Origin of the sequence: Microcoleus sp. D3_18_C2, from assembly GCF_036702395.1 — a bacterium.
In the GTDB taxonomy this organism is placed as follows: Bacteria; Cyanobacteriota; Cyanobacteriia; order Cyanobacteriales; family Microcoleaceae; genus Microcoleus.
Genome location: NZ_JAUBTG010000023.1, coordinates 11,267 through 68,937, shown reverse-complemented (window position 1 = coordinate 68,937; position 57,671 = coordinate 11,267). Strand labels below are relative to the sequence as shown.

Genomic DNA, 57,671 nt, shown 5'->3' with positions numbered 1-57,671 from the left:
ATTCGCAGTTTGTCTTCGAGAGATAAGGAGAGTCCCTCACACTGAGCACCGTCTCGCAGCGTGGTATCGTAGATCCAGAGCCGATTTGTCATGGGAAATTGCGATCGAGAAATTGGTAATATATCACTTACCATATTAGATGAATTTATTTGAATTTAATGCGATAATATATAGGAAAATTAACATAAATCTAACTGGGGTAAATTGCTGTGGTCAAGGTACAAGCGCAAGGAAAAACATTTGAGTGCGATCGCGGAGCCAATCTCCGTGAAGTTTTGCTCAAAAACGGCATCGATCTCTACAACGGCAATGCCAAAGTCATCAACTGCCACGGCCTCGGCACTTGCGGCACCTGCGCCGTCACCGTCGAGGGCGAAGTTTCCGAGCCCCAGTGGCGCGAAAAAGCCCGACTTTCGGTTCCTCCCCATTCTCCCGCCTCCAACCGCCGTTTGTCCTGCCAAACCAAGGTTTTAGGCGATATTAAGGTGACAAAATATGACGGTTTCTGGGGTCAGGGTTCTGAAACTGTCTGGAAACCCCAAGGATAGATTTTTTGTTAAGAAAGGCTGATAGGACGATCGCCTTGCCAGATAATCTGTAAGACTTGCATAATAATTCTAACTGTAAGGTGTGCTTAGCGCACCTTACCCTCCAGAAAGCCGAGAGGTCAATCGATTTTAGATTTTAGATTTTCGATTTTCGATTGAAGCATTGACTTGCGCGAGATAAATACGTTCGGCAAGTTTCTCGGATACACGTTTTTTTTTTATTTCTCCACGGATGAATCCGGGGGCTTGTATCCTAGATGCTTGATTGTCAAAAAGCTCAGACAGTCCATATAAAAGTTAATGAATTCATCTAAAGATATTCTGATTATTGGCGGCGGAATAATTGGCCTTTCGCTAGCAGTAGAACTGAAATTGCGAGGTGCATCTGTCGCGGTTCTCACCGCCGATTATAAACAACCGACTACCCGGGCTGCCGCTGGAATGCTTGCCCCGCAAGCCGAACGAATTCCCCCCAGTCCGATGCTAGATTTGTGCTTGCAAAGCCGCGCACTGTATCCCGCCTGGGTGGAACAGCTAGAAGACATTACCGGATTGAAAACGGGATATTGGCGATCGGGAATTCTCGCACCAGTTTGTCAAAATGAGCCTCAAGAAAAGCCGCTTTTGGCCAACCTTAATTATCAATGGTTGGACAGAGATACTGTTCGCCAGCACCAGTTTGGATTAGGTCAAGAAGTAATTGGCGGTTGGTGGTATCCTGACGACGCTCAAGTAGACAACCGCGCTTTATTTCGGACGCTTCAGGCCGCAACTAAAGAATTGCAGATTGAGATTATTCAAGGCAGTGCAGAGGAAATCATTCGGCAGAAAAACCGAGTTTTTGGAGTGGAAACAACGGCAGGAAAATTACAAGCTGACCGTTATGTTTTGGCTGCGGGCCCTTGGTCTGAGAAATTATTGGATATTCCTGTTTTTCCAAGAAAGGGACAAATGCTGTCAGTATGTGTACCAGAAGATTGTGGAGTTATCCAGCCCCTGCAAACCGTTCTATTCGGGACGGGAATTTATATTGTGCCACGTCAAGATGGCAGAATTATTATTGGCGCAACTAGCGAAAATGTGGATTTCACGCCGGGAAATACGCCTGCGGGAATCCAAAGTTTGCTAGCAGGAGCGATTAAGTTATATCCCGAATTACAAAATTATCCGATTTTGGAGTTTTGGTGGGGATTTCGGCCGACTACGACCGATGAATTGCCGATTTTGGGTGCTAGTGCTTGGGAGAATTTGACATGGGCTACGGGGCATTACCGCAACGGCATTTTATTGGCTCCGGTGACGGCTAAATTGTTGGCTGATTTGATTGGGAATCAGAAATCAGATCCGTTATTGGCTGCTTTTCATTATTCGAGATTTCCTGAATCTTGGAAGGTTTAAAATGGTAAATAGTGAGATTTGTTGCTTTTTTTAAGACGAGGCAGAGCCGCATAACGAGAAACGAAAGTCAACCAAAAGGATATTTTTTGCTATAATCTAATCAGCACAATAGGGTTTTGTAAGTTATGACTTTCAGTGATGTGGTCGAGACGATCAAGAATCTTTCTACTGACGAAAAGCAAGAGCTTCAACTGTTGTTGAAGCAATATCTCCGGGAAGAACGTCGCGAAGAGATATATCAAAACTTTAAGTCAGGGCAGATTGAACAACAAAAAGGTGAACTGAAATTTTTCGCTAACATCAATGAACTCCGAGTGACGAAAGAGTAATTTTCTACTTTACAGAAGACGGAAAAGCCGTGTTTGTAGATTTGGGAAGTCATCATGAAGTATATTAATCGACACAACAGTGGCTAAAGTACCGCTGTAAGTAGCGCGCCTAACCATTTTTTTGTAAGTCCTCAATTAGTTTGCATCCTGTTTTTTGGGTTGGTTTAATTCCCTGCATTTAGCGGCAGCCAAATCGTAAGCATTTTGGTAATCGCTACCGCCTAACATCAAATCGCCGTAATATTCATAAGGTTGATTGCCATAAATCGGCAGCGGGTCGTCTTCAGGATAATCTTCTTTTGATTCTTCTAGGATTGCTTTGAGTTTTTTGACGCTGAAGCGCTGGACTGGGAAGTAATGAATGTCTTGAGCGATGAAACCGAGATGGGGAAATGTTGGGTCAACAATTCGCTCGTCGAGTTCAATCCAGCTATACTCGATGGGTTTATATGGCACTCCCGGCACAGCTAAAAAGCCTTGAACATAAATTGCGCCCTCGGTGGCTAACGCTGCTTTACAGGCGTTGTCAAAGCAGTTTTTACGGTTGCTTTTGATGCGAGTCGCCATTTCAATAGAAAGCGCCTCATCTAATAGTTCGGTCATAATCCCTTCTAATCGCGTGTGCGATTAGATTGTAGCAAATCCGAGCTATCTCCGAGCACAAAAAACGCAGGCAATTGCGATCGTCCTTCAAATTCTCGTCTCAAGGAGTTGATCCAAAATCCTCTGCGCTTCTGGATGTTGTGTCAGCTTTGGTTTCCGGGGCGGGCGGTTTGTCGATCGCCCCTATCGCCCGCCCATAAAAAGTTTTCGCCAGTAGCCCAACTTTTGAGCGTGCGATCGAGTTGGGCTACAACCCGGTACAATAAAGTGTGCCACAGACGATGCAAGCAAAAATAGTGGCATAAATTACTGAATAGCCTGCAACCAACCAATCATATTAATGCCTTCCGGTGCAGCGATTTGTTCGGCTGTTGACAGGCTTCACAGTTTTTTCTGTAAACAAAGCAGAGTTGTGATAACCTCATAAATGTGCAAAAATCGGTTCCAACAAAACTTTGGGAAGAAACGGGGAAAGTCCGGGGTAAATCCGCCGCTGTCCCGCAACTGTGATGCTAAGCGAAGCACTTATCCACACACCATAAACATACTGAATGAAAAGCGCGATCAAAAAGTCGGATTTTGTGCTAGCTCCTTATATGAAGAGCAACAACTTGAAAGCTAGTTGCCAAATACTCAATACAGTGGTTCCTTATATATGCTTATGGTTTTTAGCATTTAAAGCTGCTGCCATTTCTGTATTCCTTCTTCCGCCGATAATGGTGTTGATGACACTTTTTTCAGGACGTTGTTTCTCTTTGATGCACGATTGCGGACACTATTCTCTTTTTAGTTCCAAAAAAGTCAATCGCATTATGGGTTTCCTGCTAGGTATCATCAATGCGATTCCTCAGTACCCCTGGTCGAGGGGGCACGCTTATCACCACAAACATAATGGTAATTGGGATATGTACCGCGGCCCTTCGGCGTTGATATCCACCGAAAAATTTGCGGCGCTAAGTCCATTTAGTAAAAAGATGTATCAGTTACTCCGACACCCATTGATGCTGTTTCCCGGTGGTTTTTTCTATCTAATTATTAAACCAAGACTCGCACTGATATTGGGAACTACGGGTTTTATCCGACATATTTTTGCTTGTCTAAATCAAGATTTTGGCATAGGTTTATCGGGAATCATTGCTTCTTATAAATCCAAACATTGGTATACGACGGCTGAATTTTGGGATTTACTGTTCAACAATATTTGTGTTGTTGGTAGCTGGATTTATCTGAGCAACTTACTGGGGTTTGGCTTTTTCTGGAGTGTTTACTCAATTGTCATGACCTGTTCGGCGGCAATATTTATCTGTATTTTCTTTGTTCAGCATAATTTTGAGGGTTCCTACGCTCATAAAGCCGAAGGTTGGGACTATATTCTTGGCGCAATTGAAGGCAGTAGTTACCTAAAATTACCGACTATTCTCAATTGGTTTTCTGCTGATATTGCTTACCACAATATTCATCATCTCTCTGAGCGAATACCTAACTATAATCTTCGGGCTTGTCACAATGCTAATATTCACCTGCTTGCTAATTCAAAATCACTGACAATCCGCGATATTCCTGACTGCTTCCAATTCATTCTTTGGGATGCTGCTTCAGATAGTCTGCAATCGATTAAATTATTTCAGCAACAAGAAGAAATTCCCTTCAGTAATGTAGCTAATTAAAATCGGGGGGCAATAAATTTGGTGGATTCTTGCTCCCCAAAATCCTATGATTAGGGATGCAGCGAGTGGGAGAAATTTTAACAGTAACTTTCCTATAGCCATCCTCGCAGGAGTCGTAAATTTTTGACCCCACCCCCACCCTCCCCTTACTAAGGGGAGGGAGTAAGAAATTCACAAATGATTTAGGATTGCTATAGTTAAGTAGGTGGTTACAAATAAACATTAGATGGGTCTGGCGGGTTTAGCCGGGAGCTATGCTAGCAGCCAGTTTATTCTGACAAAACCCGCCCTCCTCGTGACCAGTTTATTTGCACCTGCCTATTTATCTAGGGTCTAACTCTAGATCACTCAAAGTATCTGTCACTTGTCAATGCAGCAATTCCTCTAATTTTTGCTGGTTCCACAAATACTGATAAAGCCCTGTTTGCCCTACCAATTCAAGGTGAGTGCCACTCTGAACTATTTCTCCTTGCTCCATCACAAAAATGCGATCGGCACTAGCCGCCGCCGACATTTGATGCGAGATAAAAATTACTGTTTTGCGATCGGTTCCCGTTGCCAAGTTTCGCAAAATGTCGGTAGCAGTTTGATTGTCAACGCTGGAAAGAGCGTCATCCAAAATTAACACCGGGGCGTCAACTAACAAAGCGCGAGCAAGTGCTGTCCGCTGCCGCTGTCCGCCGGATAAAGTAATGCCGCGCTCGCCGACAACTGTTTTGTACTGCTGCGGAAAGTTGAGGATTTCGGCGTGAATTTGTGCTTGTTTTGCCGCCGCTTCAATCTCCGGCTGTTCCGCTAAAGGGTTTCCGTAGCGGATGTTATTCTTGATGGTAGTGCCGAACAGAAAGCTTTCTTGCGGAACGTAGGCGATCGCCCCGCGCAATTCGGTCAATTTTACCTTGGTAATATCCTGTCCGTCTACAAATAACTCGCCCGGATCGATATCTAGCAAGCGTGGCAGCGCATTAGCTAAAGTTGATTTTCCTGAGCCGATCGCCCCAACAATTGCGACAGTTTCTCCCGGTTTTATGGTAAAATCAACATCTTTAAGCGCGGGTGTCTTAGCGCCCGGATAAGTATAATTTAGATGGCGAGCCGCAATTTCGCCTTTGACTGGAGTTGCAAGTTCAACTGCATCGAGAGCATCCTTAATTTGCGGTTCCACCGTCAGAATTGATTCGATGCGATCGACACTCACTTCTCCCCGCTGGTAAGCAGTAATTGTGAAACCCAACAGCGCCGTCGGAAACACCAAACGCTCGACATAAATCAGCAACGCTACAAAATCGCCAATGCTAATTTGACCATTAGCAATTGCCCCGCCACCAGCAGAAAGCAGCACCAACAAACTAATGCTTGCCAAACCGCCCAGCAGCGGAAAAATAAAGTTTCTAGTTTTTGCTAATTCCAAATTTGCTGATAGCAACTTCGCATTGGAATTGCGAAAAGCTCGGCGTTCGTTTTCTTCTTGAGCGTAGATTTTAATTACGGACATCCCGCTCATATCTTCCTGAATTAAATCGCTCATCGCCGACAATTCCTCTTGCACGGCTAACTGTTGGATGCGAAGTTTGTCGCTAAATAACTGTACCAAAACCAGCATTAAAGGATAAACTGCGATCGCAAACAGTGTCAGCCTTACATTAATCCCCAGCATCACCGGCAAAGTCAAAGCATAGGCAAATGCCGTATTCGCCAAACTCAGCACCGCAAACCCCACCAAGCGCCGAATATTGTCTAAATCGGAAGTAGCCCGGTTAATTAAATCCCCTACCGTATTGGCTGCAAAATAAGACGGTTCTAATGTTAATAAATGATTAAATATTTGCTGTTTGAGGTCAAATTCGACTTGACGCCCGACGCCAAACAGCAAAATCCGCGACGCCATCCGAATCACCCACATAATTGAGGCGAGAATCAGAATTAGTGCCACGAAGTTGAAAACTTCGTCAAATTTAGTCGCCACTTGCAGAGTGTCAACTGAATTCCGAATCAGCAGGGGAATGTAAACGCCCACAGCATTGACAACTAATAGTGAAAAAACGCCCCAGAAGGTTGGTTTCCAGTGCGGGCGCATATAAGAGGCGAGTTTTTGCAGTCGAGAATAACGAGCCATAGGAAGAAGGAAGAAGGAAGAAGGTTCGGCAGCGGATTTTGTAACGGATGTAACGGATGGATGCTGAAGGAAGAAGGAGTCTTCCCCAAGGTTTTCAGCAATTAAGAACGTCCTAATAGTCTTGGCGGTTGCTATAGAAGGTAGAAGTTTGAAAAAAGAATAGAAGCTCTATCGAAAGGTAGATGACCGAAAACACAAGTTAAGAAAATTTGAATAAAAATTCTGCTTGGGGATGACGCGCCATAAAAGTTGGGTTTGGGGCCGAGCCAAAACCCGATCGAGATGTAACAAACCATATTATATCTGCGGGACAGGATATCTGTGAGGACACGGCAGTGCCGTGCCCCTACCCGCTGTGGCCACACGGCATTGCCTTGTCCTTAGCCACCCGGAACGATCGCCCCAATCTCCCATCCGCCCCCCCAATCCCCCACACGGTTGAGGCGCGCTACAATCAAAAATCGATCGACTTAGCACTCAGACTCAGAGAGTGCTAAATTTGCTAATGTAAGCGATTGGAGACAAACATGACAAAAATAGTTGCATTTAGCGACAAATCTCGCCGGGCACTAGAACGCGGCGTCAATCAACTCGCCGATGCTGTCCGCATCACCTTGGGCCCGAAAGGCCGGAATGTCCTATTGGAAAAGAAATACGGCAGTCCCCAAATCGTTAACGACGGTATCACCGTTGCTAGGGATATCGAGCTCGAAGACCCCCTGGAAAATGCTGGCGCTCGCTTAATTCAAGAAGTCGCCTCCAAAACTAAAGATATCGCAGGCGACGGCACAACAACCGCAACGGTTATCGCTCAATCCCTCATTCGCGAAGGTTTGAAGAATGTCGCAGCAGGCGCAAACCCAGTCGCGCTGCGCCGGGGTATTGAAAAAACGATCGCCCACTTGGTGCTGGAAATCGAGAAATTGGCCAAACCCGTCGAAGGAAGCGCCATTGCTCAGGTCGCCACTGTCTCCGCCGGTAACGACGAAGAAGTCGGCGCCATGATTGCCCAAGCAATGGAAAAAGTCACGAAAGACGGCGTAATTACTGTTGAAGAGTCGAAATCTCTGACAACGGAATTGGAAGTGGTCGAAGGGATGCAGTACGATCGCGGATATCTTTCTCCGTATTTCGTCACTAACACCGATCGCATGGAAGTTGAGTACGAAAACGCTCGCATCCTGATTACCGACAAAAAAATTAGCTCAATTCAAGAACTAATTCCAGTTCTCGAAAAAATCGCCCGCACAGGTCAACCGCTGCTAATTATCGCCGAAGATATTGAAGGCGAAGCTTTGGCAACTCTGGTAGTCAACAAAGCCCGCGGCGTATTGAACATCGCAGCAACCAAATCTCCTGGTTTTGGCGATCGACGCAAAGCTATGCTTCAAGATATCGCCGTACTCACCGGCGGTCAACTGATTTCTGAAGAAGTCGGACTCAGCATCGATACCGCAACCCTAGAAATGCTCGGTACCGCCCGCAAAATTACGATCGACAAAGAAAACACCATCATTGTTGCTGGCGACGAACACAAAGCTGACGTGCTAAAACGGATCGAGCAAATCCGCAAACAGCTAGAAGCGACGGATTCCGACTACGACAAGGAAAAGCTAACCGAACGCATCGCCAAACTCGCCGGCGGCATCGCTGTAATTAAAGTCGGCGCAGCTACCGAAACCGAGCTCAAAGACCGTAAACTGCGTATTGAAGACGCTCTGAACGCTACTAAAGCTGCTGTGGAAGAAGGTATCGTTGCCGGAGGTGGCACGACCCTAATTCACCTGATTACAAAAATAGATGCGATCAGAAATACTTTAGACACCGAAGAACAAGTAGGCGCTGACTTGGTGAAGAAAGCTTTGGAATCACCTTTGCGTCAAATCGCTGATAATGCCGGCGTTGAAGGTTCGATCGTCATCGAACGAGTGCGGGCGAGCGAGTTCAACGTTGGCTACAACGCTCTCACCGACGTGTACGAAGATATGATTGCCGCCGGGATTATTGACCCGGCTAAGGTAGTGCGATCGGCTTTGCAAAATGCCGGTTCCATTGCTGGCATGGTGTTGACCACTGAAGCTGTGATTGTCGAAAAACCCGAGAAGAAAAAAGCCGGTGGCGACATGGGCGACATGGGCGGCATGGGCGGCATGGGCGGCATGGGCGGCATGGGCGGCATGGGCGGCATGGGCGGCATGGGCGGCATGGGCATGATGTAGTCTTCAGCCATAAGCACCATGCGTGTAAACAAGCGCGTCTTATGTACTACCCGTCTACTGTTTGACGATTAAGGCAGCTTATCCCCCCGGCATCCTGATAGTCCGGGGGGATTTTTCATTCTCTTGTAGGGGCAATCCCCCGTGGTTGCCCCAATATTTGAAACACCGATTCCCTCGTCCGTGGAGGGGGTCGGCACGGGCACTACCCCTACAAAAGCCTGATTTTCATGAGAATGAAACAGCCCTGCTTCTTAAGGGAGATGCAATGGGGCTCGGCATTAAGCTATAAGCGATAGTTCTCAGGGATTTTAAGCTGAAGTTGCCACCTATGCAGTGCGGGCCCTCTCGGTCAAGTTACATCCTTCCCAGAAACCGCGTCTCCCCCTCTCCCCTGATCCTTTAAGAGGACGGAGTTACATTGTTGCTGTGCAAGTCTTGAGGAGATTGAAACAGAGTTTCGAGATAAACTCTCGCAGCTTGGCGATAACTGCGCGAAGCTTCAGGCGTACCGCTATCGGCATTCTGCAACAAAAACAGCGACAGGGCGGCGCAAAATACTCGGTCTAGATCCCATTCAGGATGGGTTTCCAGGTAAGTTTTGAGAGAATCGTGCAGCGTTTCGGGAATTTCAGCAAAAATACTGACTGTTGGGTTGATCATTTTGTTTAGTCTCGCTAATAAATTGAAAACAGAACCCCCCTTCGGCCGGATACAGGTGCAGGCACAGCCGAAATCAGAGCGCTTTTTTTTAGGTCGGTCGCATCATTGTGCGCTATGGGGGGGTGGGTTTGTCAATGTTGCGAAATATTACAAAGTCCTTTAGATAAAAAAAAGGTTTACCAAATAATCAGCTTTTCAGGGATTTTTTTGTTACATATCTTTATGTGTTGGGGGGTTTATGAGGAATTAGCCAGCAAGTTAAGGAAATCCCCAATTCCGCAGCAAGATGCTACCGTGCCGTTAATTTCTGTGGAAAACTTTGTCGGATCTGTGGAAAACCTCAGACTTGCCTGTGGAAACGCTGTGGAATGTTTAGGGAAAAGTCAGGGAAAAAATAAGAATTGCAAAGGGCATGGGGCATGAGGCATGGGGCATGGGGCATGGGGCATTGTTGACTGTTGACTGTTGACTGTTGATTAATGTTATTGGTTATTTGTTATTAGCCATTGCAAAGGATTAACCACTGACAACTGACAACTGACAACTGACAACAGTCAACTGACTAAGTGCCACTCTGCTGCTTTTTGGCGGATGGTTGCCAATTCTGCCGGCGGCATTTTGTCGAGATTGGCTAAGATAAAGCTCATGCGACCGATCGACTGAAGTTTGTCCCGGTGGCGCGCTAGGAAATCCCAGTAGAAGAAGTTGAAGGGACAGGCGTTTTCGCCCGATCGCACAGTGCGATCGAATTTGCACCCCCGACAATAATCGCTCATTTTATTGATGTAATTGGCAGAAGCAGCATAGGGCTTCGAGGCCAACACACCGCCGTCAGCAAACAAACCCATGCCCAGCACATTAGTCTGCATTACCCAGTCGTAGGCATCCACAAACGCACTGTGGAACCATTTTTCTAGCTCCTGGGGCGAGATTCCCGCAATTAGACCAAAATTGCTCAAAATCATCAACCGCTGGATATGGTGCGCGTAACCGCTGCCTTCGACTTGAGTTAAAACTTGGCGCAAACAGTTCATATCTGTTTTACTAGCGTCCCAAAAAAACTCCGGCAGCGGTTGAGTGTGGTTGAACCAATTCTTTTCAAAATAATCAGCATCCACGTAAAAATACACACCGCGAATGTATTCTCGCCAGCCCAGAATTTGGCGGATAAAACCTTCGACGCCGTTTAAATTTAAGTTTTTTTCGAGGTAGGCTGTTTCGGCGGCTTGAATAACTTCTAAAGGATGAAGTAATCCAATATTGAGATACGGAGAAATTAGGGAATGCCACATTGTTTCCTCCCCCGTTACCATCGCGTCTTGATAAGGGCCAAAAGCGGGGAGACACTGTTGGATGAAATTATCTAATACTTGCAGTGCTTGCTCTCGTGTAACCGCCCAGCGAAAAGGTTCAATGTTTCCGTAAGTTGGGAAAGATAGAGATTTAACTTGTGCGATAACTTCTTGAGTTATGGCGTCCGGTTCAAACCAGAGAGGTTTCGGTGTATCCAGTTTTCCTTTGGGTGGCTGACGATTTTCTTTGTCAAAATTCCACTTCCCTCCCACAGGTTTATTGCTGCTATCCATTAAAACTTGAAAACGCTGGCGGCTGGCTCGATAGAAGTCTTCCATTAACAAACGTTTGCGGCTTGAAGCCCAATCTTTGAATTCTGTTTGTGTCCAGAGGAATTGATTGTTGGGAATTATGGTTATTGGACAGGGGAGTTGCAAGTTTTGAACGAGCTGTAAAAAAGGTCGATCGTTCGGAGCCATTACCCGCACTTCGGTGATGTTGTGAGCTTGTATCCAAGCTTTTAGAGGTGCTTCAAAGTCCTCCGATTTTGTGTAAGTAACTTGCCATCCACTGCCGCGCAATTCTTTAGCGAAGTGCCGCATGGCCGACCAAATTAATACTAATTTTTGTTGGTGGTAGCGCCGCTGTTGAACGTGCTGCCAAGATTCAATTAAAATTATCGGTAGGGAGGGTTTATCATCTGTGCGGTTGAGAGCAGCTTGGTTCTCCCACAGTTGATCGCCTAAGATCCAAACGCCAACAGTCATTTTACTTGTTTTTTAGTGAAACTTATTTTTTACTTTTTATGATGCCTGGTGGTCTAGTCAAGAAACTTAATTTATTGACAACTCACAACTCATAAGTTTTCAGGTTATCCTGAAAACTTACTAGAGCATAACATTGATTTCCAAAGATAGGGACACCGACCAGCAAATTTAAATTTTATGTCCGTGTATCCTTCAGATGTTAATAACTTGGTCAGCGTATCTACTGAGAAAAATTTAATGTGGTCGTTATCCCAAAGCACGGTAAAATGTTGATCTAGTTTGCCAGAAACCGCTAAAGCCAGATTTTTTAAATAGCCGTGATAGGGTGTGGAAATAATTAGTCTTCCTCCCGGATTGAGGCATCTTTTTGCAGTTTTTGCTAGTTCTTTAGGATAAAGCAAGTGTTCGATTACTTCAATAGCTAAGACAACATCAAATGAGTTCAAAATATCGGTATCTGGAAGGTCGTAAATATCTGCTTCGATAAACTGACAATCGGGGAAACTTTGACGGGAGATGGCAATTCCGGCCGCTGAAGTGTCAACGCCGACAACTTCGCAGCCGTGCTCTGCGATAACGTGACTGAGGCTGCCATTGCCGCAGCCGAGATCCAAAACTCGGAGTTTTGTCTTGCTGGTATGCTGAAGTGTCGCCAGCATTTCTAAAAGGGGAGATATCAAATATGCGTGATGATATCTCGGACGGTTGTTTGTGTAATAATACGTATAATTGGTAAAGTTTTTTTTCATCGATTAAGCTATGGAGATTATTGCCGAGACCGCGAATTTACCGAGCGTGGGTCCACTGTTTGGGCCAAGGTTCCCCACATTACGGTTGTCAGAGTCGATCGGCAGCTCGATCGTCTCATTCTTTTTGTTTGACAGGTGAATTATTTTCACTGAATCAATCGGATGGCAAAACAAATCTTTGACAGGGTGCCAAATCTCACATCGCCCATCTCTGGCCAACCTCTCGAAGGCATTGGGAAAGAAAAAGTCCGATCGAACAAGAATGATCTCTGTACACTAGCCGGAAACCGAACTTTTTGCCTGTTAATTGGGGGCGAGTGCATCTATGCGATTCTAGCTTCAAGCAACGGCGGTATGTCCACCCGACGCTTTTTGCAGCCTGAAAAAATGGCACCTGGGCGATTGGATGCCAGTCGTTCCGAGAATTGAGAAGGGAAGTGTGACCGAAATCACAGGCATTTGCGAAACAAATTGCTGAGCATCTTTGGCCCCACACACTTAGAATCGAGATTATTACAGTGGCTTCTATAATTGTGTTTAAATGTTGTTCGGAAGCTGTGTTGTCCAGTCAGCAGAGCCCCCTAGACAGATTCATGCTTTCGGTCTGGTTTATTTCACTTTAATGGTCGCTGTTGGGTGTTGCACCTTAATTTAGATATTTCCTATGGTTAAGTTAGGTCAATCCTCCTTTCGCCGTATTTTACTGTCGCGGATTTTGTTGCTCAGCGTACCTGTTCTACTGGTGGGGGAGTATGTTACCTATCGCAAGGCACGCTCGACGCTTCTGGAAACTGCTCGTCAAAACTTGACAGAAAGTGCAGTCAGAAAAGCAGACACTATTGAACAGTGGGCGAAATCGCTGAAGTCGAATCTGATCGGCGCTTCGGAAAGCTCGATGTTGCAGTCGGTAGATCCGAAGGATTATCAAAAGTTTATTGCCCAATTAGGGCAGCGGTTGCCAGCGCAGGTTGATTGCTTGCAATTGACTAATTTAAAGACAAATCAAGTGATAGCAAGCACTTGCGGGCAGCAGCCGATTCAGTCGTTGCCGGCAAAATTTTGGCCGCCCGTACAGCAGCAGCAAACGCTGCTGGACGACAAGAGCGTTTACATCAGTCTGTCCTTACCTCCGCAGCGACAGGGGACAGCAAACGATCAGAATGTGACTTTGGGGGCTGAGGATTTTCCCGATGCGGGTAAAGAAGGCCGCGATAGCCAAGCGAGTTTGGTGTTGAGCGCTCCTGTTTACATTCGTCGGGGCAATACCCTGCAGTTGAGTTATGCTTTGAGTTTGCAGTCGGCCTTGCCTGTCCAAACCAGCGCTCCCAAGGGTTCTTTAGCTGGCTATACGGTGGCGATCGACCAAGATGGGACGATTTTGGCGCACCCGAATATCAATCGCGTGGGCCGCAATATTGACCAAGAGGCAGATGCCGCTCGACTAAAAAGTATTGTCAGAAGGGCGATCGCCGGCGGAACAGCTTTTCTCCACCTATTTTCCTTTGAAAGAAATGGTGTAGAGTTGCTAGCAGGATACGCCGCTATCCCGAGTCCTTCAACTACACAGGAGAACAGCAAGTGGATTATTTTAGCTGTCTCTCGTTTAGATTACGCTCTGTCGGGTTTGGAAGAAATTCAGCAAGTTTTATTTAATTTAATTGTAGGTTTGGTTGCTGCTAGTATCATCGCCACTTTATATCTGTCTCGCGACTTGGCGCGTCCTGTGGAAAAACTGAGAGACTACGCGATGAAAGTAGATACAGAAGCGTCGCAGACAGTGCCCCAAGATTTCCAAATTAGGGAATTCAATCAACTATCAGAAGCACTCAACAGCATGGTGCAGCGCCTTAGATCCTGGGCAAAAGAATTGGAAGTCGCCACCAAAGAAGCGCAAGTTGCCAATCAATTAAAAAATGAATTTTTGGGGAATATTTCTCACGAATTGAGAACGCCGCTCAACGGAATTATTGGTTTTATTCAAATTGTGCGGGACGGCTACTGCGATGACCGAGATGAAGAAATGGAATTTTTACAGCGGGCCCACGACTCGTCAATGCAATTGCTCAATATTATTAATGATATTTTGGACATTGCTAAAATAGAATCCGGCACGTTCTCCATGATGTTAGAAGTAGTTGATATTACTCAGGTACTTGAAGACGCGATTGATTTGCAAGCGAGTCCAATCGAGGAAAAAGGCTTGAAGTTAAGTTTGCCAGCTCCTCACGATCCGATTATTGTTCATGCCGATCCGGAGAAGCTAAAACAGGTGTTTTTAAATGTTTTGAGCAATGCGGTTAAGTTTACAGAGTCGGGCAGCATTAATATATCTGTGCGACTAGAGTCGAGAACTAATTCTGGTAGTTTTAACGGCAGTGCTGAAAGTACGACGGGCCCCAGCGGTCAAAGCGATTGGGTGGTGGTGACAATTAAAGATACGGGAATTGGTATCGATCCCGAGCACCAGCAGAAATTGTTTCAACCTTTTGTGATGGCTGATGGTTCTACAACTCGCAAGTTTGGCGGTAACGGTTTGGGCTTGGCTATCTCGCGAAGGATAATGGAATCTATGAGCGGAAGCATTACCCTGCACAGCGCGGGCGTGAATCAAGGTACTACGGTGATGATTTCTTTGCCTGTCAATCAGCAGTCAAGTTTTTATTTTCACAGCCCCGACTTAGTAACGGAAAAGGGAAGTTTTAAAAATTGAGGAGTGATGTTCCCCATCTAAAATCTCAAATCTAAAATGGTATTAGGGGCTGTCCGCCGAGTTCGAGGGATTTGCTCAAAGTGCTGAGAATGCGGATTAATTCGACGGAGGCGGTGCCCGAAGAGGTAAGACAGGGGGTATTTGTTTGCACGGAATTGAGGAAGCGATCGCACACTCGCCTCAGCGGTTCTACTTGTTCTAAACTCAACACTTCGCGGTGTCTGAGGCTCTTTGGCTGCGGCGCGATCGCACTTTCAAAAGAGTTATTCTCTTCGCCTCCCCAATCTGGATTCCCACGCTGCACAATCAGGGGAGTTTCTGGCGACATTTCGTCAAAAATCAAGGTTCCCAAACTGCCAACAACTGTTAAGCGCCGTTGTTTGTCGGGATTTAGCCAGCACAGGTGAATAAATGCTTGAAATCCGTCGGGATAGGTGAGCGTTACCCAAACTAAATCTGCTAGTTTTTCTGCAGGATTAGTAGTCAGCAGTGAAGGAGAAAATTGATTTTCAATTTCTGCTGCTTCTTGATTTATTCCTTCTTCCCTATTTCTTCTTCCTTCTTCCTTCTTTTTGACATCCATTACATCCGTTACATCCGTTACATCCGTTACAGAATCCGTTGCCGAACTTCCCTCTTCCTTCGGAAAAACAGTGCCGATCGCCCTTACTTCAATTGGCGTTTGTTCCAACCAAGTATTGAAAATAGCGATATCGTGAATAGCCAAGTCCCAAAGGGCATCAACGTCATGGCGCACCGGTTCAAAATGGGTGCGCTGGGCGTAACCGTAGCGCAATTTTCCAAGTTGATGCTGTTGAATAATTCTTTGGCCTCGATCGACTGCTGGATGAAACAGATAAGTGTGGTCAACGAAGAGTTGCCGCTGCTGTTTTTCGGCTAATTGACAGAGTTCTATTGCTTCAGTCAGGTTGAGGGCGAGGGGTTTTTCTGCTAAGACGTGGTAGCCTTGTTTCAGCGCTGCTGCTGCGAGGGTGTAGTGTGTGGAAGCTGGAGTGGCGATCGCCACAGCTTGCAGTCCCGGCAAGGCTTGCACTTGAGACCAATCGGTAGCTAGAATCACCGAGGCATCAAGATTAAACTGTTTTTGAACGGCAGCCAATGAATCTCGATTCGGGTCTACCACCGCTAAAACTTGGCTGTTGGGATGTTCGAGAAAGTTGCGAATTAGGTTAACTCCCCAGCGGCCTGCACCCAATACAGCTATTCCGATTTTCATTAATTATAAGTTCAAAAATCGCACAGCAATTTTAGCATATTTTGTTATTATTATCTATGTTTTAACTCAAAAAAATCACTGTTGACTGTTGACTGTTTGCAGTAGTTATTGGTTATTGGTTATTGGTTATTGGTATCAGCTAAGGAATGAGAATTAAATAACTTCCACTCTTGAAAGTGGGATGGGCGGGACGCCCATCCTTTTTGGACGGGCTATAAGAGCCCATCCCACAATAACAATTAAAATTGTAAGTTATTTAATTCGCGCTCCTAACAAATAACCAATAACTGATAACACCAGTCAACAGTCAACAGTCAACTGACTACTCACTACCAACTAATTTATTGAAAGCTGCCTGAGCCGCTGCTTGTTCGGCCGCTTTGATCGATCGACCTTTTCCCTCTGCTACCAACTTTCCCTGAATGAGAACTTCTGCGGTAAAACGATCCTCTCCGCCCTGCACTGTCCCAGTTTCTTGCACGCTATATTTAGGCAAAGTTTTGTATTTGCCTTGAGTCAACTCTTGGAGAGCAGCTTTGTAGTTTTGGCGAGCCGGATCGCTGCGGATTTCCGCCGCTAAGCGTTGAAAGTGAGAATCTAGCCAAGGGCGAATTAATTCTAAGCTTTGGGTACTCAAATAAAGCGCAGCCAGTACCGCTTCCAAAGCATCGGCCAGCCGGGGCTCAGCGCCTGTTTTGTCTGCAGCGGCGCTGCTGGAAACAATTAAATAGCGATCGAACCCGTAACTTTCAGCGATTTTAGCAAGAATGCGATCGCTCACCAAGATCGATCGAATCGCAGCAAATTCTCCCACTGTACAGTCAGGATAAATCTCAAACAACAATTCCGACGCAGCCAGCCGCACTACTGCATCCCCGACAAACTCTAGTTGCTCGTAATTCGCCTTAGCTGACGCGCTCGCATGAGTCAAAGCTAAATCGACGAGATGCCATTTTATCGAAGCATTCTTCGTCAGTCCCAATTTTTCAATTAATGTTTCAAGTTGCTTTTGGCGACCCGGATAAATCATACCATTTTAGATTTTAGATTTTAGATTTTAGATTTTAGATTTTAGAAGTGGGAATCACGGATGACTATCCGGGTTTGGAGCTTTTCAAAAGTTGCATTATTTTTTTTAACAGGTATCAGATTCATATTAATAAAAAAAATTTAGTTGAAAGACTAAATATTCCTCCGGGTGCTTATGGTGCACCTTACCCAAAATCTTCCTCCGGGTGTGCAGTGCACACCTTTCCCAACATAAAACAGGTCGAAAAGATTTGTTGACCTGATTCCCAAGCGGTAGTTTTAATTAAATGGGGGGAGGAAAAAGTCGGACATAAGCCGGGTTCTGTTCTCTCAACTGCAAGCAGTTTTCGAGGGCAGTTATCTATCTGGGACGCCTGTTACCAGACGCCTCAAGCGGTACCAAAAAACGGAACTGGTAAAAAACCAACCATAGTCCCTCCGACCTTGCTCCCAACTGGGGTTTACCGAGCCAGCACCTCTCGATGCTGCTGGTGCGCTCTTACCGCACCTTTGCACCCTTACCAAATTAGTTGTTGCTTCCCAGTCAAAAATCCTCAGTTACTTACTAATGGCCAATGACTGCTGACTAATGACTAATTGGCGGTATCTTTCTGTGGCACTATCCTCACGATCGCTCGCACTGGGCGTTACCCAGCAAGTTTGGTTTTTCGGGAGCCCGGACTTTCCTCAGACAAGCTTTCGCTAATCCGCAACCGCCTGCGCCTACTTTTTCCCCAGATTTATTGTACGCGATCGTTCGTCAATCTATTTGGGATTTGAGATTGAATATTTTAAATTGTCGCCCACTTAACTTGGACATTTGTGTTTACTCTCACATCTGGCACTATTGTCAATAAGCTTTTTATGAACAGGCTTTCCGGCCTGTTCCACAAGAGATGAATTTTATTGTGGAACAGGCCGGAAAGCCTGTTCTTGACAATGGTGCAACATTTGTGTTTATTCAAACTCTTGTACGGTGGGCCCGAAAGCCCGCCCAACAATTACAGCATATTCCAGGTTTGTGAAGTACACCTCAGAAACCGGGTTTCTTTACAGTTCTAGCCTTTAAACTGATTCTGTTCAAGAAACCCGGTTTCTCTGTACTACACATATATGGAATATGCTGTAAATTTCCCTGCAACTCCCTTAAAATCACTCACGGATGAATCAGGGGGCACAAAAGTTGGCAATTATCATCCAAGGATTTATCGCACGGATTCAACTAGGGGCAGGAAACCTTTTCACCTAACAGGATTTTGAATTCTTCAATCTTTAATACCCAATCTCAAATCTTCAATTCGGTTACTTTAATGAGTCATCTTTGATAGTAGAAAAATTATCAAACCAGCCGCGGCGCCAGAAAAAGTAAACTAAACCAGATGCGATTCCTACCATAACAGCCCAACACAGCGGATAGCCAAAATACCAATTCAGCTCCGGCATATTCAAGGGCGATTTCTCTGTATTGAAATTCATCCCGTATACTCCCGCCACAAAAGTTAGAGGAATAAATATACTCGAAATTACCGTCAGCAATTTCATGATTTCATTCATTTTATTACCAACCGAAGACAAGTAAACATCCATCAAACCAGAAGACAACTCTCGATAGGTTTCCACCATATCCATCACCTGCACCGTGTGATCGTAACAGTCCCGCAGGTAAATTCGCACCTCTGGACTAATCAAATCACTACTATCTCGAATCAAAACATTAATTGCATCCCGCTGCGGCCAAATGGCGCGGCGCAGCGTCAGCAATTCTCGCCGGATTTTATAGATTTTTTCCAGGGTTTTGCGGGTGGGGTTCACCACCACTTCATCCTCTAATTCTTCAATGCGCTCTCCGTAAACTTCTAATACAGGGAAGAATCCATCTATAATCGAATCTAACAGAGTATAAGCCAGATAATCTGCGCCGTGTTTGCGAATCATTCCTTGTCCTTTACGAATGCGATCGCGCACTGGTTCAAAACAATCATAGTCCGGTTCTTCCTGAACAGTTAGCAGGTAATGCTTGCCCAAAATAAAACTTACTTGTTCTTTATGAAAAGTATCTGATTCTGGATGCAGCATCACCATCCAAGCAATGATTAAAAGATGTTCTTCATAGTCTACTACTTTCGGTCGCTGGGGAACATTAACTACATCTTCCTGAGCCATTACGTGCAAATTAAATACTTCGGCCATTTGCCGCCAAGTTTCTTTGTTTCCTAATCCCAACATATCAACCCAAGAAACAGATGCTGTATCTAAATACGCAGCCGCTTTTTGAGGATTTGCCAAGTGGGCGCGAGTAGCTGCTGTGTCGCAATAGTCAATTAATACAATCTCCGGAGGCGGCGCATCGGGTTCTAAGTCGAGAGTTCCCGGCGGAGCCCCCTGATCGTCATAAAAATAGTCAACATAGGAATCATCATCATTATCTTCTTCTTCTTTAATTTGTTTGGCAACGGCACTAGAAGTATGTATGTTTTTGTATACCATGCTAATATTCCTGACTTTTAGAACCTTTAATTAGATTATCATTTTTCTGGTGCAACTACCAATTACCAATGACTAATTACCTCTGCCGAATTGGAATCTCGATCGCAAATTCAGTTCCCTCTCCAGGCGCGGAAATGCAATGCAGCGTCCCTCCGTGTCTTTCCACCACAATCTGATAGGAGATAGACAGTCCCAAACCTGTACCTTTGCCTACTGGTTTAGTAGTAAAAAACGGGTCAAATACCCGACACTTAACAGGCTCTGCCATGCCATACCCGTTATCTGAAATTACGATCGCCACCCGATTGTTCTCCAGCAACTCCGTGCGAATCCGAATCCACGGCAATGCCGCGCAACTTAAAGGTAAACTAGGAAAATCTTGCCGCTCCTCTTCCGAATAACTAGACAATTCCAACTTCCGCTGCCTGACATCTGCTAAAGCATCAACAGCATTATTTAAAATATTCATAAACACTTGATTTAACTGTCCCACGTAGCACTGTATCTGCGGCAGTTTCCCATATTCTTTAACTATTTGAATAGGACGATTTCTGCCATTTTCTTTAATCTTGTGTTGCAAAATCAACAGAGCACTGTCTATTCCTTCGTGAATATTAACACGCTTAAGATCGGATTCTTCCAGGCGGGAAAAGTTACGCAAAGACAGAACTATTTGGCGAATTCTATCTGCTCCGGTTTGAATTGAGCTCAGCAGGTGCGGGAAATCCTCTTTCATGAATTCCAGTTCTATTTCTTCTGCCAATTCTTGGATAACCGCCACAGGTTCCGGGTAGTGTGCTTGGTACAAACTGCACAGTTGCAGCAAGTTTTTGGCATACTCACTAGCGTAAGTGATATTACCGTAAATAAAACTAACAGGATTATTGATTTCGTGAGCAATTCCCGCCACTAGCTGTCCCAAACCAGACATTTTTTCCGCTTGAATTAGTTGAGCTTGAGTCCGGCCTAATTGTTTCAATGTTTGCTCTAGCTGGCGATTTTTATGTTTTAATTGAGCTTCGGCTTGTTTGCGCTTGGTAATATTGCGAGCTAGAATAATAATCTGATCTGAATTAAACGGCAACAGTCGGGCTTCATAAGTTGTTTCTCCTTCCGACATGGAAAGCGAATATTCTATATCGATGGAATTTCTTGTTTCGGAAACTTCAAAGATTGCTTGGGTAAATTGGCAGGCGACATTGTGTGGCAATATGTCTGTCATTCGTTGACCAATAAAATGTTCGGGAGGCACGTATAAAACCGAGGAAGTTCCTGACAAATAATCCACGATTTTACCGTCAGCATCTAGTCGAAAATACAAATCAGGTAAAGCGCGAAAAACAGCTTCTAACTCTAAAGTTTTTTGGCGCAATGCTTCCTCTGCGTAGTACCGATCGCTAATATCAAAAATCACCCCGTCCAAATAGCAAACGTTTCCCTCTGCGTCGAACACAGGAGAACCCTTATCCCAAACCCATTTAACCGTGCCGTCTGCTGCGAGCAAGCGGTATTCCAAGTTATAAGACTCTTTGTTTTCTATGCCTTGCCGAATAGTTTCTTCTACTTTTGCCAAATCTTCCGGGTAAATAATACTAGCAAAAGTCCGGCTTCTCCTGTCCAAAACCCAAATAAAATCTGCCGCATGGTAGCCAGTTAATAAGTAAACGGCATCGCTAATAAAATTAGTCGAAAAATCGCACTTCCAGCGATAAACCACTCCGGGAATATTAGCTACCAAAGACCTAAATCTTGATTCACTTCTACGCAAAGCTGCTTCCGATTCATGTCTTTCTGTAATATCGTGAGCGAAAGCTAGCACTGCAAATACATTGCCTTCAGCGTCGCGCAGGGGAAGTTTTTGGGTGTCCAAAATATGTACTGAACCGTCTGCAACAGTAGCCATATCGCAGGGATTGTGGATAATTTCGCCTGCCAGTACAGCAGAGTCGTCTGTGCGGAAGCCTCGGATATTTTTGGCAGAATTTCCAAACACTAGCTCTACTGAAAACCCTAAGTCTAAATCAGATTTGCTAAGGATTTCTTCGACTGTTTTACCAATCGATCGAGCGAAACTATTGTTGACCAAAATATAGCAAAAATTTTTGTCTTTGGCAAAAATCCAGTCGCTGGTTTTGTCTATAACTGTACGCAGGAATTGTTCGGAACGTTCGGTTTTTTCCAAAGCTACCTGCAGTTCTAGTTCTAGGCGCTTGCGAGCAGTAATGTTTTCAAAAGCAACACCGACGCAGTTGTTGGGTAATGGAAAAGCTTTAATAGAAAAAGCGCGAGTTATTCGACCCCCTTCATCGCAGTCAATATCTTCAAGTTCTACGGCTTTCTGGGTGCGAATTACCGAAGCAAATGCTTGGGGAATGTTTTTCGATCGCAGGTGGGGAAAAATCTCGTCGATTGTCATTCCCAAAACATCAGCCATTTCTAATCCGGTAAATAGGGTAGCTGCAGGATTGGAGGCGATCGCCCTGAGAGTGCTATCATCGTCTATATTTTCTAAATGGTAGACGTACAAACCAATTTGCATATTCTCCACAATTTGGTCGTAGAGGCGCACGCTTTCGTCTACCTGCCTGCGTTCGGTAATATCTTCAGTAATCCCCAAAACGTACTGAGGACGGCCTGCGGCGTCGAGAATTGGCACTTTGCGGGTGTGCAGTATTCTCATACCTTTGTGGCGAGTTTGGATCGGCTCTTCGGCTATGTCTTTAACATTAGATTGGTTGCGATCGCCTGTCAATATTTCCCTGTCTTGAGCAGTAAAAACATCAGCTTGTTCTTTGGGGTAAATATCGTAGTCATTTTTGCCGATCGCCTCATCAGAGGTAACACCTGCGATCGTTTCTCCCGCTTTATTCCACAGCACAAATTTCAGCGAAGAAGCATCTTTAGCAAAAACTCCCACCGGCAGATTTTCTACTACGGAATTGAGGAACCCTCTCGCTGATTGTAATTCAGCTTCGGCACGCTTGCGTTCGATGCCTAAAGCGATGACATCAGCAACCGATGCTAAAGTTTCCTGAAAAGGTGCACTCAGCGGCTGGCGGCTGATAATTACCATGACTCCCACCAACCGTTCTTCGACTATCAAAGGGTAGCCGGCGAAGGTTATAATTTGGTTGGGAATTTGGCAATTTGTCGGCTTTTGACTGGTGTTGATAATGGCTACTTCGGACTTTTGCGCCTCTGTTGCTTTCGGGGATTCTTCCTCTGGGAGTCCAAAATTGTTCAGTTCAAATCCGCAGTCAAACTCTGGTTTTTGCTGTTTGGCGATCGAGTTAACCTTACTTTCAATAAAGCTAGCGCGATCGTCTGTGCGGCTGTATATTCCCGATACTGCTTGCAATTGGCAAACATTATGTTGAGTGTTGAAAGTCCAAATTTCCGCCGAAGTGACATCGAGATTTCGCACCAGTGCCTCGCAGCAGGGAAGCAGGATATCTTGAGGGTGTCTGGTGAGGGCAATACCCACATCGGCTACCATTGCTGTGAGGCGAGAAGCTTGGGCTTTTTCTGCTTCCAACCGTTTGCGATCGGTGATATCTTCCACCAAAGAAAGCACAGTAAAAGTGTCGCCGCTGCGAATAATCGAGTTGAACCAGCGACACCAAATTACCTGTCCGCTTTTAGTATAGTTGCGGTTAATTGAAGTATTGCCGTTGCCAGTGGCTAGTTCAAGCTCGATCGCGCTTACAGCCTCTCTATCTTCCTCGCAAACCAAAGCCAAATCGCCGAACTGCTTGCCCATCATATCATCGGATGTCCAGCCAAAGATTTCTTCGGCGCGTTTCGACCATTGAACTATCCGAAAATCTTCATCCCAGCCTACCATTGCCAGCGGACTGTTAGCTGCATTCAACCACAGTAAATGGTTCGATCGGCGCAACTGTTGAGTTTTCTGCTGCTGCCAGCGGTAATGCCTGGTGATATCTCTACCGACGCCCAAAACCCGCATCTGCTTGCTAGAGGCATCCACCGCTGGCGTGTAAGCAGTTTCGTAAATTTTAATCCCGCCGTCTGCCGTCGTCACCTCATGAATTGCCAGCCGTTTTTCCCCGGTAATAAATACTTGTTGCAGGCAAGAATCAATCTGCGAGATTATATTTTTGACAGCAGCATTATTGGGATATAATTTTAATAATTCCTGATTAGTTTTGTTGACTATTTCAGCCGGATCCAATCCCATCCAAGCAGCAGCGACTGGATTTATCGATAGGTACTTTTGCTGTCGATCGCACTCTAGGAAAGCATCAACAGAGTTAGAGAAAAAAGACTGAAACGAGTTGATAACTTCCTGCATGGGTATTTTTTCATGAGAAAAGCTTAGTATTATGGAAACCTCGTGTCTTTAGGCTCATATGTTGCACCATTTTCAATAAGCTTTTATGAGCGGGCAGGATGCCAAACCCACAAGAAATTAAATCTTTGTGGAACAAGCCGGAAAGCCTGTTAAGCGAGAATGGTGCAAGATGTGAGTAGACCGATCGAGGTAGCACTCATCAGGCAGTTTTAACCGCCTTGAATATTGATTATTACTACACAGGGCTACTTGGTCACTTGGTACTTTTGCGATCTACTTTCCACGGAACAATTACCGTTTCAAATATTTCACCCGCTATCTCATAGCAGCTTGAGCTACACCCATATTTTTGATAACCTAATCAGTTAAGACGATAGCTGGTCAACTATGTCTTTTGATTAGGGCATAAAGCCCCATCTCTTCCGAGCGGGGTGCTGACTTGCTTAAGCTCTCCAATTTTCCTAAAGTTAGTTTAACCCAGTCAAATCTTTTTGGACACTGTACTGCTGCGTTTCCCGGTGCAATTTTCGGCGCTGTTCCCTATAATACAAAAATTTTAAACAAATAGTATTTTTGGGAATATAGCTTAATTAAAGCAGATGCTCTTTTTTTAAAGCAGACCCAGCGGATACAAAAGCGAGATCGAGAGACGGGGAGACGGGGAGGTGGGCAGAGGCTAATCCACAACCTGCGAGAAAAATGCTTCAGAAATGCCCGACAGCTTACCGATTCCCAATTCCCAATTCCCGATTCCCAATTCCCGATTCCCAATTCCCAATTCGGTAATCTGAAAGCGGTTTGGCAGTACGCCCAGCAAAGAACGCAAGCCGTGCAAAGCCATGTAACATAAAGATTGCGATATTTTTCTATGTAATATGGAACTATTAGATACCTTGATTGTGGGTGCGGGTATTAGCGGTTTGAGTTTGGCGCACGCACTTCACAAGGAAGCAACGAGTCCATCCTCGCTGAAGATTTTAGTCGCTGAGAGTCAGGGACGTGTGGGCGGGAACATCACCACTGTGACAGCGGGGGGGTTTCTCTGGGAGGAGGGCCCGAACAGTTTTTCGCCGACGCCAGAATTGATGAAGTTGGCTGTGGATGTGGGATTGAAGCAGGAGTTGATTTTTGCCGATCGCAAATTGCCTCGTTTTGTGTATTGGCAAAAAAAGCTGCAACCGGTGCCGATGACTCCACCGGCGATGATTCAGTCTCAGTTACTGAGTTTTCCGGGAAAACTGCGGGCGTTGTTCGGGGCTTTGGGGTTTGTCGCGCCGGCAATGGGCGCTGGACTTTCGCAGCAGGGTAACGAGGAAACTGTTTCTCAATTTTTCCGCCGTCATCTGGGGACGGAAGTGATGCAGCGGTTGGTGGAACCTTTTGTTTCTGGGGTTTATGCGGGCGATCCGCAACAACTTAGCGCAGCGGCGGCTTTTGGCCGGGTAGCAAAGATGGCCGATCTGGGTGGCGGGCTGGTGGCGGGGGCGCTGCTTTCTGCTAGGAAAAGACCCCCCCAACCCCCCCTTACCAAGGGGGGGCTAAAGACTGTTGCAGACCCGAATGTTCCTAAAACTAGGCCGGGGGAGTTGGGTTCGTTTAAACAGGGGTTGAAAGCTTTGCCAGAGGCGATCGCTGCTGAATTGGGCGATCGACTGAAACTCAACTGGCATCTGACTCGCCTCGATCGTACAGAACGCGAAACTTACATTGCTGTATTCTCGACGCCCGACGGACAGCAGGAAGTTGAGGCGCGTACCGTGGTTTTGACCACGCCGGCTTATGTTACAGCCGATTTGTTGCAGCCTCTGCAACCAGAAGTTAGCACTGCTTTACAAGCTTTTACTTATCCTACGGTTGCCTGCGTTGTCTTAGCATATCCGCACTCAGATGTCAAGAGTAAATTAGTAGGTTTTGGAAATTTAATTCCGAGGGGGCAGGGAATTCGCACTCTGGGGACGATTTGGACATCAAGTTTATTTGCCGATCGCACGCCTGCAGGCTGGCACACTCTCACCAGTTTCATCGGCGGGGCAACAGACTCGGAAATTGGCAATCTCGACTCAGAAGAAATCGTTCGGGAGGTGCACCGAGATTTGTCTCGGATTTTGCTGAAACCAGATGTGCCACAGCCAAAAGTTTTAGCGGTGAATGTGTGGAAGCGGGCGATTCCTCAGTACAATTTGGGGCATTTCGATCGCCTGCAACAAATCGATGAGGGCTTAAAATCTTTGCCGGGGGTGTATTTGTGCAGTAACTACGTTGGCGGCGTGGCTTTGGGAGATTGCGTGCGAAGGGGTTTTGAGCGTGCACGAGAAGTGGGCGAGTATTTGCAGAAAAAACAATCAGATACTCGATCGATCTGAATTCTTGTGTGGGGAGGGCGGGTTTACAAATATCGAGGATGTGAATCAGAGATATTGGTGAACCCGCCCCTATACTGCCTTCTGCCTGGTGTGCCGACGGACGTGCCGGCGAATGCTACTAGGTTGTTGGCTCAAACTTGTAACCCACCCCCCTGACGGTTTGAATCATCGGCATTTGATTGGGATCTAGTTCAATTTTGCGGCGAATTTGACCGATATGAACATCCACCACGCGATCGGCTCCTACATACTCGTAGTCCCACACTTCATGCAGCAATTCCGATCGCCTCCACACGCGACCGGGTTTGCTAGCCAAACAGTACAGCAGGTCGAATTCTAAAGCAGTCAAAGCAACTATCTGGCTGCCGAGAATTACCTCGCGGCGAACCGGATCTATTAGTAGCTCTCCAAAAGTAAGACTTTGTTGTTCCGCGGGAGTAACAATGCGTTTACGCTTCAAAATTGCTGCAACGCGAGCTCCAATCTCTACAAGACTAAAAGGTTTAGTAATGTAGTCGTCAGCACCTTCGGCAAACCCTTTCATTTTGTCAGCTTCATCGGTTCGGGCAGTCAGCATCAACACAAACACGCCCGTGCGTCTTTGCATTTCTTGACACAGTTTATAGCCAGTTGTATCAGGTAAATTTACATCTAGAACTACTAAGTCAGGATTGAGTTGCTCAAATAATTCCAGACCAGTCTGACCGTCCTCGCCAGACTCAACTTGATAACCTTGCTGGCTCAAAAAACGGTGAATTAAATTTCGGATTGCCGGGTCGTCATCAACCACAAGAATTTTTACAGGGGCCATGACCACAAGTTTGCTTGAAGAATTAGGCAAGAATATTCAGCCATAATAATAGAAAACTGGATACAAATCTCGAAAAAATTGAGCTTTTAATAGTTATAGCCATATTTATAACCTACGCAAGATTTCGGGCAATAAATCTCCGGGAACTTTGGATAAGGCTAAATTTTGGCCTGGCAGCCCACATTCACTATAGAAAGCTCTAATCGTTTTGACAATATAGCTCAATGCTGTTTGCCGGGAATCAGCAGCTTGGGAGTTTGCCGTGGCTTGCAGGTTGAGTTTATCCCCATATATTAACCCTTTGTCATTGAGATATTGTCCCCATTCGGCGCACACTTGCAACTGGTGGTGCAGTGCTGCTTCTAGATGGCTTGTCTGTGCGACTTTGTTAGTGGCGAAATCTGGGTCGGTGGCTAGTTGATAGTGGGCTAGTCCGAGATTGTTGCGGGCGGCCAAGGCGTCAAAGGTGAGTTGGGTTCGATCGAGCTTTCCGGCGATATCCAAGGCGGCTTCGTAGGCGGTAATCGCCTGCTGCAATGATTCCGTCCGCGCCTGTTTCTGCTGAAACTGGTTCGCCAAATGCCAATAAGCGGTACCGAGATTGTTGTAGGTGGCTGCTGCTGCTGCGGGTACTAATTCGCGGGTGCGGTATTTCAATGCTTCGCGGTAGGCGGAAATCGCCCTGACTAGCAGGGGTTCTGAGGGTTGGTGCTGGGCGAGGTTCCAGCAGGCGGTACCGAGGTTGTTTTGCACTCCGGCATAGTTGAGGGGTTCTCGTTCGGGACTGTAACAGGAGAGGGCTTGGGTGTAAGCTGCGATCGCGCTTTTGAGATATACGATCGGCTCACCATCTTGAGCTAAATTCCAGTATGCTGTCGCCAAATTATTCTGAGCTGCAGCGTACTGCTGGGGCTCCACGGCGGGATCGAGATCCAGCAGCGCTTGTTGGTAAGCTGCAACTGCGTGCTGCAAGTTCTCTGTCTTGTCTCGATAGCGAGCTAAATCTGCCGAGGCGATTCCCAAATTTTTGTTTAATCTAACGCGGGTTTGGGGTACGGTTTCGGCATCTGTTCGGTTCAAACCTTCAAGGTAGAGGGCGATGCTGCGTTCAAGGCTGGATACTGGATCTGAGGCGTTATGCTGCGTGCGATCGCGCGATAGCATCCAGTAGAGAGTGCCGAGATCGTTGAGCAGATCGGAAATTGGCGGTAGGCTGTGGGACTCCTGGGCGTACTGAGTTAAATTTTGTGTCAATTGGGCAATCAGCCGCGCGCATTCCTCAGTTAGTGGTTGATTTTGCTGCGACTTGCTGTCAACTTCGAGATACGCAATCACTTGTTCGATCGCACCAATGGCGATGGTCAGGTTTTGCTCTGAAATGTCTCCGCCCAGAATGCGATCGCGGTAGTAATTTCCCAAACCGTGATAAGCCAAAGCTAATGCTTCACAACAACACTGATGTTCTTGCAGCAGTTCGATGTATTGCAGGGTTTGCAGCGGCAGAAAATTCTCCTCTGATGCGGGATTATTTTCGGCTGCCAAATCCTCAGAAGCTGCTGCTAAAACCAAATCTGCCAGTTGGACGGATTTAGAATCAGGCGCTGGAGACGGGGGATAGGAAATTGGGGATTGTTCCTCATCTGCCAGTTGGACGGATTTAGAATCAGGGGCTGGAGACGGGGGATAGGAAATTGGGAATTGTTCGTCGGGAATTGGGGATTGTCCAGACAAAGAAGATATTAAAAGTTTGTTGCCAAAGTCTCCGCTGTCGCGCAGGTTTCGCAAGTCTCCTGAGTTTCCGAAGTCCTCAAAGTGCCCGAAGTCTTCCTTAGCTGGAGTTGGTTCGCCTTCAAACTCAAATACTCCGGTTCGCCAGTGCCAAAATTCTGGGGCCGATTGCTCGATCGAACTCAGCCAGGGGCGCGACACCCACAGCAACAGAGTAGACTCGCACATTTGCAGGTTTGCTTCGATGTCTCTCAAATAGCTCAGGAACGACCACTGCACGGCTGCTGACTGCCTTGTCAGGTGTTCTGCCCCGATAATTTGAAATCCCGGCAAAGGGCTGTAGCTGCCCCTGTTTTGGGGCGGTGGGTGTTGAGTCAGCCACGCGGCGATCGAACCCCAAGGATTTGGATCGCTCAAGTCGAGTTCCAAGCTGACAAATCGGGGGTAGTCGATCGGGGAGCGAGGATCGGAGCCTGCGCTCTCTGCGGCTAATTCTGTCTGCAAGCGGGCTGCCAGACAGTCTCGCAAGCACAAGTCGTCGCAGGCGGCAATAAAAATTTGACGGCGTAAATTGAGGTCGATCGCCTGTTTCAAGCGTTGGTAGATCAGCTTGTTCGAGCTAGAAACTTTTTGGGAAGGAATAGACATCAGGATCAGCCGATTTTAGATTTTAGATTTTAGATTTTGGATTGTAGATTTTAGATTGTAGAGTTGAAAGTTGAAATCTCGATCGCTCATAACTCACAACTTGCGCCCCAAAGGCAGTCAATCGATTTTAGATTTTAGATTTTAGATTTTAGATTGAAGCCTTGACTTGCGCGAGATAAATACGTTCGGCAAGTTTCTCGGATACAGGTTTTTTATTTCTGGACGGATGAATCACGTGGCGGGTATCCTGGATGCGGGAATTGTCAATCGCACCGGTGATGACTAAAGGATTGTAGATTTTCAATTGGCAATTTTATGTGAGTGACGAACCCGTGTTAGTATTTGCAACCCAAGTCCCTGAACCCAACAGCAGAGAGGAAAACACCAAATTTATGCTGGTCTTATTTAGCTTTCGGGCTCGCTCGGCACGCTTCAGGATTGTCGCAACTACCTGCTTTGTATTGAAACACAAAAACCATGTTTCCTTGGGAAAGGAAAACATGGTTTCTCGAAGGATTATTTAAAATTGCGATTTGAAGCAGCTTTGAGTCTCAGGCCAGTTTTCAGACGGAGGCAGCCACGTACACCAAACCGGCGACTAACATGGCTGCTGCAATACCCATGATGATGTAGTTGCGTTGCTGATTTTTGTTGGGAGGTACGGCTTCATACACCTTCGGCTCTTTAGCAAAGTTGTTCAGGCGTCCATCGTCATCTTTGATGTAAGGCATCAGTCACAATCCTTAATATTTTTGATGCTTACAACTCTACCAAAAAAGCGCCCAGGAAAATTCAGGAATTTATTTGGATGTGACGGTGCCTGTTTGGGGGGAAGAGGCGATCGCGTAATCTTTGATCGGCATTCTGCCTGCTAAGTACGCCATCCGCCCCGCTTCTGCTGCCATGGACATTGCTTTTGCCATTGCCGGGGAATTTTGGGCATTGGCGATCGCCGAATTAATCAACAGTGCATCTGCTCCCATTTCCATTGCTCGCGCCGCTTCGCTGGGGGTTCCGATACCCGCATCGACTACCACAGGAACCTTCACCGTGTCAATAATTATTTGAATGTTGGCCGCATTGTTGATCCCTTGCCCGGAACCGATGGGCGAACCTAAAGGCATGACTGTCGCACAACCGACTTCTTCTAGGCGTTTTGCCAGCAGGGGATCGGCATTGATGTAGGGCAAAACGGCAAAACCTTCTTTGACTAATTGTTCTGCAGCTTCCAAAGTGCCGATCGGATCGGGCAGCAAATATTTAGCATCGGGAATCACTTCTAATTTGACAAAATTATTGTCTTCTTGCCCTAAAAGTTTCGCCATTTCCCGCCCTAAACGAGCTACTCTAATCGCCTCATCCGCAGTTTGACAACCGGCAGTATTTGGCAGCATCCAGATTTTAGTCCAATCGAGAGCCTCTGCCAATCCTTCATGCCCCGGAGCATTTGTTTGCACTCGCCGCACAGCTACAGTCACAATTTCGCACCTGCTAGCGTTGACACTTTGCTGCATTTCTGCGATGCTGCGATATTTTCCCGTCCCCGTCATCAAACGAGAATGAAAAGTTTTGCCGGCAATAATTAGAGGTTTGTCTAAAGATGGCATTTCTGTATCTACTGGATAGCCAAAAATGCTGTACTCAAGTGCCTCTTCCCAGTTTTTTCTGCCTCCCAGCATTGCTTCAAGCTGCCAACCTTCTTTATTTGTCAGCTCATCGCGGGTAACTGCATAAAGAATTTGCCCAACAGTTATCAATTTGGCATCTCGCGGCATATTATTTTTTAATCCTCTTTGTATAATTTCTTCAAACTCATTAAAAACGTCTTCCATTTTCCCATTCCTCCCTAGTAATTTCTTGAGATTCTTCGCTATTGAATACTAATATAATGCTCTGAATCCGTTGTGTGTCGTCCCAATAAAAAGCTTTTCTGATGCCGTCGTTTACCTTCCAAAACTCGTAACTCTTTCGGTTTACGTGAAAAATAACCGTTACTGCACCTTGTTTTTTTGCTCTACTGATGCCTTCTTGCACTCGGTCTCTGATGTTTTGAGTCTGTTCTGTCAACTCCTTAAATTCGCAAATCTCACCGTCTATCTCAGCATCTGGCGTTCTGACACCCTCTGCTGCTTGCTCGCTCAACATTCTAACTCTCTTCCCTATTTTAGCCAAAACTTCAGCAATAAAGATTTCCGAATTATTAAGATTATGTTGTTGGTGAATTAGCACAAATCCGCCAGCTATCTCATCAAAATAATATCGCCGATATTCTGGTTCTGCATTTTCGTAGATGGCTCTGCTTGTTTCGATATATTCTGAATTCACCGTTATTATACTGTAAATAGACTCCGAGCGGGTAGAGTTAAAAGTATGAAATCAACTGTTGAGCAACTGGCTAAAATTGGAATATTTACCAGCTTAAACCAAACTGAATTAGAGCGATTGCAAGAACATACAGCAATTCGCACTTACCGACAGGGAGAAGTTGTGATGTATGAGGGCGATCGCATCCCCGAAAAATTATACACTCTTTTGAGCGGTTCTCTACGGGTTGCAAAAACAGCGACGGCGGGCAAAGAAACAATTCTCCGCACTTTGTTTCAGGGAGATATTTTTGCTGCACCTGCTTTGCTAGGCAACGGCATTGCCCCCGCAACGGTGACTGCAGAAACTGATGTGCAAGTTCTTACCACAGAACGGGAATTTTTGCTAGCAGCTATTCGGGAAAATCCTGAGATTGCTTTGCGAATATTGGCGGTTTTTAATCAGCGGTTGCAGCAACTGCACGAGACTGTGCACGGGTTGGTGTCGGAAAGGGCGATCGTGCGACTAGCCCGATTTATTCATTACTTTGGCGTCGAGCAAGGTACGAAGCTTGCTGATAATAGTGTATGTTTAGAAAAACGTTTTCCCTACTATCAAATCGCTCGCAGCATTGGAATTACCTACGAAGAATGCGTGCGGTTATTTAAGAAACTCAAGCCGTTTGTCTCCTACAGTCGAGGCGGTAAAATTATTGTATTGGATTGGGAAAAATTGGAGGATACCGCCTCTGGAGAAGAAATAGACTAAATGTTAAAATCCCAATTCTTGTAGTGCGGGTTTCACAAACAATATTTGACTGCAACTCACTATCTACATAAACCCGCCCCCGACAATCTGTGAATCGGGCGGGTTTATGAGATTATTGATTTTAGGCAATTATGGTTGGTAAAACCCGCCCCTACTGTGAATCGGGGCGGGTTGATGAGATTATTGATTTTAGGCAAGTATAAAACCCGCCCCCCAAGCAATATTGCAGAAATTAATGAGCCTCGGAAAGTGTCAAAATAAACGCCAAATTTTCTTCGGCTTTCAAAGCGTGAAGAGCTTTACCGGGCATGAAGACAAATACCCCCGGTTCCAAAACAATATCCTTGCCTTCAAGAGTCAAAATACCCTTTCCTTCGATGACATTAACTGTGGCATTCCTTGCCGAAGAGTGTTCCGAAATTTCCGTTCCTGCAGCCAGACAAAATAAACTGTACTGACAATTTTTGTCTTTGACTAAAATTTTGTTAAGCACTCCGGCGGCGGGATATTCAATTGCGTCTCGGAGTTGGATTGCTGAAGATTGTAGCGGTAAAAGAGTAGTAGTCATAGTTTTTGACAATTAATTAATTTGGTCACAAGTCTCGAATTTATCAGTGGCTTCACTTTCTTCCATCGAAAATCGAAAATCGATTGAGTCGGTTAAGATTGTTTTTTGGCAGAGATAACGATGTAGCCTAGATCCTGTTGGTAATGCTGGAAAACTCGACGCATTGCTAAGATACGATCGCGAATTTGCGATCGACTTAAAATATTCCACACAATCCGCACAGTACCCACAAACCCTTCATCTTGCAGCATTCGCGACAAATTTAGGAGTCCCATCGCCCCGGTTTGACACTTTTCTACTTGCAAACCCGCCTTTTGGTAAGCAGCAATCCAGCCCGACTCAGACAAAGGCGTTGAATTAGCCCGAGTCACTTCTGATAAAGCTTTTTGAATTTCTGATTCTCGGTTTCTAGCTAAAAGTTCGTGAGAGAGAAACTTGCCGCCTGGTTTTAAACGATCGCAAATTCCCGATACAATTTTAGCTTTCCCCGACGGTGACTGCATTGTCAGAATAGCTTCAGCCAATACCCAATCAAACTGTTGGGAAATCCGATCCAAGTGAAAAATATCTCCTTCCACAATTTCCACTCGATCGCTCAAACCGGCTGCTGCAACATTAGCACGAGCGCGGGCCACACTGTCGGGATTTTTCTCAACTCCCACTACTTTTACGCCAAAACGTTCAACAAGGGCGATCGAACTATATCCAAAACTAGCAGCCAACTCCAAAACAGTCTCCCCAGGCTGAAAATCCGCCCATTCAAATAACTGTTCCGTAGCAAGTTTCCCCCCCGGCCTCAACATTTTCTTACCCGCCGCGGCCAGAACTTCATGTCCGGGTGCAGTCTTAAAATTGAGAGCAGTATTGGTCATTAAATTGACCTCCTATGTAACCTTAATCTCAGTTTACCCAATTCTGCCTAATCTTTCTATGATCTAGCTCATATTCAAATTCTCGTAGGGTGCGTCAGCTCGATCAATTTTTGACATAACTGTAAAAATTTATGAGGCTGACGCACCCTACAATATCAGGAATTATACCATGTCCGCCCCTCAACAATTCGGACTGTTTTTGATTGCCAACAATACTTTCTGTCGAAAGCCCAAAACCCGTCCTCGTTATAGTAAGGCTCGCGAATTAAATAACTTACAATTTTAATTGTTATTGTGGGATGGGCTCTTATAGCCCGTCCACTCATGACGGGCTATAAGAGCCCATCCCACACACAAACTTGTGGAAGTTATTTAATTCTCATTCCTAAGCTGTTGGGCATCTAAATTGTATTTTTGGGCAGGCTTTATGGCCCACCCACAAGACTTTTCTTAAATTTGACTATACAACAATTTAAATGCACTTCAGCTTACAACTTATTTCTGTTTATCCTGCAACCGAATTCGCTTTAAGAAACAATTGTCTCATTCCGCTCTTTAAAACATTGCTGCAACACAGAAACAGGCAGCTCCTTCAATTGACCCGATCGCACAAATTCAGCATAAGTATCAGCCTCTATTGCCTCCAAATCCCCTTCGAGTTTGTCGATAGTCATCTGCCGCAGTTCAGGAGATCGATCGTACATTTGATTGATTCCTGCTTGCAGCAAGTTTAATTTTTCTTGAAGCTGACTCACGAGATGATTGGAAAACTCAGGCTCGATTTTACGATCGCCCGATACTTCAGATAGATGCTTGAGAACCCGATTGAGAGCAACACGTTGGGCGATCGCCTCCAGATACTCCTGGCGCAACTCCTGGTTGTTCAACAAGCCCAGTTTTTCCAGCAGCGCCTTGGTGGTTAAACCTTGTACTAGCAGCGTAAATAAAACTACACCAAACACGATCGCAATAATTTTTGGTCGATCGGGCAGAACATGGGGTACGCTCAAAGCTAAAGCAATCGAGACAGAACCCCGCAATCCTCCCCACCAAATTACAGTTTGATCGGGCAATGAAATTTCAGAGTGTCCTAACCAATTGCTCAACCATCCTAAACCAAAAATAGCGATCGCTCGCGTCACAAACATCGCCACTACAGTTATGCCAATCACTCCTAAATTCGTTCCCAAATCAGCAAACCTCATCTGATCGCCAATCAGCAGGAACATGATCGAATTTACAAAAAACGCCAAAAAATTCCAAAATTGTGTCACCGCAAGTCTGGTACTGGGCTGCATACCGATACGAGAGCCGAAGTTTCCAAATATCAAGCCCATCACCACCACACCAATCACCCCAGAACCACCCAATTCCTCCACAATTATATAAGTGCCGTAGGCTGAAACTAAGGTTAACGATTGCTCCACCAAAGGTAAATCAAATGGTTGAGTCAGATAAGAAACTCCAAAACCGATTAAACTGCCGACAACCACCCCAATTCCCACAAAAGCTAAGAAACGCGCAATCAGAATTGGGATGCCAACTTCATCAGTCCCTAGAGAGAATCCCACCAAAAAACTAAAGGCAACAATAGCAATGCCATCATTAAATAAACTCTCTCCCTCCACCAGCAAAGCTAGGCGTTTTTCAACTCCCAGTTCCCGGAACAAGGCAATAACTGAAACAGGATCTGTAGCAGATATACTAGCTCCTACCAACAGGGCGATCGCTAAAGAAACTCCCGCTATTTGGTTGAGAGCAAAAGCCACGCCAGCAACGGAAATAACAACACCCACAACCGCATAAAGAGCGATCGGCACTAAATCCCGCTTGAGTTTAGGCCATTCCAGGTTCCAAGCAGCTTCAAACAACAGAGGCGGCAAAAAAATCAACAGAATCAGTTTTGGCGATAGCGACACCAATCGCACATCTATAAAAGCCAAACCCAACCCAACAATTACTAAAAGCAGCGTGTAGGGAATTTGGCGCAACCAGCCCCATATTTGCGGCAGCACCGCCACACTTAAGGAAACTAATAGCACTAAGAGAAATTGCTTCAGATTGCCCTCTATAGTCACTTGGTTAATTACAGCTTCTGGGGTCATATAATTAGGAATAAAATAGTTAAGGATTCGGTTTTTAGCGGGACTTATTCAGCGTCGATCGCCGCACTTCTTCAACTTGACTCACTTGAAAAATTAAGGTAAATGGTTGACCCATTTCTTTTTCGACAAATGCTTCTAAAAGCTGGACTTGTTTGGGTGTCAAAGCTTCGCTGCTGCGAACAATCAGACGCACTTCCGGCGGTTTCGTCAACCAGTTAGTATCAGTTGCAATCAGTTCCACCCGTTGAAAAGTAATAGTTCGGTTAAGCAACGCCCGCTTCAGACTAGCTTCAAGTTGCGCTTGCTCGATCAATTCCGCAAAACTCACGCCCAGAGGAATTACAAGTATAGCCGTCAATGCTAGCGCCCAAAAGATGGCTTTACGGGCCCGATGCAGGGGGGTGTAGCCGGCCATCAAAAAGGTTAGCATACAGGAGAGAGTAATTCCCAGCAAATTAGTAAGATACAGGAGGCTTGCTCCCAGGCTGAGCGACCAATTAGCTTGAGATAAGCCTAAACCTATAACACAAATTGGTGGCATCAGAGCCACGGCGATCGCCGTTCCCGCCAGAGTAGCAGAAACTTTGGGCTGAACTTTTGCATAGCCACTGATTCCCCCAGCGGCGATCGCAATTCCCAAGTCTAGTAATGTAGGTTTAGAACGAGCTAAAACTTCGCTTCCAAAGTCGGGAATTTGTACCAAAGCGCCCAGAAAACAAGCTAAAAAAATTGCTAGCACCGTCCCGACTGCTAATGCAACTAAACCTTTGCGGAAGATGATAACGTTACCTTCTACCGCTCCAAATGCTAACCCTCGGATTGGCAACATCAGAGGCGCAACGATCATAGCACCGATAATGACGGCTGCACTGTTGGAAAGCAGTCCAAAGGTGGCAATTATACAGGAACCGAGAATTAAGACAAGATAGTTAATATTTAGGGTTGATTCTTCCAACAAGTCAACTCGTATTTGCTTTAGATGCTCTCGAGGAATCCTGCTCCTAGTGAAATATTTAAGACTGTCTCGAATATTGTTGAGCAAAATAATCTCCTTAAGTCGGGGCTTGTATCCGTCACACGATTTTAGATTTTAGATTTTAGATTTTAAATTTACTCCACAGATTTTAGATTTTAGATTGACTACACTGAGGAATCTGGGAGGTTGAACAAAAGTCTAAAATTTGGGCTACTCACGACAAGAGTCGGGGGCTGGTATCCCTATGCAGGTGCGAGCAAAAGAATCAAAATCCCAGCCAGCAAGTTTTCGAGGATGTCCCAGAATCCGAAAGCAATTGTCGCGCCACTAATACCCAGCAGTTGCATCAAATCCCCTGCCTTGAATGACGGGATGGCGATGAATAACGCGATCGGCAATAATTGATTTATAATCAAGATATACCAATCCTTGCAGGAGTCGTAAAAAGATGTAGGGGTAATGCCTTTCTTTGCTTACCTCGGCCTCATGGGGCAACCACGGGGGGTTTGCCCCCTACAATAATTACACAAACGATGCGAGGATTGCTATATATAGTCCACCCCAATAATACCGAATCATGCTCGCAGAAGCAAACGCCACACTTTGGCCTAGTCTAATTACTGTTTCAGCATTAATTCTCTACTTCGTTGTTACCATCAACGTCGGCAGAGCTAGATTCAAATATAAAGTTTCTCCCCCGCAGATGACAGGAAACCCAGACTTTGAGCGAGTGGTGCGAGTTCAGCAAAATACCTTAGAGCAAATGATTCTATTTTTGCCCTCGCTGTGGCTGTTCTCGCAATTTATCAGCCCAATTTGGGCCGCCGGTATCGGCGCAGTTTGGATAATTGGACGTATTTTGTTTGCTTGGGGTTACTATCAAGCTGCCGAAAAAAGAGCGGCAGGATTTGGCATTAGTACCTTAGCTACTTTAGCTTTGCTTGGTGGTTCATTAACAGGCATAATTATGTCGCTGCTGAAGGTGGGAGCGTAACTTCCGATCGACATACTTGTTTTTCTACTCGTTGCCAAGCTCTGCCTGGTTACGCATATCCGGAGGATATGCCTCCACTTTTCCTGTTGAAAAAACGAGGCATATTCTCTGGACAGCGGTTCGCAGGCAGAGTTCGGAAACCAGTTAAATGTAATAAATGTTAGGAGTAAATATGTCAGAAACCAACAAACCCGTATTTGAAATTAACCCGAAACTTTTTCAGCAGCTTGTCGAGTGGCAAGAAAAACTTGAACGAGAAGATGAATTAGCAAGCGAGTCAGAAAACGAGAAACCAACTGAGGTGATAACTCCTCCAGACAGTGATGAACAGCATTCTCAAACAGATAATTTATAGCTGGTGGCTAGCAGCATCTTTGGCATTTCCGGCTGCTGTCTCGGCTCAATCGCTGACACCGAGCCAAATTCAGCAAGTCAATAGCGGTTTGTTTCGTTCTAACTCTCAAGACTTCTTTCAGCAAGGAAATCGCCAACTGGAAAGGGAAATCGCAATTTTGTTGCAAAAAAACGTCGCTTCCCAAGGCAATATTCTGGAGATTGATGAAAAATTGCGCTCTCAGCTTTGTAGCCAATTTAAAATATCGTCGTCGCATTCTGATACAATAAGTGCTGCTCAGATTGCTGATTTTCAGAGCCAATTAAAAGACATTTGCAGACACAATTAAAATGAAAGTGAGGTCAATATTCAAAGTTTAGTGCTAATGGATAAAGAGGCAATGGCAAAGTTAAAAACAGCCATGCTGGAAGCGGAAACCGCTGCTCATTTGGCGGCAATCATTATTGATTATACTCATGAGGAGATAATGATAGCTTTTCAGGAGCTAGAATGGGAAGAGCAGGCTAGAATTAAGGATATTTGGAAGACAGTATGGACGGGGGGTTTATGAAGATTATGGTTAGCCAATTAAAGATGTTGGTGAACCCGCCTCTTGTATCTTGAAAGCGGTAGATTGTGATTGACAGTTGAGTGGGGGCGGGTTTACGAGATTATTGGTTTTAGTCTGTTGGGTGGGGGCGGGTTTACGAGATTATTGGTTTTAGCCATAAATTGTTGGTGAACCCGCCCCTACAGGATTGATGTTCGTTAAATCAGGGATTCGAGGCATAATTGGCGGAAATGATCGCCCCGTTGCTCGAAGTTTTGGTATTGATCGAAGCTAGCACAGGCTGGGGAAAGCAGCACTACTTTAGCGTTGTTTTGTCTGCCTAATTCTGCTGCTCGCGGGATTGCTCGTTCCATTGTTTCGACTATTTCCCAAGCGTTGTAATTTGCTTGTTCGAGCCGATCGGCAAAAATACCTGCCGCATCCCCAATTAGCAACACCCCAGCAGCTTTCGCCTTGATTGTATCAATCCACGCGCGATCGTCCCCTTCTTTGGCGTCGCCGCCCGCAATTAAAATCGCCGGTGCGCTAACAGAAGCCAACCCGACTTGGGCGGCGTCATAATTAGTAGCTTTGCTGTCGTTGATGAAATCTATGCCTTCCCAAGTGCAGATGTGTTCCAGGCGGTGCGAAACTCCGGGGAATTTGGCAATGGCTTGGGCGATCGCACTTTTATCTATCCCCGCCAAATTAGCCGCCGCCACCGCCATTAACAAATTCTGCAAATTGTGTTCTCCCACCATCCGCAAAGAATCAGCAGGCAGAATTTTCTCGCCTTGAGCTATTACCCAACCATCTTGAATATAGGCTCCAAAATCTGTATTTCCCAACAAATCTTTTTCACCTTTGACACTCGTCCAACACGCATCGGGCCAAATGTCAACTCCTTGTTGCCGCAAACAAGGATCGTCGCCGTTGATTACTTGCAATTCCGACTTTTTCAGCAAATGCGCTTTAATGTTGTAGTAATTTTCTAAAGTTTTGTGGCGGCTGAGGTGATCCGGCGTCAAAGTCGTCAAAACTCCGATGCGCGGCGCTACAAACGGCGAGGATTCTATCTGATAGCTGCTGATTTCTGCGATTACCCAATCCGGCTGTTTTTCGCCTAAAGCTAATTCGCACGCAGCATAGCCAATATTGCCGCAAGCGGGAGCGTAAAGCCCGGCCTCTGCAAAAATAGCCGCAATTAAAGCAGTAGTAGTAGTTTTGCCGTTAGTGCCGGTAATTCCCACCCAAGGAGATTTGAGGTAACGCCACGCGAGAGCCATTTCTCCGATTGTTTCAATCCCTAACTCTCTGGCGCGCACTAATGCTGGACTGTCCCAGGGAACGCCCGGACTTACTACTATTAATTCTATAGATTCGACTGGTTCAAAGGATTTACCTAACTCAACATTAATTCCTTCGTTAGCGAATTCCTGTTGCTGTTCGAGCAAGTTTGGGGAAGATGAGCGATCGCTCAGCGTTACTTCCCATCCTTCGCGTTTTAGCAGTCTGGCGGCGGCAATTCCTGATTTTCCTAGTCCAATGATATGAGCGATCGGCATAAGTTGTGTGTGATGGAGCGAATTTTCTTGGTTTTTTCCTCTTATATGTTACGGTTTTTTGGGGATGGTTTAACCGCAGAGGGCGCAGAGGACACAGAGGAGGAGAAGAGAGAAGATAGAAATGAATAATTCTGATACCAATGGATTTGATATTACATCAAAACCTTTGGCGGCAATCTAAAATCCACAATCTAAAATCTAAAATCGATTTCGGTTACGGTTTTTTTTGGATGATTTAACCGCAGAGGGCGCAGAGGGCACAGAGGAGGAGAAGAGAGAAGATAGAAATGAATAATTCCGATACCAATGGATTTGATATTACATCAAAACCTTTGACGGCAATCTAAAATCTAAAATCTCAAATCTAAAATCGATTGACGATCGCCCCAAAGTCAGCCAACACCCGCGCGTGATTCCGCAGCAAACCCAGTAAATTCAACCGATTGCGCTTAATTTCGGGGTCAGAATCCATCACCAAAACGCTTTCTGGCCCGTCGAAAAAGTTGCTGACAGTTGGAGCAATCTCAGTCAAACTATCTACTAATTGCTGGTAATTCCGAGTTTGTTTGGATAGCTGCGTTTGCGGCACTAACTGCACTACGGCATCGTAGAAAGCTTGTTCAGACGACTTTTGAAATAACTCCGGTTTCACCGCCGCTTTCGGTTCCAATTGTATTTTATCCAAATCACCTTGAGCCGCCAAACGAGTTGAACGGTTGACGGTTTCGTAAATCCGATCCAAAGTCTGGTTATTGCGGATTTGTTGTAGGAAAAGTGCTCTTTCCAGTGCGTCCAACAAATCTCTCAATGCTCGTTCAGTATATTCTGGGTCGTTTTCTCCCAAAACTGCATTTACCAAATCGTAATCTACATTCTTTTCTTCTTGCAACAAAGTCCGAATTCTTTGCAAGAAAAAATCGTATAACTGATCTAGCAACTCGGCTGGTGTTTCGGGGCGCGCTGCGGTAAATTCTGCGACAACTTCTGCGAGCAAGTTGTGCAAGTTGAGTGGCAACTGAGCCGCCAAAATAATGTTAGTTATTGCATTGGCTGCGCGACGCAAAGCGAAGGGATCGGATGAACCAGTCGGCAACATTCCCAAGCCGAAGATGCTGACTAATGTATCTAATTTGTCTGCTATGGCGACAATTTGACCTGTCAGAGTTTGGGGCAAATTGTCGCCCGCACCTTTGGGCAAATAATGTTCAAAAATCGCTGTGGCTACTGTTTCCGATTCGCCACTTGCTAAGGCGTATTTCTGCCCCATGATTCCTTGCATTTCGGGAAGTTCGTAAACCATTTGGGTTACGAGGTCGGCTTTGCAAAGTAAGGCGGCTCTTGCTACATCAGCTTGCTCTTCCTCTGTGATTTGCAGTTGATTGGTGATGAGACTGGCAATCTTGCACAGGCGATCGACCTTGGCGCGCACAGTCCCTAAATCTTCCTGGAAAGTTACTGTTTCCAACTTGGGCAAATAATCCTCTAGAGGCTTTGCCAAGTCTGCTTTGTAGAAAAACTGACCGTCTGCCAATCTCGCCCGCACTACTCGCTCGTTACCGGCGGCAATAATCGCGGCTTTAGCGGGATCTCCGTTAGAAATTGTAATGAAATAGGGCAGAAGTTCTGGATAATCGGGGCTTTTGAGGATGGGAAAATACCGCTGGTTTGTAACAATAATTGTGGTGATTACTTCCGGCGGCAATATCAAAAATTCCTCGTCAAATTTGCCGACAACTGCGTTCGGCCATTCTACTAAGTCGGTGACTTCTTCTAACAAATCTTCGGTAATGTCGGCGTAACCGCCTTGTTTTGTCGCTGCGGCTTCTACTTGTGCTTTAATTTGATTTTTGCGCTGGGTTCGATCGACCTCAACGCAAGCAGCCCGCAGACACTCGACATAATCCTCGGCTTGGGGAATGGAGACCCCTCCCAGGGGTGTAGGGGGGGTGTATAACACCCGGTGTCCTTGGGAAATTCGATCGCTCTTGACCGTATCCGAACCGCTCACCAATGTAATTGGCAGTACAGTATCATCTAACAGCGCCACGATCGATCGAATCGGGCGCGGAAATTTCAAATCTCCGTCGGCCCACCGCATAAATCTTTTGCCTTCTAACTTATTAATCCACTGCGGCACAAGTTCTGTCAAAATATCCGCACTCATCCGCCCCGGAATCTTTTTGAGCACAAACACAAAATCGCCTTTATCGGTAGCGCGAACTTCCAACGCATCAATTTCTACGCCCTGCTTTTTCGCAAAACCTTCGGCTGCTTTCGTCGGTTTGCCATCTTTAAAAGCCGAACTCGCGGGTGGCCCTTTTACCTCTTCTTCTCTGTCTAATTGCTGAACTGGCAGTCCTTTCACGAGAACGGCCAAACGCCTCGGAGTAGCGTATACATTAATTGAGTCATTTGTCAAGGATGCTTCTGCCAGAGTTGCAGGTACCAGTCGCTGCCACTGCTCGACGCTGCCTTTGACAAAAGATGCGGGCAATTCTTCTGTACCGAGTTCTAATAAAAAGTTAGGCATATCGCACCGTAATGGAATTTTGTTTAGGGTAATTTAAGGTAATTTATCCGATCGCGCGATCGTATATCTGAAATATCTGAAAAATACTCAAAAATCCAGGATACCACGTAAAATCGGGGGTGAAAGACAAATAGCTCAACAGCTCATGACCTTGGCGGAAAGACTGGCACAAGATTGGAAGTCACGACTTGAACAAGATTGCCCGGACGAAAATTCTAGCACCCGCGAGAGTGTTGTCCGCTGGCTGTTGGGAGACAAGCCCGAAAGATTTGACACTCTTAGCCCAACTCAATTGTCTGTCGCCTCTGGGGCGATCGACTTTTTATATCGAATTTTGATTTCTCGGTATCTGGGAGTACCGCCAGAAAAAGCTTACCGCAACTTGATCGGGCGGCTGGGCGGTTTGGTTGTGCTCCGGCAAAAAATCCAAGCGTGGGTTTCCCTGAGTCGCGACAGACAGCGGAGTGCGGTGGAGGTACTGCAAGAAGTGATTCAGGAAATGCTCAATTCCGATCGCTACCTGCAGCAGCAAGTCGCCTGGATTGCCGAATGCACCTCAGACAGACGCCTCCGAAATGCTTTGCTGCTAGCGAGCACAGAAGAATACTGCTTGCGGCCGATCCGCAACCAGCCGCTGCTGGTGTACCGTTTTGTCAACTACCTGCGGCGTGCCCAGCGGGGCGGGTTGACCCAAGTGCCTGCGGGAGACTGGGTGCGGCTGGTGTCGGAACAGGTTCTACCCGACGATACAGACGAACCGCTTAGTCTGCTAGACGAACAGGCGATGTCCGAGTATCGAGAAAATCAAGCTTGGGAAGAGCAGCAAACTCAGCGGCAGATTGTCCAACAAGAATTTGAGAATTACTTGGCTGCTGAAGTCGATCCGCTGGCTTCTCGGTGGCTGCAGCTTTACCTGCAAGGTCGTTCCCAAGAGGCAATTGCCGAGGAGTTGAAGGTTCCGATCAAGCAAATTTACCGCTTGCGAGAAAAAGTCAGTTACCACGCGATTCGGGTTTTTGCGGTCAAACAAGCACCGGAATTAGTCGCCAACTGGCTGGAAACTTCGCTCCAAGAACACAGTTTGGGCTTGACTCCCGCCCAGTGGCAGCAATATTTACAAGACCTCACGCCGGTGCAGCGGCAGTTGGTAGAATCGCTGAAAGCTGGGAAAAGTGTAGAGACGATCGCATCTGAATTAAAGCTGAAAACCAATCAAGTCATCGGCGAGTGGAGCAAACTCTATTTAGCAGCTCAATCGCTCCGCAACGAGTAGATTGGTAATGGGTGGCGGGCAATTGCTAATTGTTAATTGGCGGTAGCATTTTTCAGAATCCGCGCTACAAATCAATTCCCGCACAGCCACAGATTACTGCGAGTTTCCCCGTGGAAAACCGCGCGATGCCCCTTGTGTCCAATCAGGTTAGCTCGATCGGGATGTTGTAGCGCTGCCGTGACAAGCGAGTTTCTCGATCGTAGCCGCTACGTGATTTATCTCGCGCAAATCAATCCAAAATCGAAAATCTCAACTCCTCAAGCCCCCGAATTTATCTCGCGCAAGTCAATCCAAAATCTAAAATCTAAAATCTAAAATCGAATGACGATCGCGCTCCGAGACGATCGCAGCCCACTCTCTGAGGTAAGATACTAGCAGCACGATCGACTTTTGAGGATTTTTTAACCAATCCTAAATTCAGCGGTTGCCCGTAAATCATCGGTTGTGGTGCATCTCTAATACTTGTGCATTAAAGACATAATTCTATTGTTGCCAGCCACGGGCATCAATCTCGGGCGATCGATGATAGTGGGTCTAGACTGCGCTAGTCATCATCTAGCTCTCAATCTTTTGGTAGAATTTGAGGCTGCAATACAGCAGGGAGAAAATTCTGGGACTAAGGATTTTTATTTAATAAAAGCTTCCGGTTGTTAGGCCAATTCCTCCGTCAGGGAAGTTGCAGCGTTTAATTTTATCGCATCAGGTTGGTGCGTCGCGCTCGATCGCGCTTCCAACTACAAAGCAGCTAATGGTATATACATCTTCAACACACTCGGCAGCTACAATGGACTCCGATCGAATATTTCACCTAATCGACACAGTTGTCCCCTTTGAAGCTTGCCTTTATTATCAAGTTTTGCCTTTATCTCTAGAAGGTAATCTATTTAAATTGGGCGTAGTCGATGCCCAAGATGACTCCGCCTTGGACTACGTGCAGCGGATTTTAGCTTACATGAATTGCTCAGTCACAACAGAGCCAATTGCCTCGGAAACTCAGCGCTCGATGCTCTCAGCTTACTTGCTGCACGGCAACCAGCTCCGAGAACCCAGCCAGACAGAAACCGCCGCAGCCCCAAAACCCAAAAATCCCCCATCAGCAACTTCAGGCCCCAATGCAGCAACGCTGCTGTCTGTGCCAGAACCCTCAAGGCCCGCTCCTGAGCGGTTTAAACCTGCTAGCGCTGAGGTGCCCCCGACACCGACACAGGTATCGGTTTTGAATGTCGAGGCCTTGCACTTGTCAAGCCCAGTCGAAGTTTTGGCAACTTTGCCCGCGCCCCAACTGCTGGAAGAATTGCTCGGTAGAGTGCTGCGAGAGGGTATCGGCCGCCTGTTTTTTGAGCGGCACCAGTCCCAAGGCCGGATTCTTTGGAGTCAAGACGGCGTTTTGAAATCGATGCTCGAAGGTATCGATATCGTGCTTTTCCAAGAGGTCATCGATGAGTTGAAACGGCTGACGGATATGCCTGTTGGCCCGGTGGAACAAGCCAAACAAGTCGAAGTTGAGCGCATATACCAAAACACTCATTTGCTGTTGCGCTTGCGGGTAATGACGGTGGGTGGCAAGGAAGAAGCCACTCTGCAAGTTTTGCGGGGGGCAGCTTTGAGGTTTTACCAGCAGCAGCAGTTGTCTACTTTGAGTCGGGACGCGCTGCGGCTGGCCGAAGAATTGCAGCGGAAAGTGAATCAAATTCGCGATCGAACTCGGCTTTCTCCTGTGCCTTTAGAGGGGTTGCCCGCTTTGGAACAGGTGATTAGAAATGTTGACGACCAAATTGAAGCTTTGCTGCACGAACATAATCCCGATTAGCCATAATCAGCAATAGATCACTGTTTTGATTTTTTTTTTAACTCATATCGTTTCCGGTTTTATCGGAATGATTTAACCGCAGAGGGCGCTCCAGAACGCAGAGGGAGAGAATACAGAGAGGAATAATTCTGATGCTACCGGATTTGATATCACATCAAGTCTGGTCAAATAATAATAATTACGTTTGTAGTGAGGACTCAAGTCCAAGCGAGTTTTATGATAACTCAAGTCTTCACTACAAAACAATTTGATGGCAGTTGTGCGAGGTGATACCTAGTCCGGTCGATTCCCTCCGCTTCGCTTCGCCCGAAATCAGGTAGGGGCGGGTTCACCAATAATATCTGCCAATAATTGACAATCTCAAAAACCCGCCCGGCCGGGATATTATGGTCAATCGATCGGACATAATATGACACAATATTATACAATTTCAAAAAAATAATGCAACTGTATGCCCGCGATCTAAACCCTGGTAGTCATCATTCATTCCCAATCTAAAATATAAAATCTAAAATCTAAAATGGTATTAGCCGTGCTCGAAAACATTGTTGTACTGCAATAAATCCAAACTCACAAAAACTGGCAAACACTGAAAACATTGCTGTGCAATTTCCCAGCGTTCTTCTCGCTGCAACATAGCAGTCAACTTTTGTTTAGCGCTCAGCAAATAGCGAACATCATTAGCAGCATAATTTAGTTGGTCGTCAGAAAGATTCGTCGCATTTCCCCAGTCGGAACTTTGAGATGTTTTATTTAGTTCTACCTTTTCGAGTTCGAGAATTAATTCTTTCAATCCGTGTCTGTTGGTATAAGTTCTAGCAAGTTTACTAGCTAGCTTGGTGCAGAAAACTGGTGCAATGTCAATACTTAAATTGTAACGCATTGTTGCCATATCAAAGCGCGCAAAATGAAATACTTTCTCAATATTTTCGGCTTCCATTAACTTCTTTAAATTCGGGGCTGCTGTCTGGCCTTTGGCAATCCGCACCACTGCAACTTTACCTTCGGGATTGCACAACTGCACCAAACACAAGCGATCGCGCCACGGCAGCAAACCCATTGTTTCCGTATCAACGGCGATCGCCTCTGCTGTCAAATAATAAGATAAGAGAGAATCGGGGATATCACGATCGCACACTTGAAAATCTGCAAATTCCATTATTAGTAATTTTTGACTGTTGACTGTTGACTGTTGACTGTTGACTGTTGACTGTTAACTGTTGACTGTTGACTGTTGACTGTTGACTGCCCTCTTCTCTCTTCCCTCTTCCTTCTTCCTTCTTCCTTCTTCCTTCAAATTACCGACTGCGGACAAAAAGCTGAGTAAAATAATACTCGCCTTTGGCATTTTTCGCAACCCCAATACCGGTCACATTAAACTGACCTTCCATATTCTTACGGTGGCCATCACTTTTAATCCAACCCTCCACAGCATTGCGTACCGGGTCGCTGTAGCCGAAATTGTAAGCAAGATTTTCAGCTACACTTCTATAAGGAATAGTAACTGCTTTTGCCCGCCCTTCAAATCCATCGTGGCTGAAACTTACTTTACCGTTAGCCATATTTTCGCTGTGAATTCTTGCTACCTGACTAATTTGCGGATCGATACTCAGCGGTGGCAACTTTTTAGATGCTCGGTATTGATTGATCTGTTGGTTAACCGCTTTTTCTAAGTCAGTAATAGCACTCGAAGCAACATTAGTATTCATGGGAGTTTGTGGCAGCGATCGCGTAGGAATGGAAGTGTCACACTTAGGCAGGATTGTCAACAATCCCAAGCAAATCGAAATCAAACCTTTGGACATGAAATCAAACGAGAAATAAAGTTAATTGTTACCGATTCCTACAGAGCGATCGCCCCACATTCCGCTAACCTAGATATTCAGAACCTTCGCTACAGTGTTCACGTCTTTATCGCCGCGTCCGGAACAATTAAGCACAATGCGCGGATTGCCTGTTAGCTGCGGGCACAGAGTCTCCAAATAGGCGATCGCGTGAGAAGTTTCCAAAGCCGGAATAATCCCCTCCAACTGCGAAAGCCGCTGAAAAGCTTCCAGCGCTTCTGCATCAGTAACACTGTAATATTCAGCCCTACCAGCATCCTTCAAATAACTGTGTTCCGGCCCCACACCAGGATAATCCAAACCCGCACTAATCGAATGCGGCTCAATCACTTGACCCTCATTATCTTGCAGCAAATAACTCATCGCCCCGTGCAGAACTCCCACACTTCCCTTAGTCAAAGTAGCAGCGTGTTTATCAGTTTCCACACCTTCGCCTGCGGCTTCAATACCAATCAATCTGACAGTTTCTTCCCCGACAAACTCGTGAAAAAGACCCATTGCATTAGAACCGCCGCCGACGCAAGCTAATAAAATATCCGGCAAACCACCCCACTTTTCCTGACACTGAGCGCGCGTTTCTTCACCGATTATCGCATGGAAATCGCGCACCATCATCGGGTAAGGATGGGGGCCCGCCACGGAACCGAGAATGTAATGAGTTGTTTCGACATTTGTCACCCAGTCGCGAATCGCTTCCGAAGTCGCATCTTTCAGCGTTCCCGTACCCGCAGCCACGGGCCGTACTTCGGCTCCCATCAAGCGCATTCTAAACACATTTAAAGCCTGTCTTTCCATGTCGTGAACGCCCATGTAGACAACGCATTCTATACCGAAACGAGCGCAAACTGTGGCAGTAGCAACGCCGTGTTGACCGGCACCAGTTTCAGCAATTACCCGCTTTTTTCCCATGCGTTTTGCCAGCAATGCTTGAGCTAAAGCGTTGTTAATTTTGTGAGCTCCCGTGTGGTTTAAATCTTCGCGTTTGAGGTAAATTTGCGGGCCAGTTCCGTCTGCTTTAGCGTAGTGTTCGGTGAGGCGTTCGGCGAAATACAAAGGGCTGGGGCGGCCGACATAATCTTTGAGCAGTTGTTGGAGTTGCTCTTGAAATTCCGGTTCGCTGCGGTATTTGTGGAAAGCCGCTTCTAGTTCAAATAAAGCCGGCATCAGGGTTTCGGGGACGTATTTGCCGCCGAATTTGCCGAATCTGCCGAGGGAGTCTGGGCGTTGGGCGCTGGTTTCGGTGGTGAGAGGTAGGGGGGTGACAGTCATTTGATTTTAGATTTTAGATTGTAGATTTTTTAGATTGGCGGGTAAGCTAGAGGCTTGATGTCGATCGTACCAAAGTCGATCGTACCAAATCGGTTGTGGACTTGAGGCGATCGAACAAATTTCATTATAATTCCTTCAACGCTTGACCGAAAGCATCCAGGATACCCGCCACGTGATTCATCCGTCCAGAAATAAAAAACCTGTATCCGAGAAACTTGCCGAACGTATTTATCTCGCGCAAGTCAATCCTTCAATTCTTTAATCTAAAATCTAAAATCGATTGACGGGCTAATACAATAAGTAGAAGATGGGATCGCATTCCGAGCGATCGCAACCATACCCCAATCCGCTAAAACTAGAAATACCACTAAAAAAAGTTCAAGCATCTTAACCTATGGCAGCATCCAAACGCAAAGATTCTGACAGCAAAACAACCGAGGGCAAACGAATTGTTTACTCCGAATTTGGGAATGTTGACAACTCCGCCGCCCTCCAACGGGGAGTTGCCGAAGTTCCCCCCAATCAACAAAACCTCAAAATCGAAGCATCCCGAAAAGGACGCGGCGGCAAAACAGTTACAATCATCAGCGGCTTTCAGGAAAAACCCGAAACATTAGCAACTTTAGCCAAGCAGCTAAAAGCCCAATGCGGTACTGGCGGCACAGTCAAAGATAATGAAATCGAAATTCAAGGCGAACACAAGCAAAAGCTGCTAGAAATTATCACAAAGTTAGGCTACAAAGCTAAAATTAGTGGAGGGTAAATTAGTCAATATTCCTCAGTGTATGGGCGGGGCGGGTTTATGATATACTTAGTTTTAAACATAGATGTTTGGTAAAACCCGCCCCTACATCGCGCAAATTACAGCGGATTCCAGGTTTATAAAGTACACCCCAGAAACCGGGTTTCTTCTGGATTTCTCGCCAGAAACCGGTTTTATTCAAGAAACCCGGTTTCTCTGTACTTCACTTACCTGGAAAGTGCTGTATACGATCGCGAATCAACTAGAAATGATATTACCAATTACCGCCAATTTTTAATGTACACTCGACCTTTAGCTCGTTTAATCGAACAATTGCAGCGCTTGCCAGGAGTCGGCCCAAAAACAGCCCAGCGGCTCGCTTTACATATTTTGAAGAGGCCGGAAGAAGAAGTGCAAGCCCTAGCTAAATCTTTGATTGATGCCAAACAGCAAGTAGGTTTCTGTCAAGTATGCTTTCACTTATCTGCTGACCCTGTTTGCGAAATTTGCCGCAATCCCAACCGCGACACTCATACCATTTGTGTAGTGTCAGAATCCCGCGACGTAATCGCTTTAGAAAAAACGCGGGAATACATGGGTAAATATCACGTTGTTGGCGGCGTTATCTCGCCGATGGATGGAATTGGCCCGGAACAATTGAACATTCAACCGTTAGTGCGGCGCGTCAGCCAGCAAAAGGTTAAGGAAGTAATTATTGCTATTAGTCCCAGCGTGGAAGGCGAAACTACTACTCTTTATATCGGTCACTTATTAAAACCTTTTACCCTAGTGACGCGCATAGCTTTTGGTTTGCCGATGGGGGGAGATTTGGAATATGCCGATGAAGTTACATTGGCTCGTGCTTTGGAAGGAAGGAGGGAGTTGGATTAGGATCGCGAATTAAATAACTTACAATTTTAATTGTTATTGTGGGATGGGCGTCCCGCCCGTCTTTTTTGGACGGGCGGGACGCCCATCCCACTTTCAAGAGTGGAAGTTATTTAATTCTCATTCCTTATTAGAGATGCGATAACAATTATTTTAGGTATTTCTTAGCAAATAGGTCGGGAGGAATGTAGTCATTATTTAAAATCGCTATTTTGCTCTTAAAACAAGATTAATATATCTCATTAGTTGACGATATTGGTTTTTCAATAATCCTTTATTATAACGCCGACAAGTTCTGCGAAGTCGGGGTTTTGGTCTTCTGTTTTTTGAGCCGTTGTTGACTTATTTAACCCAGATTTAGGATAAAATTTCAAATCCCAAATTGAGCTACTCTCCCCTGTCACTGCCGCGAAAGGGTAAACTGGACAAAGTTACCGATAGTAGTAAAAAATCATGACCAAATTCGATCGACCTTTAAGCTACCCCACAACCCGCAAAATCGACCAAACAGACGACTACCACGGCGTCAAAGTATCCGACCCCTACAGATGGCTGGAAAATCCCGACTCTGAGGAAACCCAAGCTTGGGTGGAAGCCCAAAACGCAGTCACTTTTGCCTACCTCAACGAAATTCCGGCGCGGGAAAAAATCAAACAGCGCCTAACTCAACTTTGGGATTACGAGAAATACGGCATACCTTTCAAAGAAGGCGAGCGCTATTTCTACTACAAGAATGACGGCCTGCAAAATCAATCTGTACTCTATACTTTAACATCCCTCGACAGCGAACCCAAAGTATTAATTGATCCCAACACTCTCTCCGAAGATGGAACCGTTGCTCTGGGTGGAATAGCTATCAGCGAAGACGGCAAATACATGGCCTACGGCTTGTCAAATTCCGGTTCCGACTGGCAGGAATGGAAAGTCCGTGATGTGGCAACCGGCGAAGATTTATCAGACCATTTAAAGTGGATTAAATTCTCAGGAGCATCCTGGACTCACGACGGCAAAGGCTTTTTTTATAGTCGCTACGACGAACCCAACGAAAAAAGCAAGCACGAAGAAGTTAACTATTACCAAAAACTGTTTTACCACCAAATCGGCACGCCCCAATCTGAAGACGTATTAATCTACGAGCGACCCGACCAAAAAGAGTGGGGATTTAGCGGCGGCGTCACCGAAGATGGCAAATACTTGATTATCTCTGTTTGGCAGGGAACTGAAACCAAAAACTTGATTTTCTACAAGGATTTAACTGCACCGGAATCAACCGTTGTAGAACTGATTAGCGAATTCGAGGCTGAGTACAGTTTCATCGACAATGAGGGCTCTATTTTCTGGTTTCAAACAAACTTAAATGCACCGTTGGGCCGCGTAATTGCGATCGACACCAACAACCCACCTCCCTCATCCCTCGCTGGTGATGAAACTCCCCCGTCGCCCAGAGAGGGGGGGTTCACAGAAATTATCCCCGAAGCAGCAGAAACCCTCGAAGGCATAGGCCTCCTGAACAATCAATTTGTCGCTTCCTACTTGAAAGACGCCTACACCCAGATTAAAATTTTCAACTTAGATGGCTCTTTCGTGCGAGAAGTTGCCTTGCCCGGAATCGGTTCGGCGGGAGGATTCAGCGGCAAGCGGCACGACACCGAAACTTTTTATGCTTACACCAGTTTCACCGCACCTAACATCATCTATCACTACAATATGGTGACGGATGAAAGTACGATTTATCGCCAACCAAAGGTCGATTTTAATCCAGACGATTACGAAACAAAACAAGTATTTTACCCAAGCAAAGACGGTACGCAAGTACCCATGTTTATCACCCACAAGAAAGGCTTGCAGTTGGATGGCAATAATCCCACCTACCTTTACGGATACGGTGGTTTTGGTATCTCGCTAACTCCGAGTTTTTCTGTTAGCAGGATAGTGTGGTTAGAGATGGGTGGAGTTTATGCGATCGCCTGTTTGCGGGGAGGCGGGGAGTACGGCGAATCATGGCACGAAGCAGGCAAAAAGTTGAACAAGCAAAACGTGTTTGATGACTTTATAGCTGGCGCTGAATGGTTGATCGAAAACAAGTATACCAAACCTGCAAAATTGGCGATCGCAGGCGGTAGTAATGGCGGTTTATTAGTAGGGGCTTGCATGACTCAGCGGCCGGAATTGTTCGGTGCAGCGCTGCCCGCAGTCGGCGTTATGGATATGTTGCGCTTCCACAAGTTTACCATTGGTTGGGCTTGGACTTCTGAATACGGTTCGCCGGAAAATCCCGAAGAATTTTCCACAATTCACGGCTATTCTCCGTTGCACAATCTCAAACCGGGAACCGCTTATCCAGCGACAATGATTACAACTGCCGATCACGACGATCGAGTAGTTCCGGCCCACAGTTTCAAATTTGCTTCTGCCTTGCAAGAAACCCACGCGGGAGAAAAACCCGTGTTAATTCGCATTGAAACTAAAGCGGGACACGGTGCCGGCAAACCCACTGCGAAAGTCATTGAAGAATTGGCTGATGAATGGGCTTTTTTAGTGCGGGAACTCGATATTGACGCTTAGCAAGTGGCGTTAGAGGGTGCGATCGACGCAGTTTGATGATTTAGATATAAAGAGGGTGTAAAGGGCGATCGTACTTTTTGAATTCAAGGGCGATCGTTCTTTTTTGTCACCGCAATCCTGGTATTAACATATTTGACACTCCCCGGCCTTAAGGCACGGGGATTCTTAAGACTTTCGGGCCTTAATATCCCTATTGCGAGGGTTTCCGGGCGCAATCTTTTTGCCAAAAATGGCGGTCTGCTATCCTAGTCTTGCAACTAGCTCCTCGGTCGTGACTTTCCTCCAGTCCGGGGGTAGGTTTTAACGTCTTTTACTGACGATTTAATCGGTTCAGAACCTTAGTATTGGTTGTGATTAATTATTTTGAGCATCCGTACTGCTGTTAAGCTAGATACTTGATTTCTCAAAATTCGCAACTTTCGACTCTTTTGACGATAGCACACTTGCCAGACATTTGTGCAATTGGTGTATCTGATAGGCAGGAGAAATCCTGCCATGCCCTTTCATCCCTGGACTAAAGTCATAGGGTTTTCCGGGTACTCTTTATAAGTATAAATCTCTAGAAATGCGGTACTCTCAACTTTTAAGAGCGATCGCACCTCAAAGTCAAAATCTGGCAATTTTTAGGAACTTTATATTTTCAGTATATTTACGGTTCAAGCTGTCTGATCCAGCCTCGATATCACCAGACTCAGAACAGCGGTATGAGGGGTCAGACCCCTTATGCTAATGAATCCGTAAGTAATTTACCATGTAACTAACGTTAGACCTGATATCATTTTTCCCAAAAATAGAGGGTTTTGGCTAACATAAAGGCTGTGACCCCTTATTCATGTTATGATTGGCAGCGATCTGTCGCATCAGGACATCCAAGGGCGATCGCTGTAAATCCTGTCTAATGATTGACTAACATCACAAATAACAAATAGAGGCAACTATTATTTATCCGAGTAAAATAATGTATAAACTTTATAGTTGAAAGTTTATCGTCATCTATGAAAAGGGGGTAGCTTAGATTTAGCAACAAAATTAACCCCAAAGGAAAACCATCCCAAATCAGTGAAATTGGTCATCTACCCAAACACGGAAATCTACCAATATGGAAACTAAAATCTTGAGAAAAGCTAGCCATAAAGCAGAGACGGCTAGCCGAAAAAATCTAGCGATTGTGGATTCAAAAGTAGAAAACTACCAAGAGTTTCTCAGGGGAGTGAAAAGCGGTACAGAAGTAATCCTCCTCGATAGAACCCGGGATGGAATCGAACAAATTGCCCAAATTGCCGCCTCGCGGCACAGCCTCAATAGCATTCAAATAGTTGCTCACGGCGCATCAGCATCAGTAGAAATCGGCCGGGCAGAGCTCAATATTCACAATATAGAAACCTATTCCAGCCAATTGCAGCAGTGGGGTAAAGCTCTCAACGAAACAGGTAGTATTCTGCTGTTAAGTTGCAACACAGGCGCCGGGGAATCAGGTCTAAATTTTATACAAAAACTCAGTGAAATAACAGGAGCAAATGTTGCAGCTTCCAATAATTTAACTGGTAGTGCAGCACTAGGCGGCGACTGGGAATTAGAAATTACTACAGGACAAATAAATACCGAAATAGCCTTTGAAAAAGAAGTCCTAGAAGGCTACACATCAGTCCTGGCTACCTTAGCCGCTGAAGAATTTAAAAATACAACAGTAATCGGGCCTTGGATATATGGAGTTGGCAACCCCACTACAGCTAACCCAGGCTTAACCGCAGGTAGTACACAAAACCTCAGCGGCGTTATTCCGGCTTTAGGGACTGGCGATACACCCGGAAGCGGTACTTTGAGATTAACCTCAAACGCCTTTGGACAATCAGCTTTTGTAATCTACAACAACCCCATATTGGCCACTGAGGGTCTGAGAGTTACCTTTGATTTCTTTGCCTATAACAGAGGTACTGTCCGCGATCGGCAGAATAATCGCCTTGGTGCCGATGGCATTAGTTTTTTCCTCATTGACGGAACAGCTACGCCAACACAAGCGGGAGGCTTTGGCGGCTCTCTCGGCTATGCTCAAAATACTAATTCAAATTCACCGGGTATTGTAGGAGGTTATTTAGGTGTCGGATTAGACGAGTTTGGCAATTATTCTAGCGTTATTGCTGGAAAACAGGGTGGCATCTCGAACGATCCACTTATTAGGCTAGCTGATGCAGTAGGACTTAGAGGCAGCCAAAGCACATCTTATAATTTTTTAACTAGCACAGTCGTTCCCGGTGGCATAGATAATATAGATGCAACCAGTCGAACGGATGCTAATACTAAAAGAACCGTTCAAGTTACATTATTCCCGACTACCTCAGTAACACCTAACCGTCTTACAGTTGCCTTAGACTTGGACGGTAGTGACACATTTGATGCGGGCGAAACACTGCTCGACATACCAAATTTGGTAACTATAAACGGAGCAGTGCCACGTACTTTTAAATTTGGCTTTGCTGCTTCGACAGGGGGCAATACAAACATTCACGAAGTTAACAATGTCGTCGTCCAAAGTATAGATCCGCCTGCACTCCAAGCCGACGTTTCTATTGTTAAAAAAGGCCCAATCTATGCCATACCCAATAGCACGATTACCTATACGATTACCTCCACAAATAACGGGCCAAACAGCGCCGAAAGCGTCCTGATTCAAGATCCCCTGCCCGCGGGCTTAAGTTTCGTCAGCGCCTCCGACCTCGCCACATACAACACCGTAACGCGGACGGTCATCTGGCCGGCGATTCCGACTCTGGCTAACGGTGCTAGCCAAACCCGCACCATCACCGCAAGAGTTCCGGCAACAGGCGGCGCTGCCTTAACTAACACTGCCTATAGCACATCTAGCACTTTCGACCCCAATCTAGCTAACAACAATAGTTCCCAACCCATCTCTCAAGTCTCAACTACAATTGTTGATGCTCTTGCCGATGTTGTTACCACCAAAATCGGAACTACCGCAGCAGCACCAGGTGAAACAGTTACTTACACAATTTCCACAGTCAACAACGGCCCAAGCACAGCCGCAAACGTCACCGTTACCGACAGCATCGTTCCGGGTTTAAAAATAGTTAGTCTACCCAACGATGCTGTTTACAATCCAGATACTGGGATTGTCACCTTCCCACCGATTCCCAGCTTGCCTTCCGGTGATCCTCCTGCCATTAACACAGTCAGGTTCATCGCACCTGCATCTGCATCCGGCACCGTCAAGAACACCGCCAGAAATACCTCAGCTACCCCAGATCCTTTTCCTGAAAACAACAACGGCACTGATCCGCTGGCTACAGTCACCACAACTCTGACACCTAGTGCCGATGTTGTTACCACCAAAACAGGGCCTACGGCAGCAGCACCAGGTGAAAGAGTTACTTACATAATTTCCACAGTCAACAACGGCCCAAGCACAGCCGAAAACCTCACAATTACTGACAGCATCGTTGGCGCCGTAACAGAAGTCAACGGCGGTGTCTACGATCCCAATACAGGTATTGTCCGCTTCCCGCCAGTCACCAGCTTAGCCAGCGGTGTCACCGTCAACAACACAGTCAGCTTCATCGTACCTGCATCCGGCAGCGTCAGCAACACCGCCAGAAGTACCTCAACTACCGCTGACCCGACTCTGGACAACAACGCATTTACAGTCACCACAACTCTGACACCACCTCCAACTCCCAACCAACCGCCAGAGGCCAAGAATGCGACCTCCAGCCTAGGGCCCAACAGCAGCCAGTTAGTCACAGGATTGGGAGGAACGGACGACGGCTTGATCGTCTCTTACACGATCAACACCCTACCCTCACCAGACCAAGCAGTCCTGTTTTTAGGAGATCCAGCCAACGGTGGCGTACCAGTGACACCAGGCCAAGTCCTGACTCCAGAACAGTTGCAGCAACTATTTTTCCAAACGACGGGCAACTTTACAGGAGCAAATTTCACCTACACCGCGAAAGACAACAGCGATGCTATCAGTCTCCCTGCTACCGCTACTGTGGATGGACTGATAGTATCAACACCGACTCCCA

General features: G+C 46.0%; 48 protein-coding genes and 1 other RNA gene (1 of these 49 cut by a window edge). 21 read left to right on the top strand and 28 right to left on the bottom strand.

Going from position 1 to position 57,671, the window contains the following annotated elements; translation table 11 throughout:
- Positions 1-134 carry the start of a citramalate synthase gene (gene cimA, locus QUA88_RS15810; RefSeq protein WP_445243117.1) on the bottom strand. The gene continues 1,651 nt to the left of window position 1, outside the view, so the window shows 134 of its 1,785 coding nt (coding positions 1-134); it begins with the start codon at positions 132-134; its stop codon lies beyond the left edge, outside the window.
- Between the two features lie 75 nt (positions 135-209).
- On the opposite strand from cimA, the gene QUA88_RS15805 reads away from it, so the two are divergent.
- From QUA88_RS15805 to QUA88_RS15795, 3 genes are all read left to right on the top strand, one after another.
- Positions 210-548: a 2Fe-2S iron-sulfur cluster-binding protein gene (locus tag QUA88_RS15805; RefSeq protein WP_333051432.1), complete on the top strand. Its 339-nt coding sequence runs from the start codon at positions 210-212 to the stop codon at positions 546-548.
- A 300-nt stretch (positions 549-848) separates the two neighbouring features.
- Positions 849-1,946, top strand: coding sequence for a glycine oxidase ThiO (gene thiO / locus QUA88_RS15800; protein WP_333210964.1), 1,098 nt, complete (start codon positions 849-851; stop codon positions 1,944-1,946).
- A gap of 125 nt (positions 1,947-2,071) precedes the next feature.
- Positions 2,072-2,275, top strand: a complete 204-nt coding sequence (locus QUA88_RS15795; protein WP_333232785.1) for a hypothetical protein — start codon at positions 2,072-2,074, stop codon at positions 2,273-2,275.
- A gap of 135 nt (positions 2,276-2,410) precedes the next feature.
- On the opposite strand, the gene QUA88_RS15790 is transcribed toward QUA88_RS15795, so the two are convergent.
- The gene (locus tag QUA88_RS15790; RefSeq protein WP_333051426.1) at positions 2,411-2,878 is read right to left on the bottom strand and encodes a hypothetical protein; all 468 of its coding nucleotides are present in this window, start codon (positions 2,876-2,878) and stop codon (positions 2,411-2,413) included.
- Positions 2,879-3,519: 641 nt separating this feature from the next.
- Here QUA88_RS15790 and QUA88_RS15785 point away from each other — a divergent pair.
- Positions 3,520-4,545, top strand: a complete 1,026-nt coding sequence (locus tag QUA88_RS15785) for a fatty acid desaturase (protein WP_333272543.1) — start codon at positions 3,520-3,522, stop codon at positions 4,543-4,545.
- Positions 4,546-4,912: 367 nt separating this feature from the next.
- Here the strand turns inward: QUA88_RS15785 and QUA88_RS15780 are convergent, their stop codons facing one another.
- On the bottom strand, positions 4,913-6,661 hold the full coding sequence (locus QUA88_RS15780; RefSeq protein ID WP_333210960.1) for an ABC transporter ATP-binding protein: 1,749 nt from the start codon (positions 6,659-6,661) through the stop codon (positions 4,913-4,915).
- A gap of 335 nt (positions 6,662-6,996) precedes the next feature.
- Here QUA88_RS15780 and QUA88_RS15775 point away from each other — a divergent pair, with 335 nt between their 5' ends.
- Both QUA88_RS15775 and groL read left to right on the top strand, forming a co-directional pair.
- Positions 6,997-7,158, top strand: a complete 162-nt coding sequence (locus tag QUA88_RS15775; RefSeq protein WP_333272540.1) for a hypothetical protein — start codon at positions 6,997-6,999, stop codon at positions 7,156-7,158.
- Positions 7,159-7,188: 30 nt separating this feature from the next.
- Complete coding sequence (gene groL / locus QUA88_RS15770; protein WP_333051419.1) at positions 7,189-8,880, top strand: chaperonin GroEL; 1,692 nt, start codon at positions 7,189-7,191, stop codon at positions 8,878-8,880.
- A gap of 399 nt (positions 8,881-9,279) precedes the next feature.
- Here the strand turns inward: groL and QUA88_RS15765 are convergent, their stop codons facing one another.
- Positions 9,280-9,537 (bottom strand): DUF2811 domain-containing protein, encoded by a 258-nt coding sequence (locus tag QUA88_RS15765; RefSeq protein WP_050813024.1) that lies wholly within the window; start codon positions 9,535-9,537, stop codon positions 9,280-9,282.
- A 225-nt stretch (positions 9,538-9,762) separates the two neighbouring features.
- Here QUA88_RS15765 and QUA88_RS15760 point away from each other — a divergent pair, with 225 nt between their 5' ends.
- The gene (locus QUA88_RS15760) at positions 9,763-9,963 is read left to right on the top strand and encodes a hypothetical protein (RefSeq protein WP_333272537.1); all 201 of its coding nucleotides are present in this window, start codon (positions 9,763-9,765) and stop codon (positions 9,961-9,963) included.
- Between the two features lie 131 nt (positions 9,964-10,094).
- On the opposite strand, the gene QUA88_RS15755 is transcribed toward QUA88_RS15760, so the two are convergent.
- Both QUA88_RS15755 and QUA88_RS15750 read right to left on the bottom strand, forming a co-directional pair.
- Positions 10,095-11,600, bottom strand: a complete 1,506-nt coding sequence (locus tag QUA88_RS15755) for a cryptochrome/photolyase family protein (RefSeq protein WP_333051415.1) — start codon at positions 11,598-11,600, stop codon at positions 10,095-10,097.
- A gap of 104 nt (positions 11,601-11,704) precedes the next feature.
- Positions 11,705-12,280 carry a class I SAM-dependent methyltransferase gene (locus tag QUA88_RS15750; RefSeq protein ID WP_333272534.1) on the bottom strand — a complete coding sequence of 192 codons (576 nt, stop codon included), beginning with the start codon at positions 12,278-12,280 and terminating at the stop codon, positions 11,705-11,707.
- 231 nt (positions 12,281-12,511) lie between these two features.
- Here QUA88_RS15750 and QUA88_RS15745 point away from each other — a divergent pair, with 231 nt between their 5' ends.
- Positions 12,512-12,778, top strand: a complete 267-nt coding sequence (locus QUA88_RS15745) for a hypothetical protein (protein WP_333233718.1) — start codon at positions 12,512-12,514, stop codon at positions 12,776-12,778.
- A gap of 235 nt (positions 12,779-13,013) precedes the next feature.
- A complete protein-coding gene (locus tag QUA88_RS15740; protein WP_333210956.1) occupies positions 13,014-15,059 on the top strand; it encodes an ATP-binding protein in 2,046 nt (681 codons plus the stop codon).
- 31 nt (positions 15,060-15,090) lie between these two features.
- On the opposite strand, the gene QUA88_RS15735 is transcribed toward QUA88_RS15740, so the two are convergent.
- From QUA88_RS15735 to QUA88_RS15710, 6 genes are all read right to left on the bottom strand, one after another.
- On the bottom strand, positions 15,091-16,296 hold the full coding sequence (locus tag QUA88_RS15735) for a Gfo/Idh/MocA family oxidoreductase (RefSeq protein WP_333051409.1): 1,206 nt from the start codon (positions 16,294-16,296) through the stop codon (positions 15,091-15,093).
- A 322-nt stretch (positions 16,297-16,618) separates the two neighbouring features.
- A complete protein-coding gene (rnc, locus tag QUA88_RS15730; RefSeq protein WP_333051407.1) occupies positions 16,619-17,326 on the bottom strand; it encodes a ribonuclease III in 708 nt (235 codons plus the stop codon).
- Positions 17,327-17,621: 295 nt separating this feature from the next.
- Positions 17,622-18,055: RNase P RNA component class A (gene rnpB, locus QUA88_RS15725), an RNA gene on the bottom strand.
- Between the two features lie 572 nt (positions 18,056-18,627).
- A complete protein-coding gene (gene corA / locus QUA88_RS15720; protein WP_333051405.1) occupies positions 18,628-19,812 on the bottom strand; it encodes a magnesium/cobalt transporter CorA in 1,185 nt (394 codons plus the stop codon).
- 76 nt (positions 19,813-19,888) lie between these two features.
- On the bottom strand, positions 19,889-24,124 hold the full coding sequence (locus tag QUA88_RS15715) for a PAS domain S-box protein (RefSeq protein WP_333210954.1): 4,236 nt from the start codon (positions 24,122-24,124) through the stop codon (positions 19,889-19,891).
- A 676-nt stretch (positions 24,125-24,800) separates the two neighbouring features.
- Positions 24,801-24,965, bottom strand: a complete 165-nt coding sequence (locus QUA88_RS15710) for a hypothetical protein (RefSeq protein ID WP_333210952.1) — start codon at positions 24,963-24,965, stop codon at positions 24,801-24,803.
- A gap of 34 nt (positions 24,966-24,999) precedes the next feature.
- Between QUA88_RS15710 and hemG the strand changes: the two genes are divergently transcribed.
- Complete coding sequence (gene hemG / locus QUA88_RS15705; protein ID WP_333233721.1) at positions 25,000-26,487, top strand: protoporphyrinogen oxidase; 1,488 nt, start codon at positions 25,000-25,002, stop codon at positions 26,485-26,487.
- Positions 26,488-26,605: 118 nt separating this feature from the next.
- Here the strand turns inward: hemG and QUA88_RS15700 are convergent, their stop codons facing one another.
- The 5 genes from QUA88_RS15700 to QUA88_RS15680 form a co-directional block, all read right to left on the bottom strand.
- Entirely contained in the window at positions 26,606-27,298 is a 693-nt protein-coding gene (locus QUA88_RS15700; protein ID WP_333051401.1) for a response regulator transcription factor, read from the bottom strand.
- A 105-nt stretch (positions 27,299-27,403) separates the two neighbouring features.
- Positions 27,404-29,674: a hypothetical protein gene (locus tag QUA88_RS15695; RefSeq protein WP_333051400.1), complete on the bottom strand. Its 2,271-nt coding sequence runs from the start codon at positions 29,672-29,674 to the stop codon at positions 27,404-27,406.
- A 563-nt stretch (positions 29,675-30,237) separates the two neighbouring features.
- Entirely contained in the window at positions 30,238-30,405 is a 168-nt protein-coding gene (gene psb34, locus QUA88_RS15690) for a photosystem II assembly protein Psb34 (protein WP_106333461.1), read from the bottom strand.
- 69 nt (positions 30,406-30,474) lie between these two features.
- Positions 30,475-31,281: a thiazole synthase gene (locus tag QUA88_RS15685; protein WP_333051818.1), complete on the bottom strand. Its 807-nt coding sequence runs from the start codon at positions 31,279-31,281 to the stop codon at positions 30,475-30,477.
- A gap of 208 nt (positions 31,282-31,489) precedes the next feature.
- Positions 31,490-31,999, bottom strand: a complete 510-nt coding sequence (locus tag QUA88_RS15680) for a CdiA C-terminal domain-containing protein (RefSeq protein ID WP_333051398.1) — start codon at positions 31,997-31,999, stop codon at positions 31,490-31,492.
- Positions 32,000-32,044: 45 nt separating this feature from the next.
- Between QUA88_RS15680 and QUA88_RS15675 the strand changes: the two genes are divergently transcribed.
- On the top strand, positions 32,045-32,746 hold the full coding sequence (locus tag QUA88_RS15675; protein WP_333051397.1) for a Crp/Fnr family transcriptional regulator: 702 nt from the start codon (positions 32,045-32,047) through the stop codon (positions 32,744-32,746).
- A 232-nt stretch (positions 32,747-32,978) separates the two neighbouring features.
- Here the strand turns inward: QUA88_RS15675 and QUA88_RS15670 are convergent, their stop codons facing one another.
- The 5 genes from QUA88_RS15670 to QUA88_RS15650 all read right to left on the bottom strand — a co-directional run bounded on the left by QUA88_RS15670 (position 32,979) and on the right by QUA88_RS15650 (position 37,683).
- On the bottom strand, positions 32,979-33,314 hold the full coding sequence (locus tag QUA88_RS15670; RefSeq protein WP_333051396.1) for a cupin domain-containing protein: 336 nt from the start codon (positions 33,312-33,314) through the stop codon (positions 32,979-32,981).
- A gap of 92 nt (positions 33,315-33,406) precedes the next feature.
- Entirely contained in the window at positions 33,407-34,186 is a 780-nt protein-coding gene (locus QUA88_RS15665) for a class I SAM-dependent methyltransferase (protein ID WP_333051394.1), read from the bottom strand.
- A gap of 527 nt (positions 34,187-34,713) precedes the next feature.
- Positions 34,714-36,291, bottom strand: a complete 1,578-nt coding sequence (locus QUA88_RS15660) for a sodium:proton antiporter (protein ID WP_333051392.1) — start codon at positions 36,289-36,291, stop codon at positions 34,714-34,716.
- 34 nt (positions 36,292-36,325) lie between these two features.
- Positions 36,326-37,249, bottom strand: coding sequence for a DUF389 domain-containing protein (locus tag QUA88_RS15655; RefSeq protein ID WP_333210946.1), 924 nt, complete (start codon positions 37,247-37,249; stop codon positions 36,326-36,328).
- Between the two features lie 260 nt (positions 37,250-37,509).
- Complete coding sequence (locus QUA88_RS15650) at positions 37,510-37,683, bottom strand: hypothetical protein (protein WP_333051389.1); 174 nt, start codon at positions 37,681-37,683, stop codon at positions 37,510-37,512.
- A gap of 161 nt (positions 37,684-37,844) precedes the next feature.
- On the opposite strand from QUA88_RS15650, the gene QUA88_RS15645 reads away from it, so the two are divergent.
- The 4 genes from QUA88_RS15645 to QUA88_RS15630 all read left to right on the top strand — a co-directional run bounded on the left by QUA88_RS15645 (position 37,845) and on the right by QUA88_RS15630 (position 39,166).
- The gene (locus QUA88_RS15645) at positions 37,845-38,261 is read left to right on the top strand and encodes an MAPEG family protein (RefSeq protein ID WP_333051388.1); all 417 of its coding nucleotides are present in this window, start codon (positions 37,845-37,847) and stop codon (positions 38,259-38,261) included.
- 172 nt (positions 38,262-38,433) lie between these two features.
- Complete coding sequence (locus QUA88_RS15640; RefSeq protein WP_333051386.1) at positions 38,434-38,616, top strand: hypothetical protein; 183 nt, start codon at positions 38,434-38,436, stop codon at positions 38,614-38,616.
- Positions 38,585-38,944 carry a hypothetical protein gene (locus QUA88_RS15635; protein ID WP_333051385.1) on the top strand — a complete coding sequence of 120 codons (360 nt, stop codon included), beginning with the start codon at positions 38,585-38,587 and terminating at the stop codon, positions 38,942-38,944. Before QUA88_RS15640 ends, QUA88_RS15635 begins: the two co-directional genes overlap by 32 nt.
- A gap of 36 nt (positions 38,945-38,980) precedes the next feature.
- Positions 38,981-39,166 carry a hypothetical protein gene (locus QUA88_RS15630; protein WP_333233722.1) on the top strand — a complete coding sequence of 62 codons (186 nt, stop codon included), beginning with the start codon at positions 38,981-38,983 and terminating at the stop codon, positions 39,164-39,166.
- A gap of 197 nt (positions 39,167-39,363) precedes the next feature.
- Here the strand turns inward: QUA88_RS15630 and murD are convergent, their stop codons facing one another.
- Positions 39,364-40,710 (bottom strand): UDP-N-acetylmuramoyl-L-alanine--D-glutamate ligase, encoded by a 1,347-nt coding sequence (murD, locus tag QUA88_RS15625; protein WP_333051381.1) that lies wholly within the window; start codon positions 40,708-40,710, stop codon positions 39,364-39,366.
- Between the two features lie 364 nt (positions 40,711-41,074).
- Complete coding sequence (glyS, locus tag QUA88_RS15620) at positions 41,075-43,240, bottom strand: glycine--tRNA ligase subunit beta (RefSeq protein ID WP_333051379.1); 2,166 nt, start codon at positions 43,238-43,240, stop codon at positions 41,075-41,077.
- 145 nt (positions 43,241-43,385) lie between these two features.
- On the opposite strand from glyS, the gene QUA88_RS15615 reads away from it, so the two are divergent.
- Positions 43,386-44,513, top strand: coding sequence for a HetZ-related protein 2 (locus tag QUA88_RS15615; protein WP_333051377.1), 1,128 nt, complete (start codon positions 43,386-43,388; stop codon positions 44,511-44,513).
- 304 nt (positions 44,514-44,817) lie between these two features.
- Here the strand turns inward: QUA88_RS15615 and QUA88_RS15610 are convergent, their stop codons facing one another.
- Positions 44,818-44,952, bottom strand: a complete 135-nt coding sequence (locus QUA88_RS15610; RefSeq protein ID WP_333272522.1) for a hypothetical protein — start codon at positions 44,950-44,952, stop codon at positions 44,818-44,820.
- 309 nt (positions 44,953-45,261) lie between these two features.
- Between QUA88_RS15610 and QUA88_RS15605 the strand changes: the two genes are divergently transcribed.
- Positions 45,262-46,323, top strand: a complete 1,062-nt coding sequence (locus QUA88_RS15605) for a hypothetical protein (protein ID WP_333272520.1) — start codon at positions 45,262-45,264, stop codon at positions 46,321-46,323.
- 526 nt (positions 46,324-46,849) lie between these two features.
- Here QUA88_RS15605 and QUA88_RS15600 read toward each other — a convergent pair.
- From QUA88_RS15600 to trpB, 3 genes are all read right to left on the bottom strand, one after another.
- A complete protein-coding gene (locus QUA88_RS15600; protein ID WP_333272517.1) occupies positions 46,850-47,482 on the bottom strand; it encodes a ribonuclease D in 633 nt (210 codons plus the stop codon).
- Positions 47,483-47,621: 139 nt separating this feature from the next.
- The gene (locus QUA88_RS15595) at positions 47,622-48,128 is read right to left on the bottom strand and encodes a CAP domain-containing protein (RefSeq protein ID WP_333272514.1); all 507 of its coding nucleotides are present in this window, start codon (positions 48,126-48,128) and stop codon (positions 47,622-47,624) included.
- A 69-nt stretch (positions 48,129-48,197) separates the two neighbouring features.
- Positions 48,198-49,436, bottom strand: coding sequence for a tryptophan synthase subunit beta (gene trpB, locus QUA88_RS15590; protein ID WP_333051372.1), 1,239 nt, complete (start codon positions 49,434-49,436; stop codon positions 48,198-48,200).
- A gap of 394 nt (positions 49,437-49,830) precedes the next feature.
- On the opposite strand from trpB, the gene QUA88_RS15585 reads away from it, so the two are divergent.
- The 4 genes from QUA88_RS15585 to QUA88_RS15570 form a co-directional block, all read left to right on the top strand.
- Positions 49,831-50,199, top strand: coding sequence for a translation initiation factor (locus QUA88_RS15585; protein ID WP_333051370.1), 369 nt, complete (start codon positions 49,831-49,833; stop codon positions 50,197-50,199).
- Between the two features lie 276 nt (positions 50,200-50,475).
- Positions 50,476-51,069, top strand: a complete 594-nt coding sequence (gene recR / locus QUA88_RS15580) for a recombination mediator RecR (protein ID WP_333051368.1) — start codon at positions 50,476-50,478, stop codon at positions 51,067-51,069.
- 450 nt (positions 51,070-51,519) lie between these two features.
- Entirely contained in the window at positions 51,520-53,631 is a 2,112-nt protein-coding gene (locus tag QUA88_RS15575) for a prolyl oligopeptidase family serine peptidase (RefSeq protein WP_333272510.1), read from the top strand.
- A 1,099-nt stretch (positions 53,632-54,730) separates the two neighbouring features.
- Positions 54,731-57,671, top strand: a 2,941-nt coding sequence (locus tag QUA88_RS15570; protein WP_333272507.1) for a DUF4347 domain-containing protein, incomplete at its 3' end; no start/stop codon positions are given.

What these genes read in the sequence shown, in the direction of transcription:
- thiO (WP_333210964.1), top strand. Translation starts at nt 849, where the DNA reads ATGAATTCATCTAAAGATATTCTGATTATTGGCGGCGGAATAATTGGC.
- QUA88_RS15795 (WP_333232785.1), top strand. Translation starts at nt 2,072, where the DNA reads ATGACTTTCAGTGATGTGGTCGAGACGATCAAGAATCTTTCTACTGAC.
- QUA88_RS15790 (WP_333051426.1), bottom strand. Translation starts at nt 2,878, where the DNA reads ATGACCGAACTATTAGATGAGGCGCTTTCTATTGAAATGGCGACTCGC.
- QUA88_RS15780 (WP_333210960.1), bottom strand. Translation starts at nt 6,661, where the DNA reads ATGGCTCGTTATTCTCGACTGCAAAAACTCGCCTCTTATATGCGCCCG.
- groL (WP_333051419.1), top strand. Translation starts at nt 7,189, where the DNA reads ATGACAAAAATAGTTGCATTTAGCGACAAATCTCGCCGGGCACTAGAA.
- QUA88_RS15760 (WP_333272537.1), top strand. Translation starts at nt 9,763, where the DNA reads ATGTGTTGGGGGGTTTATGAGGAATTAGCCAGCAAGTTAAGGAAATCC.
- QUA88_RS15755 (WP_333051415.1), bottom strand. Translation starts at nt 11,600, where the DNA reads ATGACTGTTGGCGTTTGGATCTTAGGCGATCAACTGTGGGAGAACCAA.
- QUA88_RS15745 (WP_333233718.1), top strand. Translation starts at nt 12,512, where the DNA reads ATGGCAAAACAAATCTTTGACAGGGTGCCAAATCTCACATCGCCCATC.
- QUA88_RS15740 (WP_333210956.1), top strand. Translation starts at nt 13,014, where the DNA reads ATGGTTAAGTTAGGTCAATCCTCCTTTCGCCGTATTTTACTGTCGCGG.
- QUA88_RS15735 (WP_333051409.1), bottom strand. Translation starts at nt 16,296, where the DNA reads ATGAAAATCGGAATAGCTGTATTGGGTGCAGGCCGCTGGGGAGTTAAC.
- rnc (WP_333051407.1), bottom strand. Translation starts at nt 17,326, where the DNA reads ATGATTTATCCGGGTCGCCAAAAGCAACTTGAAACATTAATTGAAAAA.
- corA (WP_333051405.1), bottom strand. Translation starts at nt 19,812, where the DNA reads ATGGTATACAAAAACATACATACTTCTAGTGCCGTTGCCAAACAAATT.
- QUA88_RS15715 (WP_333210954.1), bottom strand. Translation starts at nt 24,124, where the DNA reads ATGCAGGAAGTTATCAACTCGTTTCAGTCTTTTTTCTCTAACTCTGTT.
- QUA88_RS15710 (WP_333210952.1), bottom strand. Translation starts at nt 24,965, where the DNA reads ATGGCTTTGCACGGCTTGCGTTCTTTGCTGGGCGTACTGCCAAACCGC.
- hemG (WP_333233721.1), top strand. Translation starts at nt 25,000, where the DNA reads ATGGAACTATTAGATACCTTGATTGTGGGTGCGGGTATTAGCGGTTTG.
- QUA88_RS15700 (WP_333051401.1), bottom strand. Translation starts at nt 27,298, where the DNA reads ATGGCCCCTGTAAAAATTCTTGTGGTTGATGACGACCCGGCAATCCGA.
- QUA88_RS15695 (WP_333051400.1), bottom strand. Translation starts at nt 29,674, where the DNA reads ATGTCTATTCCTTCCCAAAAAGTTTCTAGCTCGAACAAGCTGATCTAC.
- psb34 (WP_106333461.1), bottom strand. Translation starts at nt 30,405, where the DNA reads ATGCCTTACATCAAAGATGACGATGGACGCCTGAACAACTTTGCTAAA.
- QUA88_RS15685 (WP_333051818.1), bottom strand. Translation starts at nt 31,281, where the DNA reads ATGCCATCTTTAGACAAACCTCTAATTATTGCCGGCAAAACTTTTCAT.
- QUA88_RS15675 (WP_333051397.1), top strand. Translation starts at nt 32,045, where the DNA reads ATGAAATCAACTGTTGAGCAACTGGCTAAAATTGGAATATTTACCAGC.
- QUA88_RS15670 (WP_333051396.1), bottom strand. Translation starts at nt 33,314, where the DNA reads ATGACTACTACTCTTTTACCGCTACAATCTTCAGCAATCCAACTCCGA.
- QUA88_RS15665 (WP_333051394.1), bottom strand. Translation starts at nt 34,186, where the DNA reads ATGACCAATACTGCTCTCAATTTTAAGACTGCACCCGGACATGAAGTT.
- QUA88_RS15660 (WP_333051392.1), bottom strand. Translation starts at nt 36,291, where the DNA reads ATGACCCCAGAAGCTGTAATTAACCAAGTGACTATAGAGGGCAATCTG.
- QUA88_RS15645 (WP_333051388.1), top strand. Translation starts at nt 37,845, where the DNA reads ATGCTCGCAGAAGCAAACGCCACACTTTGGCCTAGTCTAATTACTGTT.
- QUA88_RS15640 (WP_333051386.1), top strand. Translation starts at nt 38,434, where the DNA reads ATGTCAGAAACCAACAAACCCGTATTTGAAATTAACCCGAAACTTTTT.
- QUA88_RS15635 (WP_333051385.1), top strand. Translation starts at nt 38,585, where the DNA reads ATGAACAGCATTCTCAAACAGATAATTTATAGCTGGTGGCTAGCAGCA.
- QUA88_RS15630 (WP_333233722.1), top strand. Translation starts at nt 38,981, where the DNA reads ATGGATAAAGAGGCAATGGCAAAGTTAAAAACAGCCATGCTGGAAGCG.
- murD (WP_333051381.1), bottom strand. Translation starts at nt 40,710, where the DNA reads ATGCCGATCGCTCATATCATTGGACTAGGAAAATCAGGAATTGCCGCC.
- glyS (WP_333051379.1), bottom strand. Translation starts at nt 43,240, where the DNA reads ATGCCTAACTTTTTATTAGAACTCGGTACAGAAGAATTGCCCGCATCT.
- QUA88_RS15615 (WP_333051377.1), top strand. Translation starts at nt 43,386, where the DNA reads ATGACCTTGGCGGAAAGACTGGCACAAGATTGGAAGTCACGACTTGAA.
- QUA88_RS15610 (WP_333272522.1), bottom strand. Translation starts at nt 44,952, where the DNA reads ATGATTTACGGGCAACCGCTGAATTTAGGATTGGTTAAAAAATCCTCA.
- QUA88_RS15605 (WP_333272520.1), top strand. Translation starts at nt 45,262, where the DNA reads ATGGTATATACATCTTCAACACACTCGGCAGCTACAATGGACTCCGAT.
- QUA88_RS15600 (WP_333272517.1), bottom strand. Translation starts at nt 47,482, where the DNA reads ATGGAATTTGCAGATTTTCAAGTGTGCGATCGTGATATCCCCGATTCT.
- QUA88_RS15595 (WP_333272514.1), bottom strand. Translation starts at nt 48,128, where the DNA reads ATGTCCAAAGGTTTGATTTCGATTTGCTTGGGATTGTTGACAATCCTG.
- trpB (WP_333051372.1), bottom strand. Translation starts at nt 49,436, where the DNA reads ATGACTGTCACCCCCCTACCTCTCACCACCGAAACCAGCGCCCAACGC.
- QUA88_RS15585 (WP_333051370.1), top strand. Translation starts at nt 49,831, where the DNA reads ATGGCAGCATCCAAACGCAAAGATTCTGACAGCAAAACAACCGAGGGC.
- recR (WP_333051368.1), top strand. Translation starts at nt 50,476, where the DNA reads ATGTACACTCGACCTTTAGCTCGTTTAATCGAACAATTGCAGCGCTTG.
- QUA88_RS15575 (WP_333272510.1), top strand. Translation starts at nt 51,520, where the DNA reads ATGACCAAATTCGATCGACCTTTAAGCTACCCCACAACCCGCAAAATC.